This window comes from Denitratimonas tolerans (genome assembly GCF_037203605.1).
Classification (GTDB): domain Bacteria; phylum Pseudomonadota; class Gammaproteobacteria; order Xanthomonadales; family Xanthomonadaceae; genus Denitratimonas; species Denitratimonas tolerans.
In genome coordinates this window covers 1-55904 of the sequence record NZ_JBBDHC010000018.1, presented here as the reverse complement: position 1 = coordinate 55904, position 55904 = coordinate 1, and the positions used below count along the sequence as shown (strand labels likewise).

The following is a 55904-nucleotide window of genomic DNA, read 5'->3' as shown; positions in this document are numbered from 1 at the left end:
CGCGTGGCGGAAGTGTCGATCGGACACGCGCTGATCGACGACGCGCTGTATGAAGGGCTCGACCGCACCGTGCGTCGGTATCTCGCCGCCATCGCGGCGGCGGCCACCTGAGGCGGTTCGTAGGTCGGGGCTACGCCCCCGACGGGTTGTTCGATGCCCGGCAACGTCGGCCACGCAGGGCCGACCTGCGGTGGTGGGGCGCCGCGACGACAACGCGGCTCGGCTCCCGAGGCGGTTCGCAGGTTGTAGGGCTACGCCCCCGACGAGGTGTTCGCCACACGGCAGAACGCCGCCCGGGGGCGGCGTTCTGGTTCAAGCGGTCACGCCCAAGGCGTTACATCGTTTCCACGAATCCGATCTTGATCATGCCGGCGTTCTTGGCCTTGGACAGCACGTCGGCAAGCACCTCGTAGCGCACCTCGGGGCTGGTCTCCAGCTCCAGGGTCGGCTGCGGGTCGCGCGACGCCTCCACCATGAGCGAGGGCACCAGCGCCGACTTGGGCAAGGGGCTGTTGTCCCAGTAAAGCTCGGCGGTGTCGCTGATGCGCAGGCGGATCGGCGGCGGCGGCTCCTTTTCCGGCTCGACCTTGTTCTTGCTCGGCTGCGGCAGGTCGATCTGGATCTGGAAGGACGGCATCGGTGCCGTGACCATGAAGATGATCAGCAGCACGAGCATCACGTCGATGAGCGGCGTGACGTTCATGTACACCATCGTGTTGCTGCTGCCCGAGTTGCTGAAGGCCATGGGGGTTTCCTGTCTCTGTCTGCGCGCGCCGGGCTCAGTGCTCGTTGGTCGCCACGAAGCCGACCTTGGCGATGCCCACGCTCTTGGCGGTCTTCACGACGTTCTGCACGATGCGGTACTTGGTGGTCCGGTCGGCGCGGATGTCGATGCGCGGCTGCGGCTGCTTCTGGGCTTCCAGGGCGAGCTGGGACTCCAGCATCTGCTGGCTGATCGGCTCGTCGTTCCAGAAGACTTCACCATCTTCCTTGATCGCCAGCGTGATGGGGCGTCCGGTTTCCTCCGGCTTCACGTTCAACGTGGCTTCCGGCAGCTTGATCTGGATCTTGTGCGCCATCAGCGGTGCCGTGATCATGAAGATGATCAACAGCACCAGCATCACGTCGACCAGCGGCGTGACGTTGATTTCCGCCATCGGCGCACCGCTACCGCCACCGCCGCTGCTCATTCCCATGTCTTCAGCTCCATCCTGTCACCGGGCCGCCGCGATCAGCGCTTGGCCACGGCGTCGCCCACGCGTGCGCCGGTGGCGAAGAAGTCGTGCAGGTCGTGCGCGAAGGCGTCGAAGCGCGCGTTCGTCTGGCTGTTGACCCGGACGAAGGCGTTGAACGCGATCACCGCCGGAATGGCGACGAACAGACCCAGCGCGGTCATGATCAGGGCTTCACCCACCGGGCCGGCGACGGCGTCGATCGAGGCCTGACCGGTGGCACCGATGCGGATCAGCGCGCCGTAGATGCCCCACACCGTACCCAGCAGGCCGACGAACGGCGCGGTGGAACCGGAGGTGGCAAGCCAGGTCTGGCCGCTTTCCAGGCGCGCGCTTTCGCGGGTCACGGCCTGACGCAGGGCGCGGTCGATGAACTCCGAGCGGCTCAGCGATTCGGCCAGGCGGCTGCCCTCGCTGCGCTGGTGGTGCAGCGCGGCCTGGGCGGCTTCCAGGGCGATCTTGGAGAACGGCTCCTTCTTGGGCTGTTCTTCCATCAGGCGGATGGCTTCGGCCGGGTTGGGCGTGTCCCAGAAGGTGCGGATCACGCGCTCGGCGCGGGCGCGCACCACGCTGTTCTTCAGGAAATTGACGACGGTGTAATACCAGGAGCCGACCGACATGACGACCAGGGTGACGAGCACCACCCAGGACACCACGAATTCGCCGGGTTTGGCGACCATTTCCTGGAAAAGATGGGAGAAACCCATCTGAGACAGCGCATCGGCATCCGATGCGCCGGCAAATCCGGGCGCCTGGGCGGCGGAGTTGACAGCAGAAGCCGCGGTCTGGTCTGCCGGCGAGGTGGAAGCTGCATCTTGTTGCATAACGCCTGTCCCTTCTTAGAGATCACTGAGCTTGAACGAAATGGGTACGAGTACCCAGCTTTGGATGGCCTTGCCGTCACGCATGCCAGGGTTGAATTTCCATTCGCGGACCGCATCCATGGCGGCCCGGTCGAGCAGGCGCGAGCGGCTGGATTTTTCGATTTCGATCTGCGTCGGAGTGCCGTCCGTGCCGACCAGGACGCGCAGCACGACCTCGCCTTCCTGGCGCTGGCGTACCGCCTGCGGCGGATAGCGCGGCGGGCGATAGCGGCGATAGCTGGTGTCCTCGCTCGCGCCGTAGTTGGCCACCGGGGCGGGTGGCGCGGGCGGCGCGGGCGGCGGTGCGGGCACCGACATCGGGGTGGGATCGTCCAGGATGACGGGCGGCGGCGCGGCCGGCGTCGGCGGCGGCGGCGCGGCGCGCTCGATGATCTTGGGCGGCGGGCGCTTGGGCGGCTCCGGCGGCGGCGGCGGCGGCGGCGGGGGAGGGGGCGGCGGCTCGATGAAAGTCACTTCGACCGTCTCGGGCGCGTCATCGGCGGCCTGCGGCGGTGCCGCCGGCGTCAGCATCAGCATGAACGCCGACACGTGCAGCGCGATCGCGAAGGAAAAGCCGACCACGCGGGCCCAGCTGAACTTGCGGGCGCTGCCATCGTCGAAGCCGTAATGTGAGTCGTATTGCGTCATGCGTGACTTGAAACCTAGGGGGTTCTGTCGCCCGCAGCCCCGCCCTGATCCGTGGATCGGGGCAATCGGCGACGGGAATGGTCTAGCTTATACCAAGCGGGCCGGCTGTGCCTACGGTTAACGGCTTGCGTTCTTCTTCAGCCACTCTTCAGCGGTCTGCCTGGTCTCCGGGAACTTGGCCGCTTCGCGGTAGGCGGCGATGAGCCCGGCGCGATTGCCCAGGCCGTGCTCGGCCCGTCCGATGATCACCCAGGCGTCGCCCGGACGGCGCAGGCCCTTGGCCAGCGCATCCTGCGCCATCTTCTTCGATTCGGCGTAGCGCTCCTCGTTGCTGAGCAGGCGCGACAGGTTGAGTGCCATTTCGCCGTCGCTGGCAAGCGGCACGCCCTTCTGATAGGCGGCGATGGCCTGGGGAATCTGGTCGGTGAAGTAGTACGCCTGACCCAGCGCCGTGTACACGTCCACGCCCGGCTGCAGCAGGCCCTTGGCGAGGCCATCGTTGATGACGGTGATGGCCTTGCTTTCGGCTCCCTCCATGTTGGAGTACAGGGCGTAGAGCTGGCGGTAGCCGCGTTCGTCGAGCATCCCGCGGCCGCGGCCGGTTTCCAGCAGGGCGGTGGCCTTTTCGTACTGGTCGTTCTGCGCGTACATGGTGGCGACGTTGAACAGCAAACGGGCGTCATCGGGGTTCTTGGCCAGCAGCTCCTCACCCAGCGCCGTCGCCTGGTCGAACTTCTCGGCGTTGATGTAGGAGGCCAGAAGCATCTGCACCCAGTTGTCGTGGGTTTTGTCGCTCAGTTCGATGGCGCGCTTGAGCACCGTGGCCGCTTCGTCGTAGCGTTCGGTCTGATACAGGATGCCGCCCTTGAGCGCGAGCGTCTGCGGGTCTTCCTTGCGGGTCTCGGTGAGCATGCGATCGAGCGTGGCGAGCGCATCGTCGAACCGGTCGTCCTGGTACTGCAGCTGGCCGAGCTGAAGCATGATCTGGTAGTGCGCGTTGTTGTCCAGGCCGTTGGCCTCGAGCGACTTCTTGTAGGCCTCGATCGCGCCCGGATAGTCGTTGAGCTCACCCTTGGCGATGCCGATCAGCTGGTAGGCCCAGGACTTCTCGTAGGCGCCGGCATTCTTGTTGGCACCGATGGATTCGCCCACCTGGATCACTTCGCTGAACTTCTCGGCCTCGTAGGCTTTCATCAGCTTGTCCATGTCGCGCTGCATGCGCGGGGCGGCCTTGGCGGCTGGCTCGGTGCGCGTCGCGTCCGGAAAGAGCTGTACTTTCTCGGCCGCCTTCTGCCCGCGCTTGTTGCGCTGCGCGTCGGCGGGCGCGGCGGCGACCAGGCTGAGCGCCAGGATGAGGAAAAGCGTCTTGATCAGAGGTGTGAGGTTCATGGCCGATTTGTCCGGAGTAAGGCGATGGGGAATGCGCCTTCGGTGCGAGCGCCGAAGACTACTGGCAAACCGCTGCCGTGCTCAACCGTACAGAGGTCGCATTTGCGGGACAAGTTGGCACTATGGACAGCGCGGTCCGCCGGCGCGACGCGCGACCTCGTACGCGGGCATCAGCGCGGGGGCCGCCTGCGCCAGCGCGCTGGCGCGTGACGCCGAGTCCGGGTGGGTCGACAGCAGCCTCGGCGGCGCTTGGCTGCCGGAACCGGCGCGGATCATGTTTTCCCACAGCTTCGCCGCTTCGCGCGGGTCGAAGCCGGCCTTGGCCATCAGTGCCTGGCCGATCTTGTCGGCCTCGGTTTCGTGCAGGCGTGAATAGGGCAGCAGCACGCCCACCTGCGTGCCTGCGCCCAGGAGCGCGACAACCTGATTGACCTGCGCGGGTGAGGCGTTGCGCCCAACGTACGCGCCGGCCAGTCCCATGCCGGCCTCGGCCAGCGCGCTCTGGGAGAGTCGCTCGGCCGAATGGCGGGCGATGACGTGGCCGATCTCGTGCCCGATGACGGCGGCGAGCTGGTCCTGGTTGGCGGCCACCTTGAACATGCCGGTGTTGATGCCGACCTTGCCGCCCGGAAGGGCGAAGGCGTTGGGCGAGTCGACCGCGAAGACCTGCGTTTCCCAATCCAGCGCCTGCCAGTCGGCGGGCAGCTGTGCGACCAGCTGGCGAACGATGCAGGACGCCGTATCCGCCTTGCGCGCGTCGGTCGACAGCTTGTCGGTTTGCTTCATCTGCTGAAAGGTGGCCAGGCCCATGCGGTTGACGTCCGCATCGGACACCATCAGGAGCTGCCGACGCCCGGTGGGCGAGGTCGCGCAGGCGGTCAGCAGGAGCAGGGCGAGGCCTGCCAGAACAAGTCGCCATGACATCGCACGTCCTCCAGCAGCGTTGGTGTCCCGGATGATACGGCGACTGCAGCGCCAGCGCAGCTTTGGCCCGCCGCGTTCAGCCCAGAGTCGGAAAGTTCTGCCGCGCAAACTCGACCCGCTCGCCCGGATCCTTCGACAGGCGGCCGCTTTCGATGAGCGCCTCGACCTTGGCCAGACGGTGGCCCAGGCCGTTGCCGTTGGCGATCTGGATGGCGAGGCCGGGGCGTGCGTTGAGCTCCAGGATCATCGGCCCGAGGTTGCGATCCAGCACGAAGTCGACCCCGATGTAGCCCAGTCCGGACAGCTCGTGGCAGCGCGAGGCCATTTCGAGCAGGGCATCCCAGTGCGGAATGCGCAGCCCCACGATGCTGTGTTCGGTATCCGGGTGCTCGCGCACGATTTCGGTGCCCCAGACGCCGCGCCGGGTGATGCCGGTGGGAATGTCGATGCCCACGCCGATGGCCCCCTGGTGCAGGTTGGCCTTGCCATCGGACATGCGCGTGGGCAGGCGGATCATCGCCATCACCGGATAGCCCATGAAGACGATGATGCGAACGTCCGGCACCCCGCGAAAGCTCACCTGATCGAAGATCGGATCGAACTGGACGCAGTATTCCACCAGCAGGTGATCGGGCTGCCCGCCCAGCGAGAACAGGCCCGAGAGCCCGTTGGAAAGGTGGTGGTTGAACTCTTCGCGCGTCATGAGCTGGCCGTTGGAGCGCCGGTACTTGTCGCCACGCCGGCCGCTGATGACGAGGATGCCGTCGCCGCCGGAGCCGTGCGCCGGCTTTACCACGAACTGCTCGCGCGCGGCGAGCGTCTCGTGCAACCGGGCGATCTCGTGCTCGGCCCGCACCACGGCGTAGAGCTCGGGCACCGGCAGGCCGGCCTGGATCGCGAGTTGCTTGGTGATGAGCTTGTCATCGACGCGCGGGTAGAACTTGCGCTGGTTGTAGCGCAGCACGTAGTTGGCGTTGCGCTCGCCGATCCCGATCAGGCCGATCTCGCGCAGGCGGCGGGCGGTGCGAAAAAGACCGTACATGGCTCAGCCCGCGACGCTGCCGCTGTCGGCGGGTGGCGCGGGTGGCGGATCACGCGGCTGCTCCGACTCGCGCGCCAGATTGCGGAAGCGGAACAGCTCGGAGAGCCGATAGCCCGAATAGCGCCCCAGCACCAGGGTCAGCGCGAGCAGCACAAGGAGCGCCTCGGGGAAAACGAAGACGAAGTGTTCGATCGGATCCCAGCTCATCACAAGATAGGCCAGTGCGGCCACCAGCAGGGTGCCCACGGCTTCGCGCAGGGCCGATCCGCCGCCGCGCTCGTCCCAGGCGATGGAGATGCGCTCGATGGTCATGGCCATGATCACCATCGGGAACAGCGCCACCGAGAGACCCACCTCGACGCCGAGGCGGTTGGACACCACGGAAACCGCCGCCATCAGCAGCACCACGATGATCAGGATCGCGGTCAGGCGCGGCACCAGCAGCAGGCGCAATCGCTCCATGTAGAAGCGCACCAGCAGACCCAGGCCGATCACCACCACGAACAGCACGATGCCGGCGACCAGGGCGGTCTCGCGGAACGCCAGCGCGATCAGCACCGGCATGAAGGTGCCGTAGGTCTTCACGCCCACGAGGTTGCGCAGGACCAGCATGATGAACGCGCCCAGTGGCACCAGCAGGAGGGTGCGGTAGACCTCCTGCGCCTGCAGCGGCAGGCTGAGCAGCGAATAGTTGACCAGGTTGGCGTTCTGCACTTCCAGGCGGCGTTCGGCCACCGCCATGGCGTCGGCGAGATTGCGCGACACGGTGTACTCGACGCGCGCGCCCGGGTTGTCGTCCACGTTCAGGATATCGGGCCCGCTGCGCGACCACAGGAACAGGTCGCGCGGCCAGCCTTCGGCCGCGCTGCGCGGGTCGATGGTGGCCCAGCGCACGCCGTTGTGGACCTGCAGCCAGGGCAGCATCGCCTCGTCGCGATGGGTATCACCCAGGGTGAAACCGTAGATCACGCGGGCGGGAATGTGGCGCGTGCTCAGGAGCTGGACGAGGAAGCCGGCGCGCTCGGCCGGATCCTGCAGGCGCTCGGACAGCAGCGCTACTTCCTGACTCCCGTTGTCGGTGCTGAAGCGGCGCACCAGTTCCTGGGCGAAGGTGACGATGTCGGCGGAGCCTTCCCGCACCTGGCCCAGCAGGGTTTGCGCGGCGGTGGCCCAGGGTTCCTCCAGTTCCGCCACGGGGCCGACCTTGGGCGGGTCGTCGAACGCCGGGTCCGCATCCTGCCCGCGCACCACGGTGGCGCGGTAGTACAGCGCCTGCTTGCCGCTGGCGCGGCGGATGGTCCACTGCGCCTCGCGCTCGTCGCGGCGGACTTCCTCCAGCAGCGAGTAGCCACGCGCGATGAAGCGCTCGTCCAGGATGGTGAATCCGGGGGGGTTGGTCGGCAGCAGCAGGTTGACCTTGTTGGCGGCGCGGCGCGGGGTGAACTCCACCCGCGCCTGCACCGACCAGACCTCGACTTCGGTCGCCGGCTGCAGCGGAAAATTCAGCACCTTCCACTTGTAGACGATCGCCGCAAGGCCTGCGATCGCGATGAGCGCAGCAAGAAGGTACAGCTGTAGTTTTTTCATGGCGAGAGGCTACGCTCAGACGTCCAGGTTCGCCACGCGCAGGGCGTTTTCCTCGATGAACTCGCGGCGCGGTTCCACCACGTCGCCCATCAGCGTGGAAAAAATATGGTCGGCCGCCACCGCATCCTCGATCCGCACCTGCAGAAGGCGGCGGGTATCGGGATTGACGGTGGTTTCCCAGAGCTGCTCGGGATTCATCTCGCCCAAGCCCTTGAAGCGCTGCACGGTGCGACCGCGGCGCGCTTCCTCCATCAGGAAGACGTGCACCTGGGAAAAATCCTCGACCGGGGCCGAACGCCCGCCGCGCCGGATCTGCGCACCGGAGTGGATCAGCCCCGAGAGCTGCGCGGCGGCCTCGACGATCGGGCGCAGTTCGCCGCTTTCAAAAAGGCCGGCAGGAAGGGTCTGGGTGACTTCCAGCCCGTGGTGCTGGCGCTGCACGACCACGGCACCGGCATACTCGCCGCCCGGTGCCTGCACCCGCACCCGGTAGCGCGGCTTGCCCAGCCCGCGCGTGGCCAGGCGGCGCTCCAGCGCCGCCGCCCACTCGGCCATGGCGGCCTCGTCGGTGAAGCTGTCCACCCGCAGCGCCGGCAGGTGCAGCATGGCCTGCAGGATCTGCGGGTCGAAGCGGTGGGACAGGCGCCCGATCGCCGCTTGCGCGGCCCCGTAGGCGGTCATCAAACCTTCCAGAGCGACGCCAGAAATCGCTGGTGCATCAATGGCATACGTCAATTCCGCACCTTCAACCGCACTGTTGATGAGGTAGGCGTCGAGCGCGGCATCGTCCTTGAGGTAGATTTCGTTCTTGCCCTGCTTGAGCTTGTAGAGCGGCGGCAAGCCGATGTAGACGTGGCCGCGCTCGATCAGCTCTGGCATCTGGCGATAGAAGAAGGTCAGCAGCAGGGTGCGGATGTGCGAGCCGTCCACGTCGGCGTCGGTCATGATGATGATGCGGTGGTAGCGCAGCTTGTCGGGGTTGTACTCGTCCTTGCCGATGCCGGTGCCCAGCGCGGTGATCAGGTTGCCGACCTCGGCGCTGGAAAGCATGCGGTCGAAGCGAGCGCGCTCGACGTTGAGGATCTTGCCGCGCAGCGGCAGCACCGCCTGGTTCTTGCGGTTGCGGCCCTGCTTGGCCGAACCGCCGGCCGAATCCCCCTCGACGATGAAAAGTTCGGACAGGGCCGGGTCCTTTTCCTGGCAGTCGGCCAGCTTGCCGGGCAAGCCGGCGATGTCCAGCGCGCCCTTGCGTCGGGTCAGCTCGCGCGCCTTGCGCGCGGCTTCGCGCGCGCGCGCGGCGTCCACCACCTTCTCGCAGATGGCGCGTGCCTCGGCCGGGTGTTCCTGCAGGAACTCGGCAAGCTTTTCGCCGAACACCGCCTCGACCACCGGCTTCACTTCCGAGCTGACCAGCTTTTCCTTGGTCTGGGAGGAGAAACTCGGGTCCGGTGCTTTCACCGACAGCACCGCGATCATGCCCTCGCGCATGTCGTCGCCGGAGAGGTTGATCTTGGCCTGTTTGGCGATGCCGTTCTGTTCGATGTAGTTGCTCAGCGTGCGGGTGAGCGCGGCACGGAAACCCGCCAGGTGTGTGCCACCGTCCTTCTGCGGGATGTTGTTGGTGAAGCAGAACATGGTTTCCTGGTAGGCGTCGGTCCACTGCAGGGCCACGTCCACCACGATGCCGTTTTGCTGTCCGGTGACGGCGATGACGCTGGGGTGCAGGGGCGTCTTGAGCTGGGCCAGGTGCTCGACGAAGCTGCGGATGCCGCCCTCGTACTGGAACACGTCGCGGCGTGCTTCGCCGCGCTCGTCGGTCAACTCGACCTTGACGCCGGAGTTGAGGAACGAGAGTTCGCGCAGGCGGCGCGCCAGCACCTCGTACTGGAACTCGACGTTGGTGAAGATTTGCGTCGCCGGGCGGAAGCGGATGCGGGTTCCGTGACGCTCCGACGGCTCCATTTTCCTGAGCGGGTACAGCGGTTCGCCGAAGGCGTACTCCTGCTGCCAGTGGTAGCCGTCGCGCCAGATGTCCATCCACAGGTGCTCGGACAGCGCGTTCACCACGGAAACACCCACGCCATGCAGGCCGCCGGACACCTTGTAGCTGTTGTCGTCGAACTTACCGCCGGCATGCAGCACGGTCATGATGACCTGGGCCGCCGAGACGTGCTCTTCCTTGTGAATGTCGGTGGGGATGCCGCGCCCGTTGTCGGAGACGGCCACCGAGCCATCGTCGAGCAGGGAGACGATGACGTGATCGCAGTAGCCGGCCAGCGCCTCGTCGATGGCATTGTCGACTACCTCGAACACCATGTGGTGCAGGCCGGTGCCATCGTGCACATCGCCGATGTACATGCCCGGCCGCTTGCGCACGGCCTCCAGGCCGCGAAGCACGGTGATCTTGCTGGAATCGTAGGCGCTCTCGTCGCCTGGCTGCTTTTCGTCGGTCATGGGTTCGCCACTGCGTCACGCTTCGCCGCAGGGCAAAGCGTAGAAGGAATACGGGAGCTTTCAGTATAGCAGCGCCGCAACACGCCCTTGTTCCACGTGGAACATGCGCATCGGGCGGCAGGATGCGTGCGGCAACTCCGGCGCGGCGGTGGCCGTAATGAAGGACTGTGCCGGCACCGAGGCCAGCCATTCGAGCGTATGTGCCAGATGACCGCGATCGAGCTCGGAGGGCAGATCGTCCAGCACCAGAACCGGCCACTGCCCGCGGACCTCGGCGAAGGCCTGCGCCTGCGCGAGCAGGCAGGACAGGACGACCAGCTTTTCCTGCCCGCGCGACAGCATTTCGCGCACCGGGGCTGCTTCGAAAGCGAGGCTCCAGTCGGCGCGGTGCGGACCGACCGAGGTGTGACCCAGCGCCTGATCCCGACCGCGCGCCTGCCACAGCGCGGCGAGCAGGCCGGTTTCGCCGTCGCTGGCGGGCGATCCACCCGAAGAGTACTTCGGCGTCACAGCCCCCAGACCCGGCGCAAAACGGGCAACCATTGCGCTCAGTCCGGGCTGGAGCCGGGCCAGCCAGGCCTCGCGCAGCCGGGTCAGCGCGGCACCGTGCAGCGCCAGTTCGTGCTCCCAGGGATCCAGATTCGCGGAAACCATCGGCTGCTTCAGCAGCGCGTTGCGCTGCCGCAGGGCGCGCTGGTACCGCCGCCAGATCGATAGAAAATCAGGTTCCACGTGGAACAAAGCCCAGTCGATGAATCGCCGCCGGTGTTCGGACCCGCCCGAAATCAGGGCGTGGCTGCCCGGCTCGAAACACACCACAGCCAGTTCCTGAAAAAGCCGCGTCAACGCCTCGACCGCCTGGCCATCGATCCGCGCCGACCAGGCGCGCAGGCTGCGCGACAGGCCCATGCCGACGCGCCGCTCCATGGGCTCGGCCACGATCTCGCTGTAGACGCGCAACTCGGGCTGCCCCCGGCGGATCAGCGCATCGCGCACGCCGCCGCGGAAGGAGCGGCCGCTGGACAGGAGCTGGATGGCTTCGAGCACCGTGGTTTTGCCGGTGCCGTTGTCCCCAACCAGAACATTGATCCCGGTGCCGGGCTCCAGCCGCGCCTCGCGGAACACGCGCAGGTCTTCGAGACTCAGGCTCGCAAGGCGCATGGTCGCTCCGAAAAACGACGGCCGCGGATGACGTCGCCCGATCGCGGGCCGCCTGCCTGCGACCCGGCAGCGACCGGGCTCACCGCGCGACCGTTCAGATGCGCAGCGGCATCACGACGTGCCGGCAGCGCTCGCTGTTGCCTTCGCGCACCAGGGCGCTGGAATTCGCATCGCGCAGGCTCAGGCTCACTTCTTCGCTGCGCAGCGCGTTGAGCGCATCGAGCAGGTACACGACGTTGAACCCGATGGCGATATTGTCGACGCTGCTGTTCGCCTCGACTTCCTCGACCGCCTCTTCCTGCTCGGGATTGTGCGCCACGAGCTTGAGTTGCCCGGGGGTGAATTCGATCCGCACGCCGCGGTACTTCTCGTTCGAAAGGATCGCCGCACGCTGCAGCGCGGCCTTGAGGGCCTCGCGCTCGATCCGCGCCTCCTTGTCGGCACCGATCGGGATCACGGCCTCGTAGTCCGGAAAACGTCCGTCGATCAGCTTGGAGGTGAAGGTCACGTCCTCGCGTTTCACCCGCAGATGGCTGCGCCCGACTTCCAGCGCGATGTCGCGGTCGCCGCCTTCCAGCAGGCGCTGCAGTTCCAGCACACCCTTGCGCGGCAGGATGATCTGGCGACGCGCGTTGACACCTTTTTCCAGCGGGGCTTCGCACAGGGCCAGACGGTGGCCGTCGGTCGCCACACAGCGCAGGAGATCCTCGCGCAGATCGAACAGCAGGCCGTTGAGGTAAAACCGCACGTCCTGCTGTGCCATGGCAAACGCGGTGCGCTCGATCAGTTCGCGCAGGCTTCCTTCCGACAGCGAAATCGTTTCGATGACTTCGAGGTTTTCCGTCGAAGGGAAATCGCGCGCCGGCAGCGTGGACAGGGTGAAACGGCTGCGTCCGGCCTGGATCGACATGCGGTCCCCGCTCTGCGAGAACTTCATCAGACTGCCGTCGGGCAAGGCGCGGACGATGTCGAAGAGCTTGCGCGCGGGGACCGTGGTTTCCCCGGCATCGCTGTCGGAACCGAGCGCGGCGCGGGCCACCATCTCGACTTCGGAATCGGAGCCGGTAAGGGACAGGCCATCCGCGTCGACGACAACCAGGAGGTTGCCCAGCACGGGCATGGTTTGCCTGCGTTCGACGACGTTGACGACCTGCTGGAGCGGCTTCAGTAGAACTTCGCGTTGGATGGCAAATCGCATTCGTCGATCCCCAGACAGAAAGATGCTGTAAAGAAATAATGGCGGTGGTGGGTGCTGTGGAACACGGGATTTGTTTGCTATCTGATTGTTTTACAACATGTTTAAGCTGCTTTTCCGGCGCGTGAAACGACTTGGAAAGCCTGTGGACAACGCGGGAAAAGATCGCCCCGCCTGTCTTTTCCCACGGATATCCACAGCTTGCATACAGCTTCCACCGGCCGCCATGATGCCCGTGTTGGCCGTGCGCGTCACTCGGTCAGTTTGCGAAACAGCTTGTCCCAATCCTCACGCAGCACGCCATCGGTATCGAGCAGCTTGCGGATCTGGCGGCAGGCGTGCAGGACGGTGGTGTGGTCGCGCCCGCCGAAGCCGTCGCCGATCTCCGGCAGGCTGTGGGAAGTCAACTCCTTGGCCAGCGTCATGGCGATCTGCCGGGGCCGGGCCAAGGTGCGCGTGCGGCGCTTGGAAAGCAGGTCGGCGACGCGAAGCTGGTAGTAGTCGGCCACCACCTTCTGGATGTTGCCGATGGAGATGGCCTGCTTGTGCACGCGCACCACGTCGCGCAGGGCCTCTTGGGCGAAGGCGGTGGTGATGGGTTCGCCGGCGAAGTGCGCGCGCGCGACCAGGGTGTTGAGCGCCCCTTCCAGATCGCGCACGTTGGTGCCGATGTTCTTGGCGATGAGGTAGGCGACTTCGTCAGGCAGTTCCACGCCGCGCGCCCGCGCCTTGCTCAGCAGGATGGCGGCGCGGGTCTCGAAATCGGGCGGTTCGATCGACACCGACAGGCCCCAGGCCAGGCGCGATTTCAGCCGCGCTTCCAGCCCTTCCACCTCGCGCGGGTAGCGGTCGCAGGTCAGGATGATCTGCTGCTTGCCGTCGAACAGCGCGTTGAAAGTGTGGAAGAACTCTTCCTGGGTACGGTCCTTGCCGGCGAAGAACTGGATGTCGTCGAGCAGCAGGGCGTCCACGCGCTGGAATTGGCGCTTGAACTGGTCCATCGACTTTTCGTTCAGCGCTTTCATCATCGCGGAAAAGAACTGTTCCGAGCGCAGGTACAGCACCTTCATGCCGGGGCGGTTGGCGCGCATCAGGTTGCCGGCCGCGTGCATCAGGTGGGTCTTGCCCAGGCCGGTGGTGCCGTAGAGCAGCAGCGGGTTGTAGGCCTGCCCGGGATTCTGCGCGACCTGCCAGGCGGCGGAGCGGGCGATCTGGTTGGAGCGCCCCTCGACGAAGTTGTCGAAGGTGTAGGCGTGATCGAGCTGGGTGACGAAGTCTTCTTCCGGCGCGGCCGCGCGGCCCTTGGCCCGCGCGCCGCGGGCGGGTGCCGGCGCGCGCGCCAGACTCCCCACCTCGATCCGCGCCGCCGCCGCCTCGTGCCCGGACACCAGGCGCAGCAGCTCGATGATCCGCGCCAGATAGCGCGCGCGCACCATGTCCATGACAAAGGCGTTGGGTGCATAGAGCAGCAGGTCGCCTCCGGATTCGGATGCATTGGCCTGCAGCGGCTTGAGCCAGGTGATGAACTCCTCGGGCGGCAGTTCGGACTCGAGGTGGGAAAGGCACAGCGGCCAGGCGGCAAGCATGCGGGACAACACTCCGCGCAAGGCGCTGCGGGCGCACCTGCGTCATGGGATGAAAGGTGGGTCGTTGAGTCTACCGCGGTTGCGCGCGCCCGGCGCGGCCGGCCGCGATCGCTCCGGCAGCAGCGCGATCCTTGCGCTCCGGCACGCCGCCTGCACCGGACCCGCGCGCAGCGCCCCGACCTGCCGCAGCCATCGCCAGCCCGCGCGTGCTTGACCGTCGCGCGGTGTGAGCCGTAAGATTGCCGGTTCTTTCGTCACGAAACCTCGGTGCCGCCATGAAGCGCACGTTCCAGCCCAGCAATCTCAAGCGCGCCCGTACCCACGGTTTCCGCGCCCGCATGAAGTCCGTCGGCGGTCGCAAGATCATCAACGCCCGCCGCGCCAAGGGCCGCAAGCGCCTGGCACCGTAACCGGCCAAGGCCGGGCATCCCCGATGTCCGGCGCGTCGGCCGGCAGGCGCGTTCCGATGCACGCGCATCGTTTTCCAAAGACCGCCCGGGTTCGCGCCGCGGGCGATTTTTCGCACGCGTTTGCCGGCGGCCGCCGGGCAGGCGGCCGCTATTTCAGGGCCGTGTTCCTTGCCCGCCCGGACGCAGCAGCACCCCGCAACGCGCGCCTGGGCATGGCGATTTCGCGCAAGGTCGACAAGCGCGCGGTCGAGCGCAACCGCATCCGGCGCCTGATCCGCGAGTGGTTTCGCCACCGTCATGCGCAGTGGATTCCCGGTGATCTGGTGATCTCGGGCAAACCGGAAGCCTCCGGCGTCGACGCCGCGCAGCTCTTCGCCGACCTTGACGTGCTCGTGCGCCGGCTCGGATTGAAGGACGCGCCCGCACCCTCCACAATGGCCGACTCTTCGCGCACATCGCTCCCGGGCGATGATTCCTGAGTCACATTCACGCCCGGCCGGCACGTCAATCCTCTGGCCGCACGCTCTCGACTGCCCATGACCCAGACCCGTACTTTCCTGCTGATTGCCTGGCTTCTCGTCGCGTTCCTGCTATGGGACGCCTGGCAGAAGGACTATGGTGCCACGCGCGCTGCGCCTCCCCAGGCACCGGTTGCCGCGGTGGATCCTTCCATTCCGGAGCCGGTCGGCCAGGCCTCGGTGCCGACGCTGCAGAGCGCGGAAGAGCCTGCCGTCGATGTGCCCGAACGCGCTGGCATGAGCACAGCGAGCGTGATCCTGGCCAACGACGTGCTGCGCCTGACCCTGGATGCCAATGGCGGAACCCTGCGCGTGGCCGAACTGCTGGACTATCCGACGCAGGCCACGGGCGAGCCGATCCCCGTGGAACTGCTCAGTCAAGTGCCGGAACAGTATTTCGTGATCCAGAACGGCCTGGTGGGCCAGCCCGCCGCGCCCACGCACGAGGACCGGATGATCGCCCAGCGCGGTGACCAGGTGCTGGCCGAGGGTGCCGACGAGGTCGTGTTGCCCTTCGTCTGGAGCGGACCGGACGGGCTCAGCGTGGAGCGCACCTACCGCATGGCGCGCGGCAGCTATCTGGTGGAAATCACCGATACGGTAAGAAACGACGGCACCACGCCCTGGAGCGGCAACGCCTACCGCCAGCTGGTGCGCGTGCAGCCGCCGACGGCCAAGGGCGGATTCACCAATCCGGAGCGGCTGAGCTATGTGGGCGGCGCGCTTTACAGCCCGCAGGACAAGTTCGAAAAGCGCAAGTTCGACGAGTTCGATCCCAAGACGCCGCTGCGCCGCGAGGTCACCGACGGCTGGATCGCGATGCTGCAGCACTATTTCGTGGCGGCCATCATCCCCGAACCCGGAACCGCCAACACCTTCAGCAGCGCGGTGCTGCCCAACGGCCGCTACCTCCTGCGCGACGTGGGTGCCGCCCTCAGCGCGGCACCGGGTGGCACGGCCAGCACCAGCGCGCGCATCTACCTCGGCCCCAAGCTGCGGCGCGACCTTGAAACCATCACGCCCGGCCTCGGGCTGACGATGGACTACGGCATCTTCACCGCGATCGCCCAGCCCATCCACTGGCTGCTCGCACTGCTGCACAGCCTCGTGGGCAACTGGGGCTGGGCCATCGTGCTGCTGGTGGTGCTGATCAAGGCCGCGATGTTCAAACTCTCCGAAGCCCAGTACAAGAGCTTCGCCAAGATGCGGCGGGTGCAGCCGCGCATCGAGGCGCTCAAGGAGCGCTTCGGCGACGACCGTCAGAAGTTCCAGGTCGCGATGATGGAGCTGTACAAGAAGGAGAAGATCAACCCGCTCGGCGGCTGCCTGCCGATCCTGGTGCAGATCCCGGTCTTCCTTTCCCTGTACTGGGTGCTGGTGGAAGCGGTCGAGCTGCGCCATGCGCCGTGGATCCTCTGGATCCAGAACCTTTCGGCACCCGATCCCTACTTCATCCTGCCGGTGGTCAACCTCGTCACGATGTGGGCCACCCAGAAGCTCTCGCCGGCACCGGGCATGGATCCGATGCAGAAGAAGATGATGCAGGCTATGCCGCTGGTTTTCGGCGTGATGTTCGCGTTCTTCCCGGCGGGTCTGGTGCTCTACTGGACCACCAATGGCGCGCTGGGCCTGCTGCAGCAGTGGCTGATCATGCGTCGCCACGGCGAGCCGACGCCCGCGCCGGCAAAGTAAGGCGGCGGGGATGGCCGCCGATCGCACCGACACGATCGCCGCCATCGCCACCCCGCCAGGGGCCGGTGGCATCGGCGTGATCCGCCTGTCCGGCCCCGAAGTGCCGCGCATCGCCGCGCGGCTTTTCGGGCGCGACCCCTCGCCGCGCCACGCCCACCTCGCCCGCTTCACCGATGCCGCCGGCGAGCTGATCGACACCGGCCTCCTGATCCATTTTCCGGCACCGGCGTCCTTCACCGGCGAGCACGTGCTGGAGCTGCAGGTCCACGGCAGCCCGGCGCTGCTGCAGCGGCTGCTGCGCGAGCTCCATCACCTCGGCGCGCGGGCGGCGCGGGCGGGAGAGTTTTCCGAACGCGCCTTCCTCAACGGCAAGCTCGATCTGGTCCAGGCCGAAGCCATCGCCGACCTGATCGCGGCCGGCTCGGAGGCGGCCGCACGCGCCGCCCAGCGCAGCCTTCAGGGTGAGTTCTCGCGGCGGGTACACGCCCTGGTCGAGGCCACCATCGCGCTGCGGATGCGGATCGAGGCGGCGATGGATTTTTCCGACGAGGCCATCGAAACGCTCGCGCCGGCGGCCCTGAACGAGGCCGTGGACGGACTGGTCGACCGGCTCGACGCGCTCCTGGCCGCCGCCTGCCAGGGCCAACGGCTGACCGATGGCCTGCACGTCGTCCTGCTCGGCCGGCCCAATGCCGGCAAGTCCAGCCTGCTCAACGCGCTGGCCGCCGACGACCGCGCCATCGTCACGGCGCGGCCGGGCACCACCCGCGATCTCCTGCGCGAAGTGGTGCGCGTGGATGGCGTCGAACTGACGCTGGTGGACACCGCGGGCCTGCGCGATTCGACCGATCCCATCGAACAGGAGGGCATGCGCCGGGCCCGCGCCGAGGCGGCGCGCGCCGACCTGATCCTCAGCGTGCTGGGTGAAGACGACGCGCCGGCGTGCGACGAGGTGCCGCCGGGGATCGATCGGATGGTGATCCACAACAAGATCGACCTCTCCGGCGAGGCCCCCCGGCTGCAACGGATCGACGGGATCGAGCACCTGTACCTGTCGGCGCGCAGCGGCACGGGCATGAATCTCCTGCGTGAGCGCCTGGCCGCGCGCCTGGTGCCCGCCGCGGAGGGAGGCTTCAGCGCTCGCGTGCGCCATGTCGAAGCGCTGCAGCGCGCCGGCCGGGAACTGCGCGAAGCGCGCGCCGCCCTCGCCCATCGGGATGCCCCCGAACTGGCCGCCGAACATCTGCGGCAGGTGCAGAATGCGCTGGGCGAAATCACCGGCGCGTTCGGCGCAGAGGACCTGCTGGGTCGCATATTTGCAAACTTTTGCATTGGCAAATAATGCCGGGGGCCCGCGCCCTGGCGGCGTCCCGCGTGCGACGCACCACCGGCGTCCGCGCTACGCCCACGGCCGGTTTCATGGCGCTGGCGACGGTTGGATCGGCTTGTCCGTGCCTCGGCGCGGCCGCCGTTTCCCGGTCTTCTGAGCGACCCCTCCCGCTTTGCAGGTTCATCGGGTTTGACTTATGGTGTGAGCGTGCACGACCTGTGCCGGGTTTCAGTCCGAAAACTCGCCGCCTCCCGCGAGGCTGCGGTCGAAACGGCGCGGGCACCATCCAATGATCGGGGGGTCCTCCATGCAAATCCCATCCACGATGCGAGCGGGTCACGTCGGCGCGATTCTTGCGCTGGCGATGGTCCTGTCACTGGGCGCCTGCGGCGGAGGAGAAGAGGCACCGCCGTCGCCGCCGCCAGCAGCGCAACCGGCCACACCGGCTTCCGCGCCGGTGGCCACGGACGAAACCGGCGGCGAATCGATGGTGGTCCAGCCGTCGGTGGTCGACACGCTGTCGGTCGATGAGCTCCTGGAGCGCGCCGACCAGGCGGTGAAGGAGAGCCAGCTCTTCGTTCCCGCCGGTGAGAGCGCATTCGAAATGTACCTGCGCGTCCTCGAACAGGAGCCGATGCAGGTTCGCGCCAAGAACGCCCTGATGGACCTGTTCCCCTACGCGGTGCTGTACGTCGAACAGCGCACCAGCGCCGGGGATCTCGCCGAGAGCGAGCGCGTCCTGGGGATGATGGAGGAAGCGGACGAAAACGCGCCGGCCGTACCGCGGCTGCAGCGGGGCGTCGCGCAGCTGCGCGATCGCGTGGCCGCCGAGGCGCAGCGCGCCGCAGATCGGGCCGCCGCGCAAGCCGAGGCACAGGCCCAGGCCGCGGCACAGGCACAGGCACAGGCACAGGCGGCACAGGCGGCGGCTGCGTCCGCTCCCGCCGCACCTGCGCCGGTGAGCGAAGCACCAGCCCCCACGCCTGCGCCGGCCGCAGCGCCGGTTGTGGCAGCACCGCCGCCCGCCCCGACGCCGGTTGCGCCCGCACCGCCGCCCACCACCCCGTCGCAGGTCCAGTCGGCGACACCGCCCAGCGTGGTGTCGCAGGTCCAGCCGCGCTATCCACCGGTGGCCTTGCGCCGTCGGGTCGAAGGGTCGGTGGAGGTCGCGTTCACCATCATGCCCGACGGCAGCGTCTCGAATGTGCGCGTCGTCTCCGCGCGCCCGGCCAACACCTTCGACCGCGAAGTCATCAACGCGATGGAGCGCTGGCGCTTCACCCCGCCGGGCCGGCAGGTGGAAAGCCGCCGCGTGTTCGACTTCAAGCTGCCCTGATCGGCGGCCACGCCGAAAACAAAAAGGCTGCCCCGCAAGCGCGAGGCAGCCTTTTTCAATGGGCCCATGGAAAGCCGGCGGTTCGGGAGCGCCGGCTGCCGTGCTTCCGGAAGCGTCCGGTCGCCCGGCCGCCCGGCCGCCGGCCCACGACGATCAGGCCGACACGGCAAGGTGCTCGCGGTGGTACATGCGCGCCGCGATCCACCAGAGCACCGCTGAAACCGCCACGCCCACGGCCGTGTACAGGCTCCAGTCCAGTGCCGTGAGCGTCTCGCCGCGCAGCACCATCATGATCATCTGGTTCTGCGAAAGGAACGGGATCGCCAGCATCCACAGCTCGTTCTTCACCGGTGAAATCAGCAGGAAGAAGGTGGGCAGCATCGGCACCAGGAACAGCAGGCTCATGTAGCTCTGCGCTTCCTTCACGCTCTTGACGCTGGCCGCGATCACGGTCAGCAGGCAGGTGCCGAACAGCACCGTGGGCAGCAGGATCAGCAGCAGCTTGGCCATCGCCAGCAGCGAGACATCCACCTTGACGCCCGCCGGCGCCAGCCAGAACGCCGCCTTGAACGCCGCCAGCATCAGCACCAGGCTCAGCACGCCGAACACGCAGGCCGCGAGGATCTTGCCGCTCATGATCGCGCGCCGCGAGGCCGGCGTGGCCAGCAGCGGCTCCAGCGACTGGCGCTCGCGCTCGCCGGCGGTCACGTCGATGACCAGGTAGGCACCGCCGAGGAAGGCGCTCATGATCAGGAAGTAGGGCAGGAAGGCCAGCGCCTGCCCGACCCGGCTCATCGGCGTCGCCAGATCCACGTGCGCGGCGGCCAGCGGCATGCCGACGCCGGGATCCACGCCGCGCGACAGCAGCCTCAGCGCACCGGCCTGCTGGGCGTAGGCCTGCAGCACCGCGTCCACGCGCGCCACCGGAATGCGCGAATCATCGCGGGTGCTGTCGAACAGGATCTCCACCAGCGCCGGCTTGCCGGCGCGCCAGTCGTCGGCGTAACGCGCGGAAACGCGCAGGATCACGTCGGCATCCTGCTGCGCGATCGCCGTTTCGGCATTCTCGGGCGGTGCCTCGGCCTGGATGTTGTGCCGGGCCAGGAAGGCGACCAGGTTGGGTGCCTGCTCGGCACCGATCAGCGGCACCTCCAGGGTCTTTTCCATCTGCGTGGTCATCTTCTTCTGCATGACCGCGCCCATGCCCACCACCAGGCCCACGATCAGGATCGGACCCATCAGGAGCGAGATCAGCACCGTGCGCCGGTCGCGCGCGAGGTCGACCAGCTCCTTCATCATCACCACGGAAATCGGGCTCATGCGAACAACCCCTCTTCCGAACCGATCACCCGCACGAAGGCGTCCTCCAGATTGTCCTCGCCGGTCAGCGCGCGCAGCTCGTCGGCGCTGCCCTGCGCCATCACCGTGCCCTTGGCGATCACCACGATGCGATCGCACAGGGCGGCGACCTCCTGCATGATGTGGCTGGAGAAGATCACGCAGCGACCTTCCTCGCGCAGCTGGTGCAGGAAGCCGCGCATGGCGCGCGTGGTCATCACGTCGAGGCCGTTGGTGGGTTCGTCCAGGATCACGTTGCGCGGGTCGTGCACGAGCGCGCGCGCGATCGCGGTCTTGGTGCGTTGGCCCTGGGAAAAGCCCTCGGTCTGGCGCTCCAGGATGTCGTCCATCTCCAGCGCCTGCGACAGCGTGCGGGTGCGTTCGCCGATGTCGGCCTCGCTCATGCCGTGCAGGCGGCCGAAGTAGGCGACGTTCTCGCGCGCTGTCAGGCGCTTGTAGACCCCGCGCGCGTCCGGCAGCACGCCCAAGTGTCGGCGGACCTCATCGGGGCGCTGCGCCACGTCGATCCCGTCCACCCTCACGCTGCCGCGATCCGGCGACATCAGGGTGTAGAGCATGCGCAAGGTGGTGGTCTTGCCGGCACCGTTGGGGCCGAGCAGTCCGGTGATTTCCCCATCGCGCGCGATGAAGCTCACGTCCGATACCGCCTGCACCGTTCCGGTGCGGGTCTTGAAGGCCTTGGCCAGGCTGTTGGCTTCGATCATGGCTCAGGGCTCCCAACCGTAGCGACCGGAAAAAGGTGGCGTGGCGGCGAGGCGGTCCAGGCACTCCGCGTCCAGCGCCGCCGCGTCGATGTTCTCGATGAAACGCGCCACCAGCTTGGGCGTGCAGCCCGTGCCGATCACGTTGTGGCCCTGGCCGCGCAGCACCAGGTGGCGCGATCGGGGCAGGTGTGCGGCGACCTCCTCGCCGTAGCGCGGCGGCGTCACCGGGTCGAGCTCGCCCGAGAGCAGCAGCACCGGCGTGTCGCCGCGCGCCGGTTCGCGGAAGTCGGCGGCGCGGGAGCCGTGCGGCCAGACCGCGCACTGGGCCTGGATGTAGCGGACGAATTCGTCGCCCATCACGGTATCGGCGTCGGCCGGGTCGGGCACCAGCTCGTCGGCGTCCTCCGAACAGGTGACCGACAGGCCCATGCCCTGCGCCATCGCCTCGTCCATCGAGCTCATCAGCATCCGCGCCTGCGCCATGGCGGCGTCCGAGTGTCCCTGTGCCAGGTCCGACAGCAGCAGCGGCAGCGTCGCGGCGATGGCCGGCTGGTAGGCGTACATGCGCAGCAGCCCCGAGAGCGCCGGCCGTCCGAACTCGCCCTGCGCCGGCGCGCCGGTGGTGGCGTCGCGGAAGTGCACCTGCCGCGGCTGCTCGGCGAGCTCGGCGGCCAGTGCGCGGAAAGTGTCCATCGGATCGCCCAGCGCCTCGCGGCAGGCGGGAAGCCGGGTGCAGGCCGCGAACTGGCGCGCCAGGGAATCCTCCAGGTTGCGTGCGTGCTCCTGCCCCAGCACCAGCGAATTGGGGACCACGCCGTCGAGCACGGCGCTTCGTACCGCTTCCGGGTAGGCCTTCATGTACTGCTGCGCCACGCGCGTGCCGTAGGAAACGCCGATCAGGTTGATCGCCGGGACGCCCAGCGCCAGACGCACCGCCTCCAGATCGGCCACCGCGTTGCCCGTGGTGTAGTGGCGCACGTCGGCCACCGCGGAGAGCGAAGTCAGGCAGGCGCGGGTCTGTTCCACCGCGTGCCCGATCGAGATGTCGGTCGACTCGGCCTCATCCTGCGCACAGGCCAGGCGATTGGATTCGCCGGTACCGCGCTGGTCGAGCAGGATCACGTGGCGGCGCTTGAGGATGTCGGAAAACGCGCCGGCGACCGCCGGATAGCTGTCCCGCGCCGACTGGCCCGGCCCGCCGGCCAGCAGGAACACCGGATCGGCGGCCGGATCGGCGGTGGCGGCGGCAACCCAGGCCAGCGCCAGGGAAATGCGTCGGGCGTCGGGTGCGGCGCGATCTTCGGGCACCTCGACGCGGGCGCACTGTGCCGCGACCGGGGCGCTCGCGCCGGGTGCGGCCAGGGTGCAGGGCGAGAAGGCGATGCCGCCGAGCGTGGTCGCGCTCGCCAGCGGTGCCGCCAGGCACAGGGCAATGAAGCTGAGTGGGCGTTTCATGGGTTTCCCGGGAAGTGACAGGGCCTGATACCGACGGGCGAAGCCCCGAGGCTGTGACCGCGCGGCGGGCGCGGGCGGGGCCGATATACTACCGGCCCCGCATTCTGGTGACCGATGATGATTCTTCCGAAGCCGCCCCCGCGCGCCCTCCTGCCCCTGCTCGTGCTTGCCGGCGTTGCGAGTCTGGCGGCCTGTCGCGGCACGCCCGAGCCTGCGGCCACGCCTGCCGCGCCGGTCCAGGCCGAAGCCCGGACCGAACCGCAGCCCGACCTCGCGCCGCGCGAACCCAGCCGGGTGCGGGTGCGCACCAGCGCCGAGGCACCCTTTGCCTGTGATGTGCTGAGTGAGGAAGAGTTGGGCCGCGTGCTGCCCGACGAGCCGACCATCATCGACGTCACCACCCAGCGCCGCGCCTACGGCATGGCGGTGGAGAGCGCCTGCCTGTTCGCCTTCGGACGCAACCGCGATCCTGCACGGATCGACCTCGACTCGCGCTTCATCCGCGTCGATCTCTACACCGACGCCAGCTTCCGCGCCGCGGGCCACGGCGCGCTGCAGGACCAGTGGAGCTACCGGGTGCGCGATGGCAGCACGGTGTTCCACTTGCACGACACCGCGCTGGCGGCCTGGGTCGACTCCGAGCATCCGCCCGATCCGGCGCTGATCGTGCGCCAGGGCGAGGTGATGTACGACATCGCGCAGTACCCGGCCGCGTCCGACCAAGGCTCGCCCGAGCGCAAGGCGCAGGTCGAGGAGATCGCGCTGCTGTTCCTCGGCAAGCTCGACGCGGACGAGGACGACGCGGGCGCGAACTGACGCGCGTCAGGGGCCGGTGCCGCGCCGCGCGGCACCGGCCCCTCAGCCCGACGCGGTGAAGCGCTCGCGCCGGATCGCGGGCGGTGCCAGACCGGCCTCGCGCAACCGCAGCGCGACCTCGTCCACCATTTCCGGGTGGCCGCAGAGGCAGGCGATGTCGTCCGCACGGGGCGAAAGCGCATCCAGCGCCTGCTGCACCCGGCCGCCCAGCAGATGCGGATCGCCCCCGGGCACGGCTTCCCGCGACAGGCAGCCCAGGTAGGTGAAACCGGGCACCGCGCCCGCGGCGTCGAGGAAGTCCTTGCGGAAATACAGCTGCGCGCTGTCGCGGACCCCGTGCAGCAAGACGACCTTCGCGCCGCTTTCGGCGCGCTGCACGAGGTCTGGCAGCATCGAACGGAACGGCGCGATGCCGGTGCCGGTGGCGATCATCAGGTAGCGCGGCGCGGCGTCGCGCGCGGCCAGGCCGAAACGCCCGAATGGCCCGGTCGCCTCCACCGTCTCGCCCATCGCCATCTGCGCCAGGCGCGCGCTGGCCAGACCGCCCGGAGCCAGCCCGACGAGGATTTCCCAGCGCCTCCCTTCCTCGAGCGGCGCGCCGGCCAGCGAGTAGCTGCGCCGCTGCAAGGTGCCGTTCGCATCCACGACGTGGAGCTGGATGAACTGGCCGGCGCGGAACGGCAGCGGCGCGCCGTCGGCGTGCTCGAAGCCCAGGTGCAGCACCGACGCGGTGATCGGGCGGCGGTACGTGAGGCGAAGCGGAATGCGTGTGGTCACGGCGGCAGGGGGCGGGCAGGCAAACGGCTATACTAGCGGGCTGGCACTATCTGGCAGGCATCGATGAGTTCGCCCCCGGCGCTGCACGTCTCCGACTTGCGCAAGGTTTACGACAATGGCGTCACGGCCCTGCACGGCATCAGCCTGGACGTGGGCGAAGGCGACTTTTTCGCCCTCCTTGGCCCCAATGGCGCCGGCAAGTCCACCCTCATCGGCATCATCAGTTCGCTGGTCAACGCCAGCGCCGGCACCGTGGAAGTATTCGGCGTCGACGTCGCGCGCCGGCGCGGCGATGCGATGCGTCTGGTCGGCCTGGTGCCGCAGGAAATCAACTTCAACCTGTTCGAGCGCCCGTTCGACATCCTGGTGAACTATGCCGGGTTCCACGGCGTGCCGCGCGCGCTGGCGATCGAGCGCGCGCACGAGGAGCTGGCGCGCGCCCATCTTTCCGGCAAGGCCCACCTCACCAGCCGCACCCTGTCGGGCGGCATGAAGCGGCGCCTGATGATCGCCCGTGCCCTGATGACGCGCCCGCGCCTCCTGATCCTGGATGAACCCACCGCCGGGGTGGATATCGAGATCCGCCGCGGCATGTGGCAGCAAATGCGCGAGATCAACGCCTCCGGCACCACGGTCATCCTCACCACGCACTATCTGGAGGAAGCCGAGGAACTGTGCCGCAATATCGCCATCATCGACCACGGCCGGATCGTGCAGCACACCGCGATGAAGGCGCTCCTGGCCACGCTCGACGTGGAAGGCTTCGTGTTCGACATCGACGGCGAACTGCCCGCGCTGCTGCCGCAGATCGAGGGCGTACGCCTGACCGCACGCGATGTCCGCACCCTCGACGTCGAAATGCCGCGCACCATGAACCTCAACCTGCTTTTTTCCGCGCTGGGCGAGTCCGGCATCGTGGTGCGCTCGATGCGCAACCGCAGCAACCGGCTGGAAGAACTCTTCCTGCGCCTGACCGCGCGCGAGGTGGCCGCGTCATGAGCCGGCATCCGAACCTCGTCGCGCTGCACACCATCGCCCGGCGCGAGGTCGTCCGCATCCTTCGCATCTGGACGCAGACCCTGATCCCGCCCGCGATCACGATGACGCTTTACTTCCTGATCTTCGGCAAGCTGATCGGCGCGCGTATCGGCGATATGGGCGGCTACGGCTACATGGAGTTCATCGTGCCCGGCCTGGTGATGATGAGCATCATCCAGAACGCCTACGGCAACATCTCGTCCAGCTTCTTCGGTGCCAAGTTCGGCCGCCACGTGGAAGAGCTGCTGGTCAGCCCGGCCCCGGCCTGGGTGGTGCTTGCCGGTTACGTCGCCGGCGGCGTGCTGCGCGGCCTGATGGTGGGTGCCATCGTCTTCCTCATCGCCATGGCCTTCACCCGCGTACACGTCCCGCATCCGCTGGTGATGCTCAGCTCGATGCTGCTGGGTGCCACGATCTTCTCGCTCGCCGGCTTCGTCAACGCGGTGTACGCGAAGAAGTTCGACGACATCGCCATCGTGCCGACCTTCATCCTCACGCCGCTCACCTACCTGGGCGGGGTGTTCTACTCGATCACGCTCCTGCCCGGCTGGGCGCAGAGTGCGACCTACGCCAACCCGATCTTCTACATGGTCAACGCCTTCCGCTACGGCCTGTTGGGCAGCAGCGACGTGCCGCTGTGGGTGGCCTATGTGCTGATGTTCGGCTTCGTCGCGCTGCTCGGCGGGTTCGCGCTGTGGCTGCTCAGGCGCGGCGTCGGCCTGCGCAGCTGAGAGCCCGTGTGCCGGGACCCGCGCGCGACGCGGTGACGCCGGCGCGCGCGATCTTGCAGTCAGCGCGGCGTGGGCGTCGTGCGCAGCGCCATCAGCCGCGCGCTGCGCGCTCCCAGCTCGGCGTGGGTCTCGTGCAGGCGCGGCACGCTGAACTCCAGCACGCCGCCGCGCAGCGGGATCGCCGCGACGTGCTCGCCGTAGCTGCCCCCGGCGCCTTCCACCGGCCACTGCCAGCTTGCGAACCGGTGTGACGCATCCCAGGACGGTGCCTGCGGCGGCACGCCGGCGCGCAGCTGCGAGGCCACCCGCTCCGCGAACCGCGCCTGCGCCGGCGCATCGGCGGCCTTGTCGCCCACGCCCAGCGGTGCCGACAGGCGCGTGCTGGTGGGAACGTAGCGAAGCTGCACGTACCAGGCGTCCTCGCGCGCCAGATCCACCTGGCGATGCACCACCCAGCCCAGCACCTCGTCGGTCAGCGGCGTGCCGCGCGCCCGCGCCACCCGCGAGACCTGCTTGCGCGGCACGAAGCGGAAGTCGCGCGGCAGGTGCAGGCTGGCGGCCGCCGGCGTCAGGTCCAGCACGCCGAAACGCCACGACACGGCCTGCACCGCCATCGCCAGCTCGGCGCGCTGCTGCGCCTCGACCTCGGCCGCGGAATACTCGCGCGGTGCCGGCATCGGCACCGCTTCCGGATCCGCTTCGGCGGCGTGCGCGCGGCGCGGCGATCCCGCCTCGGCACCGTCGTCGTACTCCGATTCCTCGTACTCGGCGCGGGTGCGCTCGCGCGCCGCTTCCAGCCGCGCCGCCAGCGCCGGATCGCCGATCCGTATCTCCGCGATGTCCTCGTCGGTGAGCGCCCAGGCCATCTCGTCCACGCCCTTGTCGACCGCGCGCATCGCCATCACACCGATCAGCAGCGTGACCACCGCGGAAAGAGCGAACGGCACGCGGATGTCCGAGTCCTTGTCGCCCCAGCACATCACCAGCGCCACGATCGACAGCGGCCAGAACAGGAGCGCGCCGATCGCCAGCAGCGGGCTGCGCCGCCAGATCCTCACGCACATCCACACCGAGATCACGAAAAGGACGAGCAGGTAGCCGCCCATGGACATCAAGCTGCCGATCATCGAATCAGTCCAGTTGGATGCTGCGGATGTCGCGGCGCGACACCGAAGAGAGCGAAAATCCGCCGCTGAGCTGGGTTCGCAACTGCACCTCGTCGCCGCGTACGCCCTCGACCAGGCCGCGCCGCTCGCGCCCGCCGTCCAGGGTGAAACGCACCCGCCGCCCGATATGCCCGGAGAGCTGCGCAAACTCCAGCGTGCGCGCCTGCCTGCCGCTGCGCGCAAGCCCCGGTGCCGACGCCGAGGCCATGTAGCTTGCGATCCAGGCCTCGTCCTCTTCGCCGGCCGCGTGTGAAGCCGCGGGCACCATCAGAAGTGCCGCCAGCAGCAGCGCCATGGGGATATGCATCGGCGTTCCCTTCAAACCAGAGCGTGCAGGGTAGACAGCCCGCGCCGTCGCGTCCAGAAGCGGACGGTGGTCTCAGGCAGGCGCCTGCGTTTCGGGCAGGGCGAAAAACGCCTGCGCCGTGGCGGTGGTGGTGGCGGCCACCTGCTCGAAGGTTTCACCCCGATCGCGCGCCAGTTCTTCGGCGATATGCGGCAGGAAGGCCGGTTCGTTGCGCCGGTCTTTCGGCATCGGCCGCAGGGTGCGCGGCAGGAGGTAGGGCGCGTCGGTTTCGATCATCAGCCGCTCGGCGGGGATGTTCTTCACCAGTTCGCGCAGGTGCGCGCCGCGGCGCTCGTCGCACAGCCAGCCGGTGATGCCGATGTGCCAGTCACGGTCCAGGTACTCGAACAGCTCGCGCCGGCCGCCGGTGAAGCAGTGCACCACGGCCGCGCCGATGCGGCCTTCGACGTTCTTCATGATCGCGACGAAATCGTCGTGCGCATCGCGCTGGTGCAGGAACAGCGGCTTGCCGGTATCGATCGCGATTTCCAGCTGCATCTCGAAGGCGCGCCGCTGCGCCGGGCGTGGCGAGAAATCGCGGAAGTAGTCGAGCCCGCACTCGCCCACCGCGACCACTTCCGGATGCGCGTGCAGGGCGCGCATTTCCGCGTCGCACTCGGCGGTGTATTCGACCGCGTGGTGCGGATGCACGCCGGCGGTGGCGTACAGCACGCCGGGGTGGGCGCGCGCCAATTCCAGCGCCTGGGGCGAATGTTCGCGGCTGGCGCCGGTGACGATCATGCGCGTGACCCCGGCCGCGCGCGCGCGCGCCAGCACCGCGTCGCGGTCGTGGTCGAAGCTGTCGTGGGTGAGGTTGGTGCCGATGTCGATCATTGGGGCGGGGAATGGGGAACGGGGAAGCGGGAAGCGGTCGTTGCGCGGGTTTTGCGCCCTCTCCCCGCCTTCGAGGGGGTGAGGGGACGCTTTGCATCGGGCGCGTCGCCCGGAACCACCAGCGCACCACCCGACATTGTGGCCGTTCCGCGTGGCGAAAGGCGAGCCGCTAGAATGCGCGCATGACCACGCCGCACGATTCGCCGCTCGGGCGCGAGACGCGCTACGCGCAGCGCCACGACCCTGCGCTGCTGTTCCCGATCGCGCGCGCCGCCGGGCGCGATGCGCTGGGCCTGGGCGCGGCGCTGCCGTTCCACGGGGTGGACCTGTGGAACGCCTACGAGCTTTCCTGGCTCGACGCGCGTGGCAAGCCGCAGATCGCGCTGGCGCGTTTCGCGGTGCCGGCATCCAGCCCCAATCTGATCGAATCCAAGAGTTTCAAGCTCTATCTGGGCTCGTTTTCCGGCACCCGGATGGCGGGCACCGACGCGGTGCGCGCGTGCCTCGTTTCCGATCTTTCGCGCGCCGCCGGCGCGCCGGTCGAGGTGGCGCTGACGCCGCCTGCGGACTTCGCCGCCGAGCGCATCGAAACGCTGGACGGCGAGTGCATCGACGACCTGGACCTCGCGATTTCCGACTACGGCCCGCCGCGACCGGAGTACCTTTCCGCCGAGGTGACTGAGCGGATCGAGGAGGTTCTGGTATCGCACCTGCTGAAGTCCAACTGCCCGGTGACCGGGCAGCCCGACTGGGCCAGCGTGCAGATCGCCTATGCCGGCCCGCGCATCGCCCGTGAGGGGCTGCTGCGCTACCTCGTCTCCTTCCGCGACCACAGCGACTTCCACGAGCAGTGCGTGGAGCGGATTTTCTGCGACATCCGCGCGCGCTGCGCATGCGAGCGCCTTGCCGTCTACGCGCGCTACACCCGGCGCGGCGGGCTCGACATCAACCCCTGGCGCAGCACGTCGGCCGGGGTGCCGCCCAATCCGCGCCTGGCGCGCCAGTAAGCCAGATTACGGAGAACCCCGATGCCCTATTGCCCCATCATCGGCACGCTCGGCTACGTGCTCTCGCCCGAAGGCGATCAGGTGTTGATGATCCACCGCAACGCACGGCCCGAGGACGAACACCTGGGCAAGTACAACGGCCTGGGCGGCAAGCTCGAGGCCGACGAGGACGTGGTGGCCGGGATGCGGCGCGAAATCCTGGAAGAGGCAGGGATCACCTGCGAGGAGATGCGCCTGCGCGGCACGATTTCCTGGCCCGGATTCGGCAAGAACGGCGAGGACTGGCTCGGCTTCGTCTTCCTCATCACCCGTTACGCGGGCACGCCCTTCACGCGCAATCCGGAAGGCACGCTGGAGTGGAAACCGCGCGCCACGCTCATGGACCTGCCGATGTGGGAAGGTGATCGCCACTTCCTGCCGCTGGTGTTCGATGACGATCCGCGCGCCTTCCACGGCGTGATGCCGTATCGCAACGGGCGGCCGGTGTCGTGGAGCCATTCGCGGCTGTGATGCGGTACCGGGCCGCCCGTGCATGGGCGGCCCGGTACCGCGGCGGTCAGGGCTTCACGAACCTGAGCGTCATGCGGTCCGATTCGCCGATGGCGGCGTACTTCTCGCGATCCTCGTCGCCCAGCGCGTAGCTGGGCGGCAGCGTCCACACGCCCTTGGGGTGGTCGGTGCTGTCGGCCGGGTTGGCGTTGACGTCGCTGCGCCCGGCGAACCGGAAGCCGGCGGCGGTGGCGAGATCGATGATCTGCTGCTCGGTCACATAGCCGGTGCTGCCGTCGGTGGCGGTTTCACCCTTGGCGCGATGATCGACCACGCCCAGCGTTCCGCCCGGCTTGAGCACGTCGAAGAAGGCCTGGAAGTAGGCCGGCGCGGTGCCGGCACCGATCCAGTTGTGGGCGTTGCGGAAGGTCAGCACCACGTCGGCCGAGGCGGGTTCGCCGAAGCTCGGCGCCTTCGCGTTGAAGCGGCGCAGCTCCGGCTCGCCGTAAACATCGGGCGCGGCGGCGATCTTGTCGGTGAGCTGCTGGTTGAGGCGCGCATAGTAGGCCGGCTGGTCGGGCAGGCTCTCGTCCCAGATCGCGCCGATGAAGTGGCCGTGTGCGCGCAGGTAAGGCGCGAGGATATCCGTGTACCAGCCGCCGCCCGGGGAAATCTCGATCACCGTGGCATCGGGCGCGATCTCGAAGAAACCCAGGGTTTCGACCGGATGGCGGAACGCGTCGCGCGCGCGATCGGCCTCGGCGCGATGCTTGCCGGCGACGATCGCCTCAAGACGCTGGCGCGCCTCATCGGCGGCGCTGACCGTTTCGGCGGCGGGCGCGGCGACAGGTGCCTGCGCGGCGGGCGGCGCGGGTGCGGGATCGGCAGGCGCGCTGGCCTGCTGCTGGCAGCCGGCCAGCGCGGCGACGCAGGCCAGCGCGAGAAGGGAATGGGAAAGGCGCATGGGAAAACTCCGGGTGGCGGGGACCGGCGCAAGCATGATCCATCGGTGCCGTGCCGTCACCCTGCCGCGCCGGCACCCGCGCGATGCGCCGTGGGCCCGGCGATCAGCCGCACGCTGTCCGGATACGGCATCACCTCCTCGGCCTCGCCGCGGCGCAGGGAATCCTGCAGCGCCAGCCACCAGTCCACGTCGAAGATGTCCCCGTGCGCCCGCAGCAGCGCCTCGTGCTGCTCGGCCGTCAGACCCAGGAAGCGCGGAAACTCCTCCGGGAACACGTCCGACGGATCGACGTAGAACCAGGCTCCGTGGTGCATTTCCTCCTCGTCGGAGCGCGCCTTGGGCAAGCGCTTGAAGCGGCAGTCGCGCACCAGCGCCAGCTCGTCGTAGTCGTAGAAAATCGCGCGGTGGTTGCGGGTGACGCCGAAGTTCTTGAGCAGAAGGTCGCCGGGAAAGATGTCCGAGCGCGCCAGATCGCGGATCGCCTGGCCGTAGTCGATCACCGCGCGCATCGCGTCCTCGGCGGGGACTTCCTTGAGGTAGAGGTTCAGCGGGCGCAGGCGGCGCTCGACGTAGCAGTGCGCGATCACGATGTCCTCGCCCTCGGCCTGCACGCTGCTGGCGCAGCTGGTCATGAGTTCCTCCAGCAGCTCGGGCGCGAACTGGCGGCGCGGAAAGCGCAGGTGGCGGAACTCCTGCGCATCGACCAGGCGACCGGCGCGATCGTGGTGCGAGACGATGCGGTACTTGGCCATCACCTCCTCGCGCGCGGTTTCCTTGGGATAGGCGAAGCGGTCCCGGATCAGCTTGAACACCAGCGGCCACGAGGGCAGGGTGAAGACCAGCATCACCATGCCGCGCTCGCCGTCGGCGTGCACGAACTGTTCGTCGGGACGCTGGGTGAGGTGGCGGAAAAAGGCGCGGTAGCGCTCGGTCTTGCCTTGCTTGGCGCGGCCCAGCACGGTGTAGAGCTCGTCCACCGGCTTGTGCGGCAGCAGCGAGCGCAGGAACACCACGGCGTCGCCCACGGTGGGCAGGTCGGCGAAGAAGTGGCTGCGGGTGTAGCCGAACAGCTGGGCGATGTGGTCGCGATCGGTAAGAAGCGCATCCACGAAGAGGCCGTCCGGCCCGCTTTCCAGCGCGATCACCAGCGGGGTGTGGCGGTATTCACCGAAGGCACGGCCCACCAGGTAGGCGCGCTGCTCGCGGTAGAACACCGTTTCCAGCAGTTCGATCTGCACGAACTGGCTGGCGCTCCAGTGGGTGAAGCGCTCGCGTACCGCGCGCGCCATCGCGTCGGCGCAGCGCGCCGGGTGCGCCCAGGGCACGCTGAAGCGATAGCCCTGCAGCACCCGCTCGAACACCGCCGCAAGTTCGCTCTGCACGGCGTAGCTGTGGCGCGCGACCGGGTGGGTGATGTGGTCGGTGGGCTCGATGTCCAGGGCGACGAATTCGATCGCCGGGTCGACACCGAGGGTGCGGAAGAAGCGTCGGGTCAGGGTGTTGTACCAGGTCTTGTACAGCTCCTGATCGAGCAGGTCGGCAACCGCGTGCGCGTAGGCGTCGCGGATGCGCGCCCACAGCGCGCGATCCTGCGCATGCGCGCCAAGCACCCGCTCAAGCCACTGCTGCGTCTGGCTGACGCACACGTCGTACAGTCCGATGCGTTCGACCAGGTCGGCGCGCATCCCGGCGGCGTCGCGGGTTTCAAAGCGGGTGCGGGCGCGGCGCGTGATCGCGGCAAAGCGCGCGTGGTAGTCGGCAAAGCCGTCGCGGATCTTCGCCGCGACGCCTTCAGAGAGAACCTGCATGCGTCCGCACCTGCACTCTGCGCCCCGGATGGCGGCGATGAGCCGCAGGATAGGCGCAGCCGGAAGCGATGTCTCGTCCGCCGCTGCGCCCGGCGCCGCGGACGACGGCGGAGTGCACTATTCGAAGCCGTTCTTGAAAATGGCGCTGGAGATCACGGTGATCTTCTGGGTGTCCCACTCGATGGTGGCGTTGTTCTCCGGGAACGCGTCGCTGCCCGCGTCCAGGACCACGCCCATCCAGCGGGTGCCCAGCGAGGCACTGGCGGGAATGATCGGAGCCGGCACATTCAAGGTGCGCAACTGCATCGGGGCGAAATCAATCGAGTAGTTCCACGTCGCCAGCAGGGTATCGGTGGCGGAAATCGTGCTGTTGGTGGACAGGTAGACGCGCACGGTGATCGTTCGCAGGGCCGGATCGTTGTTGGTGGCGTTGGCGACCAGCACGGTGAACGGTCCGCTGGCCGGGGAGCCGGCGACGACCGTGCTGGAGCCTCCGGTGCGAAAGCGCAGCGGAGAGAAATCGACCGCGGTGCCGCGGGTAGTGTCGATATAGGTCTGCCGGTCGGTGACCCACTGCTCCCAGAACCGCGCGTAGTTGCCGATGGTCGTGCGATTGCTGGTGGAAGCCACCGCGTGGACATAGCGCTGGTCGCCGCTGATGTAGTAGGCCCCCGAGCCGGACATGCCGCCCCATAATGCGGTGAGGCAGCCTGCGGTCGTATCGATCCGGAGCTGGTTGCCCGGGCAGCTGTCGAAGCTCCCGTCCCAGTAGTACATGGTGCGGCCGGTATGCAGGCCACCGCCGCAGTTTTCCGCCGGGTAGCTGAAGTTGTAGTAGGTGCGCGCCTGCTGGGAGGCGCAGTCGCCGCCCCACGACCATCCGAACCAGCCGGTCAGGAGCCCAAGGCCCGGGCGCGAGTCGCGCCGGATGCGGATGGCACCCAGGTCCGCGTCCCAGTTGCCGTCGTTGACCCAGTTGCTTCCGGCCAGGTAGTGGGTGCCGCGGGCGCGGCCGAAGTGCTGGAAGACGTTGGACGTGTCCGCGTTGACCCCGTCCCAGGCGGGATAGACCCAGATTTCATCGGCCCAGGCGAAGATCTGGTTGCCGTCCGGATCGCGTGCGTAGACGCAATGGCCGGCCGTCTGAACGACGCCGCCATCGGCCATCGAGCCGCTGCAAACGTAGGTGTAGACAGCGCTGTCGATGCTGGAGGTGAAGCGCATGACGAGCTTCACGTTGCCGCTGCGCGGCCATCCGGACAGGCCACCTGCAACCACCATGTTGCTGAACGCCTCGAGCCCCGGCGCTGATCCGGAAGCGCTCGTGGAGCCGCCGATTCCCGCGTAGGCGGGACCGTTGGAGCGCGCTTCGCGCAGTCCCGAAGGAACGCCGAGCGGGAGCACGAGGGTTTCCCCGGTGTCCGCATCGTGGATCGAGACTTCGTCGCTGGAGCGGCCCCGCAGCTGCGCATCGGACGCCTGCGGCATCGGCATCGGCGGGATATCGGAAAGCGGAGGGTGGTCGGGCGCGATGGCTGGCTCCGCCGCATGTTCCAGGAAGATCGCGTGCGGGTACTGCTCGCCGGACACCGGTTCGATGGGTATGGGGTCATGGGACTGCGCGCCGGCCAGCGAGGCATAGCCCAGGAATCCCAGCGCAAGCGCGCTTTGCACGATCCATTTCACGGCCCACCCCCCGTTTCCCGGCGGAAGTTGAGCGGATCGTGCGCTTGTTTTGTGACGGCAGTCAAGGATTTTTATGTCAGCCCCAAGATGCTCTTTTCCGCGGCTGGCTTGCTGGCCGGCGCGGCGGCGCTGCCTGCGCTGACGCCGTGCGCCTCAGCGCAGCGTCGCGTTGATCTTCTCCAGCGCCGCCGCGCCGGGGCACAGCGCCGCGGTATCGAGAGCGTTGAGCGGGGTGGTGACGGTCTTGAGGTGGGTGTGCAGGTCCTGCGCGCTTTCTTCGATGTAGAGCAGTCCCGTGACGATCTCGCCCGCGGCTTCGCGCTCGTGCACGTGGTTCATCGCCGCGATGCGGTCGGACGGATCATAGGCCGTGTCGAGCTTGCGCAGCCGCAGGCGGCTGCCGTCGTGCTGTTCGATCTCGATCAGCTCGCCGGGCGCGTAGTCGGCGACGATTTCCTCGCGACCCTCGATGAAGTCCATGCGGTTGATCGCGGCGTTGTGCTCGCGCACGTGGTCGTAGCTCTTGGTGCTGCCGGCGTGGTTGTTGAAGGTGACGCAGGGGCTGAGCACGTCGAGGATGGCCGCGCCGCGGTGCGCTATCGCGCCCTTGATCAGGGGCACGAGCTGCTCCTTGTCGCCGGAGAAGCTGCGCGCCACGTAGGTGGCACCGAGCTGCAGCGCGAGGCTGACCAGATCGATCGGGTTGTCGCGGTTGACCACGCCCTTCTTCGATACCGAGCCGGCGTCCGCAGTGGCCGAGAACTGGCCCTTGGTGAGCCCGTAGACGCCGTTGTTCTCGACGATGTAGACCATGTTGACGCCGCGCCGGATGGCATGGACGAACTGGCCGATGCCGATCGAGGCCGAGTCGCCGTCGCCCGAGACGCCCAGGTAGAGCAGGTCGCGGTTGGCGAGGTTGGCACCGGTCAGCACCGAGGGCATCCGCCCATGCACGGTGTTGAAGCCGTGCGATGGGCTGAGGAAGTAGTCCGGCGTCTTGGAGCTGCAGCCGATGCCGCTGAGCTTGGCCACGCGGTGCGGCTCGATCGCCAGCTCCCAGCAGGCGCGCACGATGGCGGCGGAGATGGAATCGTGGCCGCAGCCGGCGCAGAGCGTGGAGATGCGGCCCTCGTAGTCGCGCCGGGTGTAGCCGAGCGCGTTGCAGCCGAGCGAGGGATGGTGCAACCGGGGTTTGGCGAGGTAGGTCATGGTCTGCTCGCGCCCGTCCTTTTCCCGGCGGGGCAAAGGGCGGGCTGAAGGTGTAAAAGGTTCTGGATGCGCATCGTTCGCCTCCTCATCCGGCGCTGAGCGCCGCCGCCTTCGGGGCGGTGACGGCGGCGCCGGCCGCCAGGCGTTCGCGCAGCGCGCGCGCGATGAAGCGCGCCGTGATCGGGGTGCCGTCGTAGTGCAGGATCGGCACCAGCCGCGCCGGGTCGATGTCGAACTCGTTGATCAGCATCGAGCGCAATTGCGCGTCGCGGTTCTGTTCGACCACGAAGACCTGATCGTGCGCCGCGATGAACCCGGCCACCGAATCGGGGAACGGGAAGGCGCGCAGGCGCAGGGTATCGAGATGGAATCCGTCGGAATCCAGCGTGCCGATGGCCTCGTCCATCGCCGGCGCGGTGGAACCGAAGTGGATCACGCCAAAGCGCGTTGGCGCTGCCGCGCGCCGCAGCTGCGGCTGGGGCACCAGCGCCTTGGCGGTGTCGAACTTCCGCAGCAGCCGTTCCATGTTGTAGATGTAGTCGGGACCGCGTTCGGAATAGCGCGCGTAAGGGTCGCGCGAGGTGCCGCGGGTGAAGAACGCGCCCTTGTCCGGGTGCGTGCCGGGGTATGTGCGCCAGGGAATGCCGTCGCCGTCCACGTCCTTGTAGCGGCCGAAGTCCACGCCCGTATCGAGCATCTGCGCGTCCATCACCTTGCCGCGATCGTGGGCGCGCGCCTCGTCCCAGGCGAAGGGTTCGCACAGGCGCTGGTTCATGCCGATGTCCAGATCGCTCATCAGGAACACGGGAGTCTGGAGGCGATCGGCCAGGTCCAGCGCGGCGGCGGAAAATTCGAAGCACTCGGCCGGGTCCTGCGGGAACAGCAGCACGTGTTTTGTATCCCCGTGCGAAGCGTAGGCGCAGGACAACAGATCGGCCTGCTGGGTGCGCGTGGGCATGCCGGTGGACGGGCCGCCGCGCTGCACGTTGATGATGGTCGCGGGGATCTCGGCGAAGTAGGCCAGGCCGAGGAATTCGGTCATCAGGGAAACGCCCGGGCCGGAGGTCGCGGTGAAGGCGCGCGCGCCGTTCCACCCGGCTCCGACCACCATGCCGATCGAGGCGATTTCATCCTCGGCCTGCACGATGGCGCAGCGGCGCTCGCCGGTTTCGGCATCGGTGCGGAACTTGCCGCAGTAGCTCTCGAAGGCTTCCACCACCGAGGTCGACGGGGTGATCGGGTACCAGGCGCAGACGGTGGCACCGCCGTACACGCAGCCCAGCCCGGCGGCGCTGTTGCCGTCCACGAAGATGCGGTTCCCCACCGCGTCCGCACGCCGTACCGACAGGCCGGTGGGCGCATCGGCAAAGTGCTCGCACGCGTAGTCGTACCCGATGCGCAGCGCGCGCTGGTTGGGTTCGAAGAGCTTGGGCTTGCGCCGGAACTGCTCGCCGATCAAGGCCTCGATGGTTTCGACCTCGATCCCCAGCAGCGCCGCGAGCGCGCCGACGTAAATGATGTTCTTGAACAGCTGGCGCTGGCGCGGATCGCTGTAGGTTTCGTTGCAGATCGCGGTGATCGGCATGCCGAGGGTGCGCACGTCCTCGCGGAACTTCGAGCGCGGCAGCGGCCGGGTCGAATCATGGAAAAGGTAGCCGCCCGGCGCGATTTCCTTCACGTCCGCGTCCCAGGTCTGCGGGTTCATCGCCACCGCGAGGTCTACCCCGCCGCGCCGCCCGAGCCAGCCGGCTTCGCACACCCGCACCTCGTACCAGGTCGGCATGCCCTGGATGTTGGAGGGGAAGATGTTGCGCGGGCTGACCGGCACGCCCATGCGCAGGATCGCCTTGGCGAACAGCTCGTTGGCCGAGGCCGAGCCCGAGCCGTTGACGTTGGCGAACTTGACGACGAAATCGTTGACGGCGGTGATCGGGGTCATGCGGCGGGTTCCGGGCGAAATGCCTTGGTGTCCTGTTTTCCGACCAGACGGGCTGGAGCGGAGTGGTGAGCGCCGTGGGCACGCGCTTGAAACGCTGAAACCCTCACGACGCCTCCGGCGGCGCATCGCCGGCGTGCGCGACTTCCATGAAGAACTTCTGCATGTCCCAGGCACCGGTCGGGCAGCGCTCGGCGCACAGGCTGCAGTGCAGGCACACGTCCTCGTCCTTCACCATCACCCGCCCGGTCTTGACCGGCGTGGAGACGTACAGCGCCTGCTCCAGGTTCTGCGCCGGCGCGCTGAGGCGGGTGCGCAGCTCGGCCTCCTCGCCGTTTTCGGTGAAGCTGATGCAGTCCATCGGGCAGATGTCGACGCAGGCGTCGCACTCGATGCAAAGCTCGGTGGAGAACACCGTTTGCACGTCGCAGTTGAGGCAGCGCTGGGCCTCCTTCCAGGCCAGGTCCGCGTCGTAGCCCAGCTCCACTTCCAGGCTCATGCTCTTGAGCGCCTTGGCCGGATCGGCCCAGGGCACCTTGAAGCGCGCATCGGGCGAGATCTCGTTGTCGTAGCTCCACTCGTGGATGCCCATTTTCTGCGACACGAGGTTGAACATCGGCCCCGGCCGCTCGCGGGTATCGGCGGCGTCCAGCAGGAGGTCGATCGAGATCGCGGCCTGGTGGCCGTGTGCCACCGCCCAGATGATGTTCTTGGGGCCGAAGGCGGCGTCGCCGCCGAACAGCACCTGCGGCAGGCTCGACTGGTGGGTGAGCTCATCGACCACCGGCATGTCCCACTTTTCGTCGAAGGCGATGCCGATGTCGCGCTCGATCCACGGGAAGGCGTTTTCCTGCCCGACCGCGATCAGCACCTCGTCGCATTCGTGGATATCGTCCGGCTCGCCGGTTGGCACCAGGCGTCGGCGGCCGTCCGCGCCGTACTCCACCCGCACCTTCTCGAAGGCCATGCCGGTGAGGCGGCCGTTCTCGTGCAGGAAGGCTTTGGGCACGCGGCAGTCGAGGATCGGGATGCCCTCGTGCATCGCGTCCTCCTTCTCCCAGGGGCTGGCCTTCATCTCGTCGAAGCCCGAGCGCACGATGACCTTCACCTCGTCGCCGCCCAGGCGCTTGGCCGAGCGGCAGCAGTCCATGGCGGTGTTGCCGCCGCCCAGCACGATCACGCGTCGGCCCACCTTGGTGACGTGGCCGAAATAGACCGAGGCCAGCCAGTCGATGCCGACCTGGATGTGCGCGCCGGCCTCCTGCCGGCCGGGAAGATCCAGATCGCGCCCGCGCGGCGCGCCCGAGCCGACGAAGATCGCGTCATAGCCTTCGCCCAGCAGCGCCTTCATCGATTCGATGCGTCGCCCGCCGACGAATTCCACGCCCAGGTCCAGGATGTAGCCGCACTCCTCGTCGATCACTTCTTCCGGCAGGCGGAAGCGCGGCACCTGGGTGCGCATGAAGCCGCCCGGCCTGGCTTCGGCCTCGAACACCGTGACCTTGTAACCCAGCGGTGCCAGATCGCGCGCCACGGTGAGCGAGGACGGCCCGGCGCCCACGCAGGCCACGCGGCGGCCATTCCACTGCGCCGCAGGTTTCGGCAACTGCGCGCGCACGTCGTCCTTCATGTCGGCGGCGACGCGCTTGAGGCGGCAGATCGCCACCGGCTCGGGTGTGTTGCCGGAGGATTCCTCCACCCGCCCGCGCCGGCAGGCCGGCTCGCAGGGCCGGTCGCAGGTGCGGCCGAGGATCCCGGGAAAGACGTTGGCGCGCCAGTTGATGAGGTAGGCGTCCGAATAGCGGCCCGCCGCGATCAGGCGGATGTATTCGGGAACCGGGGTATGGGCCGGACAGGCCCACTGGCAGTCGACGACCTTGTGGAAGTAGGCGGGGTTGCGGATATCGGACGGTTCCACGTCTACCTCGTAGTCGGCTCGCATGACGCTGGCTGGCCGCAAGGCTAGACCGCTACGCGCCGGGACGCAAAGGAGCGGTGCAGCATGCGCCGGATGCGGGCCTGCGCGCGCGGCCGCCGCGGTCCTGTCACCATCGCTCCCTGCCGGCCGGAAGGACGCGTTTCCCGCCGCCGGAACCCACCCCATCGCACCGGAGGCATTTCCCCATGCACGGCTTCACTGGCCCCAGCGCGCTGGACTGGCTGCCCGCCTCGCTCGGTCTCGTGGTCGGTCTGGCGCTGGGACTCGCGCTGGCCTTCGCGCTGGTCTGGCTGTTCCCGCAGCGCGATCTCGACGGCCTGAAGGTGGCCCTGCCGGTGGTCGGCGCAGTAGCCGGGGTTCTATACGAATACCTGTTCGCGGAGCGGAAGTGAGCGCGTCAGAGTGGGTGCCACGCTAGTGTGCCGGACTCCGACGATGCCCAGCAGGTGGTGACCATCGCCGGTGACGATGCGCGTCAGGCGACTGTTGAAGTCGAAGCGCTCGTCGCGGGTGGGGCCGTTGTCGCAATGCTCCGAACTTTAGCTGGAACCACTCGATCTTGTCGCCCGTAGGCACAATTAGCGCTGTACTTGATGGGTTGATTTATAACCGTCGACACATCTTCAAAAATGCGCCCAGAATCCAGGAAGATGAAACCAGAGTAAACATTACTGTGCGGGCATCAACATCCCGCCTTACTAGAGCGTATCCAATAGCTAATACCATAACTAGCGCAGTAATAATTGTCGAAAAGAAAAATATTTTACTAACCCGACTCGAGCTCTCAGAATTTTCACTCTTTGCCTTTGCAAGAGTCACCTCAATAAGCAAACACAAGCACAAGTGAAACAAGACTCCCGCAATCACCCCAACCCCAGTTTCAGCAAAGCCAATGGAAGCCAAAAAAATTACAACGGGAGCCGCCGCCGCCGCATAAGCCGCCTGAACATCCTCAATTTTATTTAAAAACATCATTTATCGCACCCGCATTGCGCGATCTTCTCTTGAAATTCGCGCACCTCAATTGCTAAACCGGCGATAAAAAGGCCTTTCGCAACGAACTTCATATTTTTTACTCCAGTCTCCGCCCAGTCATACTTCGGATGTCGCCCGGAATCTGTAAGCACATCGGCTTGTATCAAGCGTCTATTACGATCCTCACGCAAGGCGTTAGACACCCTCCACTCGAGAACTGCAGAAGCAGTCGTTGTAAAAGACGACCCATAGTCAAAAAAGTCCGCGGATCCTTCCCACATCTGTTTTGCCATTCCGACGAATGGAGTAATATTCAGGGCGGAGTCGATAAATGCTGCAGCCTCGCACTCGGAAACACCTCCGGTGAGATTGGTCATCGCACCGTTGTTCCAATAACCCACGCCCTCCAACCCCAATGGATCCGTCATCATCACAGGATTTCCCTCGGCATACGCATAGGTGTTGATCCCGCCATTGAGCCCGATCGGATCAGATTGCAAGTACCGCGCCGTAGCCGGGTCATAGTCGCGGTGGATGTTGTAGGCAAAGCCGGTTTCGGTGTCGCGGTACTGGCCGGGGAAGCCGAGGGGGTAGCCGCCGATCTGGTCGAGGGTCACGCTGTGGTTGAAGGCGGCCAGTCTTGCGCGCCAGACGATGGCGTTCGTCGAGTCGGTGATGCGCTCGGGGCGGCCCAGATGGTCGGCGTGCAGGTGGTACAGGGTATTGCTGTTGCCCGAGCCGTTGTTGCGCACGAAGGCGATGGGGTGGCCGTTGAGGTAGAGGTGCTGGGTGCGCAGGCCGGTCGCGAGGTTGCGCTCGTAGAGCAGTTGTCCGTTCAACCCGTACACGAAGCGCGTGGTGACCCCGTTGACGCTCTTTTCCACCCGCAGGCCGGTAGCGGCGATCTTGTAGCCGGCATTGAGGCCGGGGCCGGTGATGGCGCTCAGGCGGTTGAAGGGGTCGTAGGTGAACTGCCAGGTCGATGCCGGCGGAGTCGTGCTCTCGAAGCCGTCGGCGAAGAGGCTTTGGGTGCTGTGGGGTTCGGCGGCGGGGGTTTCGTAGGAACGACGGGCGAAGGCGGGTTCGATGTAGCTCCCACCCATCCCGTACTCACCTTCACCCAGCGCCGGCTCCGGTTCGGCATTCAGGCTCAGCGGGCCGGTGATGCTCTTTACCTGGCCGGTGGGCTTGTAGGTGTAGCTGCGATTCAGGCCGCCGCTGATGGCGCTGACGCGGTTGCTGGTGGGGGCAAGGGTGTAGCTGCTGGCGGTGCCGGTATGGGTGTGGCTCTCGCGGTTGCCGCTGGCGTCGTAGGTGAATCCCTGGTTGCCCAGGCCCGCGAGGACCGACTCCAGACGATCGAGGTCATCGTACGTCGTCCTCGAACCAGCAGGTTCGTGGCTCGCGCGTGGTCCCATGCTCCGTCTGGACCGTGGGCGCGACGCACACCAGTTGCGGCAGCGCCAGAACGGGTGTGGCAAGAGGCAAGGCCATCAGGAACCAGAGCGCCGCCGCGCACTGCGCGCCGCGCCCATGCGCTGGAAAAGACGATGGATGTGATTGGATACGCACATGTCGCTTGCTTCCTCCGGGTGGCCGGGGAGTTAAGAAGCTCGCAGAAGAGAGCCGCGCCGGCCTTTGGGCTCGCGCCTTGGACATGCGCCGACGCCTCCCCGGCCTCAGGGCCAGGGAGTGCGTTGCGGACGCACTCGACCGCTTCTGCGAGAGTTCTCAAGCTCCCGGAGCGCCGTTACAGCGCTCCGTGGGCGAGGATAGCCGAATGGCGGGGGAGGCGCAGCCCGGCCCGCCGACAGGGGAGTCACTGGCGGCGAAGGAGTTGATGCAGCGTTTGATGACCGGGGGAGCCTCTTCCCGCTTCTGGACGGCGGGCCGCTGGACTGGCTCCGATACGCCACACGCGACCCACACAGCCGGACCTGACGGCCGTGCGGCTGTTTCGGAGCGCTACGGGGAGGTTTTCCTACGGCTCCAGCCGAAAGCTCTCGGGCAGCAGTTCGTCCAGCGTCAGCGTGCGCACGCCGCCGTCTTCGGTGGCGAAATGCACCCGCGCGTGCGGGCCGAACTCGCCGATGCGCTGGCGGCAGCCGCCGCAGGGCGGAATGGTGACCGCGCGCCCGTCGGCCTCGTGCGCGCTGATTGCGACCTCCACCAGCCTGAGCGCCGGGCCTTCGGCCAGCACGGCGGCACCGATGGCGTTGGCTTCCGCGCAGCTGCCCAGCGGGAAGGCGGCGTTCTCCGCGTTGCAGCCGGCATAGACCGCGCCGCTGGCGCTGCGCACCGCGGCACCCACGTTGAGGCGCGAGTAGGGCGCGTAGGCGCTGCGCGAGGCGCGTTCGGCGGCGCGCATCAGATCGGCGGATTCGGGCGGAAGCGGCATGGGCGTGGTACCGGTGGCGGAGGGTCATCTTAGCCGCAGGTGTTTCCATGCGGGCTGCGACCTGCGCCATGCTAGTGCGCTCCACCGTCCGATCGATCGCGATGTCCCTGCGCAGCAAACTCCTGGTGCTGGCCCTTTCGATCCTGGTGCTGCCGGTGGGCGGATGGCTGCTGGTGCGCCAGCTGGAAACGCTGCTGCGCGAGGGTCAGGCGCAGGTGCAGCTCGCCTCGGCGCAGATGCTGGCGCGCGCGGTCGCGACGCAGGCCCCCGTGTTTCCCGATGCCGGCCCGGCGTTGTTCGTGCAGGAAGCCGCCGCGCCGCTGTCGCTGGACGGCTATGACGAGGACTGGCGCGCACAGGGCCTGGTGGAACAGGCGCTGGCACCGGGGCTGCGCCTCGCGCTGGCATGGTCGGAGGGCCAACTCCATCTCTTTGCCGCCGTGGATGATGCCAGCCGCGTTCGCGCCGACGCCGGTCTGCCGCAGGCCGGCCGCGCCGACCAGCTCGTGCTGGTGCTGGAAGACGCGCGCGGCACCCATCGCCTGCGCCTGGCCAACGCCGCGCCCGGCGCGCTGGCCGCCGTCGCGCTGGCCAGTCGGGAAGCGCCGCGGCTGCACGGCACCTGGGAGGAAGATGCGGCCGGCTATCGGGTCGAGCTGCGCTTTCCGGCCGGCTATCTGCCGCTGCGCCTGGGTCTGGATGCGCTCGATTTCTCCGATCCTGCGCTGCCTCCGACCCCGCGCGGGACCGGCGGCGACCTGGCCGAAGGGCGCTGGCAGGTGCAGCGCGCCCCGCAGGCGCTGCAGGCCCTGCTCGATGGCCTGGTGCCGGACGGCGTGCGCGCCACCCTGACCCAGGCCGACGGCTGGGTGCTGGCGCGCGCCGGTCGCTTCACCGACGGCTCCAGGCCGATCGGGCGCTGGCGCGGCCTGCTGTATCGGACGGTGACTCCGGTGCCGCCGGTCCCGGCCCCGGCCGATGCGGCCGGTGGCCTGCTGGATCGACAGGAGCTGTGGCAGGCGCTGTCCGGACCGCCGGCGCTGGCGTGGTATGCGCTCGATCAGGGCCGCGGCTTGCTGCTGGCCACCGCGGTGCCGGTGCGCATCGGCAGCCAGACGCGCGGCGCACTGCTGCTCGAGCGCCAGGGCGAGGCGCTGCTGTTGACCGGGCAGGCCGTCAGCGGGCTGATGCTGGTGACCGTGCTGGCGATGCTGGTGGTCGGGCTGGCGCTGTTCGGTTTCGCCGGCCGCCTGAGCGCGCGCATCCGCGCGCTGAGCCGCGCCGCCGAGCGTGCCATCGCACGCGAAGGACAGAACGCCGGTGCCGGCTTCGTCGCCTCGCGCGCCGGCGACGAGCTGGGCGATCTTTCCCGCAGTTTCAAGCGCCTGCTCGACGAGGTGGGCGCCTACAGCGGGTACCTGCGCGGCCTCGCCGGCACCCTCTCGCACGAGCTGCATACGCCCATCGCGGTGGTGCGATCCTCGCTCGAGAATCTTGAAAGCGAAGCGCTGGAGCCGGCGTCGCGCACCTACGTCGAGCGTGCCCGCGCCGGAGTGGATCGCCTCGCCGCGATCGTGCGCGCGATGAGCGAGGCCAGCCGCGTGGAGCGCGCCATCGCCAGCGCCGAGGCCGAGGACTTCGACCTGCGCGCGCTGGTGGCCGACTGTGCCGAGGGCTATCGCGCGCTGCTGGCCCCGCGCCGGCTGGAGCTGATGCTGCCGCCGCAGCCGCTGCCGTTTCGCGGTGCGCCGGATCTCATCGCACAGGCGCTCGACAAGCTGATCGACAACGCCCGCGGTTTCTGCCCGCCGCAGGGCTGGGTGCTGATCGCGCTGGCGGCGCGCGGCGAGGCGGTCGAGCTGGTGGTGGCCAACGCCGGTCCGCCGCTGCCCGAGGCGATGCAGGACCGCCTGTTCGATTCGCTCGTCAGCCTGCGCGGCACGGGTCAGCGCGGCGACGGCGTGCCGCACCTGGGTTTCGGCCTGCACGTGGTTCGGCTGGTGGCGCAGCGCCACGGCGGCTACGCGCGCGCCGCCAACCTGCCGGGCGGGGATGGGGTCGAGTTCCGGCTCGTGCTCAGAACCGGCTCCTGATTGGCCGCAGGCTCCAGCCCGTACCTCGGCGGGGAATGGCGCGCTGAGGGTCGGGGCCGATCGCGAAACCGGAAAGCCATCACGAGTGCACGGTGTGGCGATTGCTTATATTGTGTGGCTCAGCATCGAATTCCGGTCGCCCGCCACGGCGCGATGGGCTGTGACCGGGTGACAGGGAGAAAGGCGGAATGTCGTATTTGACGGGAATGGTATTCATTGCACTCGGACTGGTCGCGGTTTCCGCGCAGGCCCAGGATGCGGCCACCTTGCAGCAGGCCGAGCGCCGGGGTGCCGAGCTGTTCGATCTGGAGCGGGTCATCGAGGCCGCGCGCGCGGCCGGTGAGGACGTACGCGCCTATCGGCGCGATGACGAGATCGCCGGCTGGGTGGCGACCCGGAGCGGAGAGATCTATCAGGTCACCTTCATTCGCCTCCGCCGCGGCGGCGAACCGGTCGGGCGCTACCGGATTTCGGTGAACCGCACCGGCCAGGCGCTGGGCGGGATGGAACGGCTGGACGACCTTCCGCTGGATGCCCGCGAAGCCGCGCAGTTCCGCGCCCGGCAGAACGCCGAGGCCACCCCGTACAACGCCTGTTCCGCCAGCTACGAAACCCTCGTGTTTCCCGACGCATCGGGCGGCTGGAGCGCGTACCTCATGCCGCACGCCGCCTTTTCCGACGTGCTGCTCCTGGGCGGCACCTACCGCGCGCAGGTGTCGGGTGATGGCAACACGGTCACGAGCTTCGGGCCGCTGGCCTCCGGCTGCGCGGTGCTGCAGAACCCGGCCGACGCCGACGCGCTGCGCTTCGATGATCCGGCAGGCGGCGAGATCAACGAACTGCACGCCTACATCGGCGGCCGCGCGGGCAAGCCGCTGTACGTCAACACCGGCGGAAAGTCCTGGCTGGTGAACGCGGGCCGGATCCAGACGGTGCCCGAATCGCCCTGACGCAGCGCGCAGCCGCACGCCGCGGCCGGGCCTGTCAACCGGCCCGGGCGCGCAGCAACTCGCGCAATTCGTCCTTCTGCGCCGCGTCGAGCTCGCCCTGGCCCATGAGCTCCTCGATCCGCTGCTGGCGGGTCTGGCGGCTGAGCTGGGCAATGGCGTCGGTGAGCTCGATCTGCCAGGTCGCCGCGTCGCCGGGAAGCTGGGCGAGCGCGAGCTTCTCCAGCGCGGCGGCTTCCTCGCGTCCGGAAAAGTGTTCGATCAGGTTGCCGGCGCGCAGGTCCACATCGGCGTGGGCGCGGATGTGATCGAGCAGTTCGATCAGTAGTTCCACGCCCGGCTGGCGCAGGCCGGCGAAGCGCCAGGGCGGTTCGAGCGCCAGCGCCAGCGCGGGGTTCTGCAGCAGCAGGGTGATCGCGCTGCGCACCAGGCTGCGGCGCGGCGCGGCGGCGTGGCCCTGGGCGCGACGTGCGGGGCGAACGGTGGCGGTGCCCCGCACGGGTGCGGTGGCCGCAAGGCCGGTCAGCTCGCCCAGGCGCTGGCGCATCAGGTCGGCAAAGGCCCCGTCCGGGATCTGCGCCAGCAGCGGTTTGCAGCGTTCGGCCAGGCGTGCGCGGCCGTCGAGCGTGTCCAGGCGCACGTCCCCGGACTGTTCGGCGAAGAAAAACTCCGACAGCGGCACGGCGGCGGCCAGGCGCGCGTCGAACCCGGCGGCCCCTTCCTTGCGCACCAGCGAATCCGGATCCTCGCCCTCGGGCAGGAACAGGAACGCCGCCTGACGGCCTTCCTTCATCCGCGGCAGCACCGACTCCAGCGCGCGCCAGGCGGCGCGGCGACCGGCGTTGTCGCCGTCGAAACAGAAGAAGACGTCCGGCGCGTTGCGGAACAGCAGCTCCGCGTGCTCGGGCGTGGTGGCGGTGCCGAGCGTGGCCACGGCGGTGGTGATGCCGTACTGGAACAGGGCCACCACGTCCATGTAGCCCTCCACCACGATCAGGCGCGGGATCTTCGAGTGTGCCTGGCGCACCTGCCACAGGCCGTACAGCTCGCGGCCCTTGTGGAAGAGCGGAGTCTCGGGGGAGTTGAGGTACTTGGGGCCGGCCTCGCGTCCGTCCGCCGTGGTCTTGCCCAGAATGCGCCCGCCGAAGGCGATGGGACGCCCGCGCCGGTCGTGGATCGGAAACATCACCCGTTCGCGGAAGCGGTCGTACACATGCCCGCCGTCGCTCTTGGCGAGCATGCCGGTCTGCTCCAGCAGGCGCAGCGCCTCGGACGAGGTGCCCAGCGCGTTCCTGAGGCCGTCGAAGCCTTCCGGCGCGTAGCCCAGCGCGAAGCGCTCGCGCGTGGCCGCGTCGATGCCGCGCCGGGCGAAGTAGTCCTGCGCGCGGCGGGAGTCGGCGAGCCGGGCCTGGAACCAGCGCGCGGCCTCGCCCAGGGTGTCGTACATGCGGCGCAGGCCGCCGTCCTCGTTGCGCTGGCGGGTCTCGCGCGGCACCTCGACTCCGGCGCGCTTGGCCAGGTCCTCGATCGCATCGAGGAACTCCAGCCGGTCGTACTCCATCAGGAAACGCAGCGCGCTGCCGTGCGCGCCGCAGCCGAAGCAGTGGTAGAACTGCTTGGTCGGAGAAACCGTGAAGCTGGGCGTTCGTTCGTCGTGGAACGGGCACAGGCCCTGGTATTCGCGCCCGGCGCGCTTGAGTGCCACGCGCGCGCCGACCAGCTCGACGATGTCCGTGCGGGCGATCAGGTCATCGATGAAGGCGTCGGGGATGCGGGCCATGGGCGAATGATAGGGTGCAAGGGGCGCGTTTCGAGGAAACCGGATGAAGGTCGCGGCGGTTTGCCGAGTTTTCTTTTTGGTCGTTCTGGCTCTGACCGGCTGCGCGTCCCTGAAGCCGCAGGCATCCGGTGAAGTTTCCCTCGCGTCGCTCGAGCCGCCGGATGCAGAACGCCACGCGCTGAGTTCCGGCGAAGACTTCCGGATGGGGACCCCCATCGCCGAGGATGCGCGCGCGATGCCGCCCTATCCCGCGAAATGGCTGGAACGCGCGCCGGTGCGGCTGGAGGTTTGCGTGGAAATCACCGTGGGCGAGCGCGGCGAGGTGGAATCCAGCCGCCCGCTGCGCGATGCGCCCGGATGCGGAATGATCGAAGGAGAAATGGCGCGGGATTTCGACGCCGCCGTGGCGCAGACCGTGCGCACCTGGCGCTATATGCCCAGCCTGCTGTGCCGGCTGGTGCCCGGAGCGGAGGCGGACGGAAGCTGCGGGAATGCGCTGGAACGTGCCCCAGTGCCGGTGCTGCGCGCCTACCGCTTCGTTTTCGAGCGTCGCGCCGGTGCTGTGCACGTGGGGGTGTCCGAAGCCGACGACCGGTGAGCTCCCGCGCGCCGCATACCGGGTGGGTTGAGGGAGCGTCGGTGCACGGTATCGCGAGCAAGCTCGCTCCTACGAAATCTTGCGAAGCCCCGGATGCTGCAATGCAGGAGCGACTGTGGCCGCGATGGGGCGCGGAAGCGCCGGGTCAGCTCTGCGCCAGCGCCCGCAGCGCGTCCCCGGTGAGCCGCTGCACGGTCCAGCCGTCCATCGGCACCGCGCCGAGGCGGCGGTAGAAGGCGATGGCCGGGGCGTTCCAGTCGAGCACCGACCACTCGAAGCGGCCGTACCCGCGTTCCACCGCCAGGCGCGCGAGGTGGCGCATCAGCGCCAGGCCCACGCCGCGGCCGCGCCGGTGCGGATAGACGAAGAGGTCTTCCAGATACAGGCCCGGGCGGGCCAGGAAGGTGGAATAGCTGGTGAAGAAAAGCGCGAAGCCGGCGGCCTCGCCATCGCATTCGGCGATCACCACCTCGGCCGCGGGATGCTCGCCGAAAAGCGTGGCGGCGAGTGCGTCGGCGCTCGCCACGCATTCGTGCGCGAGCTTCTCGTAATCGGCCAGGGCGCGGATCAGGTCGAGGATCAGCGGCACGTCATCGCGCGCTGCGGGCCGAAGCCGGAGGGTCATGTCGGGCAAATCCTCGCCGTGTCGCGAAGCGGGCCGGTTCAGCCCGCCAGCGCCTTCTTCACCAGGGCCGAGACCAGGCCCATGTCGGCCTGACCCGCGAGGCGCGGCTTGAGCGCGCCCATCAGTTTGCCCATGTCGGCGGGGCCGGCCGCGCCGGTCTGCGCGATGGCTTCGGCGATGGCGGCGCTGATCGCGGCCTCGTCCATCTTGGCCGGCAGGTAGGCATCGATCACGGCGATCTCGGCACGCTCCACCGCGGCCAGGTCCTCGCGCCCGGCGGCCTCGAACTGGGACACCGAATCGCGCCGCTGCTTGAGCATTCTCTCCAGCACCGCGATCACCGCGGCATCGTCGAGCGTGATGCGCTCGTCCACTTCGCGCTGCTTGATCGCGGCATTGACCAGGCGGATCGTCGCCAGGCGCTCCTTCTCGCCGCTCTTCATCGCGGCCTTCATGTCATCGGTGAGGCGTTGCTTGAGGGTCATGGCTGAGGTCCGGAATTGGGGAGTAGGGATTGGGGATTCGATGGCGGGGTTCCGGGCGACGGCTGACGCTCTTGCCAATCCCGAGTCGCCAATCCCGAATCCCTGTCCAGCAAACACAAAAAGCCGGCGACGCGGGTGCGCGGCCGGCTTTTTGACGGGCGGGGCCTGGCCTCAGTAGAGGCGGCGGCGCTTGGTCACGTCGCGCGAAACGCGGCGCAGGTGACGCTTCACCGCGGCGGCCGCCTTGCGCTTGCGCTCCTGGGTCGGCTTCTCGTAGAACTCGCGCTTGCGGGTTTCGGCCAGGACGCCGGCCTTTTCGCAGGTGCGCTTGAAGCGACGCAGGGCAAACTCGAACGGCTCGTTTTCGCGGACTTTGACGCTGGGCATGGAAGCTCCGGATCTATCGGGGGTGTGCCGGGGATGGATCCCCGATCTTTGTGCGAGCCGCGTATGATACTGGCCAAGATACGCCGGACGCAAGTTGCCGCCTTGCTGCCGCTTCCCGGGCCGGCACCCACAGCGGAATCCCCATGATCGTCCTCGGCATCGAAACCAGCTGCGACGAAACCGGCGTGGCGGTCTACGACACCGCCCGCGGCCTGCGCAGCCACACCCTCTACAGCCAGATCCGCCTGCACGCCGACTACGGCGGGGTGGTGCCGGAGCTGGCCAGCCGCGACCACGTGCGCAAGCTGGTGCCGCTGGTGCGCGAGTGCCTGGCGCAGGCGGGGCTTGGCCTGGCCGACCTCGACGGCGTGGCCTACACCGCCGGGCCGGGTCTGGTCGGTGCCCTCCTGGTCGGCGCGGCGCTGGGGCGCGCGCTGGCGTTCGCGCTGGAAATCCCGGCCATCGGCGTGCACCACATGGAAGGCCACCTGCTGGCCCCGCTGCTGGAGGAAAACGCCCCGCAGCCGCCGTTCGTGGCGCTGCTGGTGTCCGGCGGACACAGCCAGCTGGTCGACGTGCGCGGCATCGGTGACTACGCGCTCCTGGGCGAAACCCTCGACGACGCCGCCGGCGAAGCCTTCGACAAGACCGCCAAGCTGATGGGCCTGCCCTATCCGGGCGGCCCGCACCTGGCGAAGCTGGCGCAGCAGGGACGCCCGGACATCTACACCTTCGCGCGCCCGATGACCGACCGCCCCGGGCTGGAGTTCAGCTTTTCCGGGCTCAAGACCCAAGTGCTTCTGGCCTGGCAGCAGTCCGACCAGGGCGAGCAGACCCGTGCCGACATCGCGCGCGGCTTCGAGGAGGCGGTGACCGAAACCCTCGCGATCAAGTGCGAACGTGCCCTGGTGCAAACCGGCCGCGGCGCGCTGGTCGTGGCCGGCGGCGTGGGCGCGAACCGGCGACTGCGCGAGCGTTTGGCCGAGCTGGCCGAGCGCCGCCGGGTGCAGGTGTGCTTTCCGCGCCTGGAGTTCTGCACCGACAACGGCGCGATGATCGCCTTCGCCGGCGCGCTGCGCCTTGCGGCCGGGGAGCGCGAGGGTGCCGCGATCCGGGCGCATCCGCGCTGGGACATGGCCACGCTGCCGGCGCTGGCGTCGGCCTGAGGCGGTCCGCCGACCGCCGGCCCGGTTGTGCCGCCGAACGCGGTGGTGCGCGCCGCCGCCTTTGCTAGGCTGGCACCATGCCGCCGCCCCGCGTTCCCGTGCCATGACTCCGTCCGCTGCGTCCCGGCGGGCCTGGATGCCCGATTTCTGCCGCCCGCAGGCGCTGTTTGGCGTGATGGTGGCGGTGGAGGTGGCGGTGCTGACCGCGATCCTGCTGCGCCCGCCGCAGGCCTCCGGTGCCTGGACCGATCTTTTCACCGCCAGCCTCCTGGCGCAGTGGCTGGCGCTGTCGTGCGCGGCGGTGCTGTGCAAGCTGCGCGCGGCCATCGACCGCCTGCCCTTCGCCGTCGGCGTGGCGCTGGCGCTGGCGCTGCCGGTGGTGATCGTGGGCGGCGCGACCTGGGTGGTGGCGGTGCTCGACCAGCAGCTCGAACTGGGCTTCACCGTCCCGCCGGCGCAGACCGGCCGCTTCGTGCTGGTGTGCATGGCGGTGGCGCTGCTGCTGGCGGCCACGCTGCTGCGCTATTTCTACGTGACCGCGCAGTGGCAGACGCACGTGGCGGCGCACGCGCAGGCGCAGGTGCAGGCGCTGCAGGCGCGCATCCGGCCGCACTTCCTGTTCAACAGCATGAACTCGATCGCCGGCCTGATCCGGCACGAACCGGCCAGCGCGGAACGCGCGGTCGAGGATCTTTCCGAACTGTTCCGCGCCGCGCTGGGCAGCGGCAGCGGCGAATCGAGCCTGGCCGAAGAACTGCACCTGGCCGAGCGCTATCTTGCGATCGAGGCGCTGCGCCTCGGGGCGCGTCTTGCGGTGGAATGGGTGCTGCCCGACGACCTGCCGCGCGCGCTGCCGCTGCCGCGCCTGATCCTGCAGCCGCTGGTGGAAAACGCGGTGGTGCACGGGATTGCGCGGTGTCCGCAGGGCGGAACGATCCGCATCGAGGCGCGAGTGGACGGACGCTTCCTGCAAGTCCGCGTCGGCAACCCGCTGCCGGCCGTGGCCACGCCATCGCACGGCAACCACCACGCCCAGGATTCCATCGCGCAGCGCCTGGCGCACCGCTACGGTCCCCGCGCCCGCATGACGGCCGGCGCGCAGGACGGCTACTATGCCGCCACCCTGTTCGTGCCGTTGGACTGATGAAACTGCTGATCGCCGACGATGAGCCCCTCGCCCGCCGCCGACTGCGTGACCTGATCGCGGACATCGGCGGATACGAGGTGGTGGGCGAGGCCGCGGACGGGCGCGAAGCCTGCGAGCTGGCCGCCCGGCTGGTGCCCGATGCAGTGATCCTGGACATCGCGATGCCGGTGCTCGACGGGCTGGAGGCAGCCCACCATCTGGCGCAGCTGCCCAATCCGCCGGCGGTGATTTTCTGCACCGCCTACGACGAGCATGCCCTGGCCGCGTTCGAGGCGCAGGCGGTGGATTACCTGGTCAAACCGATCCGCGGCGAGCGTCTGGCCGAAGCGCTGGCGCGCGCCGGACGCTTTCGCCACGGCATGCCGGCACGGGCTGCGCCTGCCGCGGTGCCGGCGCGACGCTCGCACCTGTCGGCGCGGATGCGCGGATCGCTGCGCCTGATTCCGGTGCAGGACATCCGCTACCTGCAGGCCGAGGACAAATACGTCGTGGTCCACCACAGCCACGGCGAGGATCTGATCGAAGACACGCTCAAGGCGCTGGAAGCCGAGTTCGGCGACGGCTTCATCCGCGTGCACCGCAACTGCCTGGTCGCTGCGCACGAGATCCGCGAATTGCAGCACCATCCCGACGGGCGCGGGCTGGTGTGCCTGCGCCACTATCCGGTCTGCCTCGAGGTCAGCCGCCGCAACCTGCGCGCCGTGCGCGAACGATTGACGAACCTGTGAATACTCCTTCCCTGCTGCGCATCGCCACCCGCAAGAGCGCGCTCGCGCTGTGGCAGACCGAACATGTCGCCAGCCGCCTGCGCGCGCTGCATCCCGGTCTCGCCATCGAGCTGGTGCCGCTGTCCACCCGCGGCGACGAGATCCTCGATCGCTCGCTCGCCGCCATCGGCGGCAAGGGCCTGTTCCTCAAGGAACTGGAGGTGGCGATCGAGGCCGGCCGCGCGGACTGCGCGGTGCACTCGCTCAAGGACGTGCCGATGGAGCTGGAGGCACCGTTCGCGCTGGCCGCGATCCTGGAGCGCGCCGATCCCTTCGATGCCTTCGTCTCCAATCGCTACGCCTGCCTCGACGACCTGCCGCGCGGCGCGCGCGTGGGTACCTCTTCGCTGCGCCGCCAGGTGCAGCTGCGCGCGCACCGCCCCGATCTGGAACTGCGTGACCTGCGCGGCAACGTCAACACCCGCCTGGCGCGGCTCGATGCGGGTGAATACGACGCGATCCTGCTGGCTTGCGCCGGCCTGATGCGGCTGGGTTTCGACGCGCGCATCCGGGATCGCCTCGCCCCGCCCGATTTCCTGCCCGCCGCGGCGCAAGGTGCCATCGTGGTGGAATGCCGCGCCGATGATACGGCCACGCGCGCACTGCTCGCCGCACTCGATCACGCCCCCACCCGCCGCTGCGTGGAGGTGGAGCGCGCCATGAACCTGCGCCTGGGCGGAAGCTGCCAGTTCCCGATCGCCGGCTACTGCACCGAGTCGGTGGATCGCTGGCACCTGCAGGCGCTGGTGGGCGACCGGGACGGCCGCGAGATCCTGCGCGCGGAAGGTTTCGCCGATGCCGCCGGCCGCGATGCCCTCGGGACGCAGGTGGCCGAAGACCTGCTGGCGCGCGGTGCGGATCGGTTGCTGGCCGGCTGAGCGCGGCCGCGTGGCACCCGATCTCCATGCCGCTGCATCCGCCCATGGCTGAAGCCGCCGCCGTGCCGCCCTCCGCCGCGATGCGCTCGCTCGGGCGCGGACGCCGGCACCGCGCCGCCGATCTCGCCGGGCGCTTCGCGAACTGGCACGCCGCGCGCGCCAACCGCTGGGAGCGGCTCGGCGTCGAGCAGGGCACCCTGGTGCTGGAATGGCTGGAGGATGCCGGAACGTCCACGCGCGAAGTGCGCGCCGGCGAAATGCTCTGGCTCGCGCCGGGGCGACGCTGGCGGATCGCGCGCTGCAGCGATGATGCGATCTTCTCGCTCCAGGTCCACGCCGACGATTCGGTGATCGCCGACGCGCCGCAGGCCGGCCGCGCCGCGTTGCTGGACGAGGCAGCGCCGGCGCAGCCGGAAGATTCCGCCGCGCTGGCAAGCGGCATCGCGGCGCTCGCCGCGGGCGAGCGCCGCCTGCTGCGCACGCGCTTCGATCCGGCTCCCACCGTGCGCGCCGCGCTGGCGGCATCGGACGGCACGCTGTCGTGGCATCCGCTGGCGGGCGACGAGGGCGATCATGCCGCGCTCCTGGTGCGCACCGCCGGGGCGGTGGACCTGCTCGACTACCTCGGCCGCGACCACGCGCTCATCGAAGCCGCCCTCGTCGGCGCGCTGCGCGGCGACGCCGTGCGCGAGCGCTGGCTGCGCGGCCTCATGCAACGGCATCTGGCGATCGAGGAGGAAGACATCTTCCCCGCCTTCCTCGCCGCCGGCGGCAGCCCGGAAACCGTCGCGGCGCTGCGGCGCGAACACGACCTGCTGCGCGGCCACCTGGCGAACATCGCCGACCCGGCCTCGCACCGCGGTCTGCTGCTGGTGCTGGAAGCCCACGACGAGAAGGAAGAGCAGCTCGTCTATCCCGACTTCCTTGCCCGCATCGGCGCGCGCGCCGACGCCGTGACGGCGGCCATCATCGCGAAAGGGTCAGCGCGCTAGGCCTTGCGCGCCGAGATCGCCCCTGCATGATGCCCATTATGCTCGCCGGGCACCCATGTGCTTGGTTTCAAGAAAGTCTGAACAGACCCTCCCACTTCGCTTCCACAGCGTCTGCTGAGCCCGAGGCGCTTTGGAAGAGCGAGAAGTCGCCGGAATGGTGGGAAGCCGGAAAGAAACCAGTCGGCTTTTGTTATCAATTCGCTCACTCGGAGGTGACCTTTTCAGTCCGCGAGCGCGAGGGGTTATTCAGATGCTTCTTCAGGCCGCCGCTTCGCTCCACCGCTCGCGTGCTTGCCGGCCTACCCGCCCTGTGCGAGGATCGCTCCATGAAACCACCCCAGTCCGCAAATGCAGGCAGGTTAGGTGGTGGGATTAGGCGGTGAAATCCGACAATCCCTTGATCAAGGGTAGGATTTTTCCTTGACGTACTGCGAAGCCCCGGTTTAGGTTGTGGGATTACGCGGCGATGTATCATCTAATTGTAGTTAGAACTGTCGTGACACTTTATTGGGAATGTCATGGAAACGAAGCAAGACAAAACGCGTGAGATTGGCAAAGCAATTGTCGTTGCCACGAGGCCTGACGAGTTAGAAGCGCTTCGCGCTTGGGCCCAGACCATGCTTGATATCAGGTCAAACAGCAGCATGCCTATGATCTCAAAAGCAAAGGCTGCAATTGTCGCATCTACTGATCGTAAGGTCCTCGCGCCTATCCTTCAGGTTGCTTGGCAAGAGCTCAAACGTGTTGGCTGGAAGGAGCGTGGCCTCCCGGCCAGAATGGCTATGGCAGCAGCAGCAGCGGCACTCACTCTTTCAGGTCAAGGAGCTGGCATCGCGGCGTTAGGCGGCGCTATTGGCGTGCCTCTTTTTGTTGTCTTTGGTGCTGGTGGTGCTCTTGCAGGCGTAATCATTGATGAAATCCGCAAGAAATGAAGCTTGGCAACAGTTCTAACAATTCATGTATGGACTCCCCCGTCAACCCCTGACGGCAGGATTTTGTGAAGCGCCAGCTTCACGGCTTTTGATTCTGCTTTTT

Annotated in this window: 53 protein-coding genes (1 of these 53 running past the window's edge); 21 read left to right on the top strand and 32 right to left on the bottom strand. The window is 68.2% G+C overall.

The annotated features are described in order from the left end of the window. Positions 1-111 carry the 3' portion of a pyridoxine 5'-phosphate synthase gene (locus tag WB794_RS11805; protein WP_337336058.1) on the top strand. It extends 645 nt beyond the left edge of the window, so only the last 111 of its 756 coding nucleotides appear in the window; the start codon falls outside the window, past its left edge; the stop codon is at positions 109-111. Between the two features lie 223 nt (positions 112-334). Here WB794_RS11805 and WB794_RS11800 read toward each other — a convergent pair whose 3' ends face one another. The 12 genes from WB794_RS11800 to dnaA form a co-directional block, all read right to left on the bottom strand. Further along, positions 335-745 carry an ExbD/TolR family protein gene (locus WB794_RS11800; protein ID WP_337336057.1) on the bottom strand — a complete coding sequence of 137 codons (411 nt, stop codon included), beginning with the start codon at positions 743-745 and terminating at the stop codon, positions 335-337. Between the two features lie 34 nt (positions 746-779). Continuing rightward, a complete protein-coding gene (locus WB794_RS11795) occupies positions 780-1190 on the bottom strand; it encodes an ExbD/TolR family protein (RefSeq protein ID WP_337336070.1) in 411 nt (136 codons plus the stop codon). A 41-nt stretch (positions 1191-1231) separates the two neighbouring features. Next, positions 1232-1939 (bottom strand): MotA/TolQ/ExbB proton channel family protein, encoded by a 708-nt coding sequence (locus tag WB794_RS11790; RefSeq protein WP_337336056.1) that lies wholly within the window; start codon positions 1937-1939, stop codon positions 1232-1234. 132 nt (positions 1940-2071) lie between these two features. Beyond that, complete coding sequence (locus tag WB794_RS11785; RefSeq protein WP_337336055.1) at positions 2072-2743, bottom strand: energy transducer TonB; 672 nt, start codon at positions 2741-2743, stop codon at positions 2072-2074. A 117-nt stretch (positions 2744-2860) separates the two neighbouring features. Continuing rightward, on the bottom strand, positions 2861-4132 hold the full coding sequence (locus WB794_RS11780) for a tetratricopeptide repeat protein (protein WP_337336054.1): 1272 nt from the start codon (positions 4130-4132) through the stop codon (positions 2861-2863). Positions 4133-4252: 120 nt separating this feature from the next. Next, positions 4253-5056: a M48 family metallopeptidase gene (locus WB794_RS11775; RefSeq protein ID WP_337336053.1), complete on the bottom strand. Its 804-nt coding sequence runs from the start codon at positions 5054-5056 to the stop codon at positions 4253-4255. A 76-nt stretch (positions 5057-5132) separates the two neighbouring features. Next, a complete protein-coding gene (locus WB794_RS11770; protein ID WP_337336052.1) occupies positions 5133-6098 on the bottom strand; it encodes an alpha-L-glutamate ligase-like protein in 966 nt (321 codons plus the stop codon). A gap of 3 nt (positions 6099-6101) precedes the next feature. Continuing rightward, positions 6102-7685: an inactive transglutaminase family protein gene (locus tag WB794_RS11765; protein WP_337336051.1), complete on the bottom strand. Its 1584-nt coding sequence runs from the start codon at positions 7683-7685 to the stop codon at positions 6102-6104. A 15-nt stretch (positions 7686-7700) separates the two neighbouring features. Further along, a complete protein-coding gene (gene gyrB, locus WB794_RS11760) occupies positions 7701-10139 on the bottom strand; it encodes a DNA topoisomerase (ATP-hydrolyzing) subunit B (RefSeq protein WP_337336050.1) in 2439 nt (812 codons plus the stop codon). 60 nt (positions 10140-10199) lie between these two features. Then, positions 10200-11300, bottom strand: a complete 1101-nt coding sequence (gene recF, locus WB794_RS11755; protein WP_337336049.1) for a DNA replication/repair protein RecF — start codon at positions 11298-11300, stop codon at positions 10200-10202. Positions 11301-11394: 94 nt separating this feature from the next. Further along, positions 11395-12498: a DNA polymerase III subunit beta gene (dnaN, locus tag WB794_RS11750; protein WP_337336048.1), complete on the bottom strand. Its 1104-nt coding sequence runs from the start codon at positions 12496-12498 to the stop codon at positions 11395-11397. Between the two features lie 248 nt (positions 12499-12746). Beyond that, positions 12747-14081 (bottom strand): chromosomal replication initiator protein DnaA, encoded by a 1335-nt coding sequence (dnaA, locus tag WB794_RS11745; RefSeq protein WP_337336047.1) that lies wholly within the window; start codon positions 14079-14081, stop codon positions 12747-12749. 275 nt (positions 14082-14356) lie between these two features. Here dnaA and rpmH point away from each other — a divergent pair, with 275 nt between their 5' ends. The 5 genes from rpmH to WB794_RS11720 all read left to right on the top strand — a co-directional run bounded on the left by rpmH (position 14357) and on the right by WB794_RS11720 (position 19367). Beyond that, positions 14357-14491, top strand: a complete 135-nt coding sequence (gene rpmH, locus WB794_RS11740) for a 50S ribosomal protein L34 (protein ID WP_337336046.1) — start codon at positions 14357-14359, stop codon at positions 14489-14491. A 23-nt stretch (positions 14492-14514) separates the two neighbouring features. After that, the gene (gene rnpA / locus WB794_RS11735) at positions 14515-14970 is read left to right on the top strand and encodes a ribonuclease P protein component (RefSeq protein WP_337336045.1); all 456 of its coding nucleotides are present in this window, start codon (positions 14515-14517) and stop codon (positions 14968-14970) included. A 57-nt stretch (positions 14971-15027) separates the two neighbouring features. Next, complete coding sequence (gene yidC / locus WB794_RS11730; protein WP_337336044.1) at positions 15028-16701, top strand: membrane protein insertase YidC; 1674 nt, start codon at positions 15028-15030, stop codon at positions 16699-16701. Between the two features lie 10 nt (positions 16702-16711). Then, positions 16712-18043, top strand: a complete 1332-nt coding sequence (gene mnmE, locus WB794_RS11725) for a tRNA uridine-5-carboxymethylaminomethyl(34) synthesis GTPase MnmE (protein ID WP_337336043.1) — start codon at positions 16712-16714, stop codon at positions 18041-18043. 295 nt (positions 18044-18338) lie between these two features. Continuing rightward, positions 18339-19367 (top strand): energy transducer TonB, encoded by a 1029-nt coding sequence (locus WB794_RS11720; RefSeq protein ID WP_337336042.1) that lies wholly within the window; start codon positions 18339-18341, stop codon positions 19365-19367. 153 nt (positions 19368-19520) lie between these two features. Here the strand turns inward: WB794_RS11720 and WB794_RS11715 are convergent, their stop codons facing one another. The 3 genes from WB794_RS11715 to WB794_RS11705 are packed head-to-tail and all read right to left on the bottom strand — an operon-like array spanning position 19521 to position 22885. Continuing rightward, positions 19521-20687, bottom strand: a complete 1167-nt coding sequence (locus tag WB794_RS11715) for an ABC transporter permease (protein WP_337336041.1) — start codon at positions 20685-20687, stop codon at positions 19521-19523. After that, positions 20684-21430 (bottom strand): ABC transporter ATP-binding protein, encoded by a 747-nt coding sequence (locus WB794_RS11710; RefSeq protein ID WP_337336040.1) that lies wholly within the window; start codon positions 21428-21430, stop codon positions 20684-20686. Before WB794_RS11710 ends, WB794_RS11715 begins: the two co-directional genes overlap by 4 nt. A gap of 3 nt (positions 21431-21433) precedes the next feature. Then, entirely contained in the window at positions 21434-22885 is a 1452-nt protein-coding gene (locus tag WB794_RS11705; RefSeq protein WP_337336039.1) for an alpha/beta hydrolase, read from the bottom strand. Positions 22886-23002: 117 nt separating this feature from the next. Here WB794_RS11705 and WB794_RS11700 point away from each other — a divergent pair, with 117 nt between their 5' ends. Next, positions 23003-23701, top strand: coding sequence for a hypothetical protein (locus tag WB794_RS11700; protein WP_337336038.1), 699 nt, complete (start codon positions 23003-23005; stop codon positions 23699-23701). 42 nt (positions 23702-23743) lie between these two features. Here the strand turns inward: WB794_RS11700 and WB794_RS11695 are convergent, their stop codons facing one another. After that, positions 23744-24478: a ferredoxin--NADP reductase gene (locus tag WB794_RS11695; protein ID WP_337336037.1), complete on the bottom strand. Its 735-nt coding sequence runs from the start codon at positions 24476-24478 to the stop codon at positions 23744-23746. A gap of 63 nt (positions 24479-24541) precedes the next feature. Between WB794_RS11695 and WB794_RS11690 the strand changes: the two genes are divergently transcribed. Together WB794_RS11690 and WB794_RS11685 are read left to right on the top strand one after the other, a co-directional pair. Continuing rightward, positions 24542-25477 (top strand): ABC transporter ATP-binding protein, encoded by a 936-nt coding sequence (locus tag WB794_RS11690; protein ID WP_337336036.1) that lies wholly within the window; start codon positions 24542-24544, stop codon positions 25475-25477. Next, complete coding sequence (locus WB794_RS11685; RefSeq protein WP_337336035.1) at positions 25474-26247, top strand: ABC transporter permease; 774 nt, start codon at positions 25474-25476, stop codon at positions 26245-26247. The genes WB794_RS11690 and WB794_RS11685 overlap by 4 nt, the downstream gene beginning before the upstream one ends. Before the next feature lie 59 nt (positions 26248-26306). Here the strand turns inward: WB794_RS11685 and WB794_RS11680 are convergent, their stop codons facing one another. From WB794_RS11680 to WB794_RS11670, 3 genes are all read right to left on the bottom strand, one after another. Further along, positions 26307-27374, bottom strand: coding sequence for a hypothetical protein (locus WB794_RS11680; protein ID WP_337336034.1), 1068 nt, complete (start codon positions 27372-27374; stop codon positions 26307-26309). Between the two features lie 4 nt (positions 27375-27378). After that, positions 27379-27720, bottom strand: a complete 342-nt coding sequence (locus WB794_RS11675) for a hypothetical protein (RefSeq protein WP_337336033.1) — start codon at positions 27718-27720, stop codon at positions 27379-27381. A 72-nt stretch (positions 27721-27792) separates the two neighbouring features. Then, a complete protein-coding gene (locus WB794_RS11670) occupies positions 27793-28593 on the bottom strand; it encodes a TatD family hydrolase (RefSeq protein WP_337336032.1) in 801 nt (266 codons plus the stop codon). A gap of 182 nt (positions 28594-28775) precedes the next feature. Between WB794_RS11670 and queF the strand changes: the two genes are divergently transcribed. Together queF and WB794_RS11660 are read left to right on the top strand one after the other, a co-directional pair. Further along, entirely contained in the window at positions 28776-29600 is an 825-nt protein-coding gene (gene queF / locus WB794_RS11665; protein ID WP_337336031.1) for an NADPH-dependent 7-cyano-7-deazaguanine reductase QueF, read from the top strand. Between the two features lie 21 nt (positions 29601-29621). After that, positions 29622-30110 carry an NUDIX hydrolase gene (locus tag WB794_RS11660; protein ID WP_337336030.1) on the top strand — a complete coding sequence of 163 codons (489 nt, stop codon included), beginning with the start codon at positions 29622-29624 and terminating at the stop codon, positions 30108-30110. A gap of 46 nt (positions 30111-30156) precedes the next feature. Here WB794_RS11660 and WB794_RS11655 read toward each other — a convergent pair whose 3' ends face one another. From WB794_RS11655 to WB794_RS11630, 6 genes are all read right to left on the bottom strand, one after another. Next, entirely contained in the window at positions 30157-31053 is an 897-nt protein-coding gene (locus WB794_RS11655) for a class I SAM-dependent methyltransferase (protein WP_337336029.1), read from the bottom strand. Between the two features lie 56 nt (positions 31054-31109). Further along, the gene (aceK, locus tag WB794_RS11650; RefSeq protein ID WP_337336028.1) at positions 31110-32861 is read right to left on the bottom strand and encodes a bifunctional isocitrate dehydrogenase kinase/phosphatase; all 1752 of its coding nucleotides are present in this window, start codon (positions 32859-32861) and stop codon (positions 31110-31112) included. Between the two features lie 117 nt (positions 32862-32978). Next, the gene (locus tag WB794_RS11645) at positions 32979-34547 is read right to left on the bottom strand and encodes a trypsin-like serine peptidase (protein ID WP_337336027.1); all 1569 of its coding nucleotides are present in this window, start codon (positions 34545-34547) and stop codon (positions 32979-32981) included. Between the two features lie 153 nt (positions 34548-34700). Beyond that, the gene (locus WB794_RS11640; protein ID WP_337336026.1) at positions 34701-35756 is read right to left on the bottom strand and encodes a 2-oxoacid:ferredoxin oxidoreductase subunit beta; all 1056 of its coding nucleotides are present in this window, start codon (positions 35754-35756) and stop codon (positions 34701-34703) included. An 85-nt stretch (positions 35757-35841) separates the two neighbouring features. After that, the gene (locus WB794_RS11635; protein WP_337336025.1) at positions 35842-37695 is read right to left on the bottom strand and encodes a 2-oxoacid:acceptor oxidoreductase subunit alpha; all 1854 of its coding nucleotides are present in this window, start codon (positions 37693-37695) and stop codon (positions 35842-35844) included. Positions 37696-37798: 103 nt separating this feature from the next. Continuing rightward, a complete protein-coding gene (locus WB794_RS11630; protein ID WP_337336024.1) occupies positions 37799-39610 on the bottom strand; it encodes an FAD-dependent oxidoreductase in 1812 nt (603 codons plus the stop codon). A 206-nt stretch (positions 39611-39816) separates the two neighbouring features. Here WB794_RS11630 and WB794_RS11625 point away from each other — a divergent pair, with 206 nt between their 5' ends. Beyond that, the gene (locus WB794_RS11625; protein WP_337336023.1) at positions 39817-40023 is read left to right on the top strand and encodes a hypothetical protein; all 207 of its coding nucleotides are present in this window, start codon (positions 39817-39819) and stop codon (positions 40021-40023) included. Between the two features lie 211 nt (positions 40024-40234). Here the strand turns inward: WB794_RS11625 and WB794_RS11620 are convergent, their stop codons facing one another. The 3 genes from WB794_RS11620 to cdd all read right to left on the bottom strand — a co-directional run bounded on the left by WB794_RS11620 (position 40235) and on the right by cdd (position 43004). Beyond that, positions 40235-40606: a hypothetical protein gene (locus WB794_RS11620; RefSeq protein ID WP_337336022.1), complete on the bottom strand. Its 372-nt coding sequence runs from the start codon at positions 40604-40606 to the stop codon at positions 40235-40237. Next, the gene (locus WB794_RS11615) at positions 40603-42024 is read right to left on the bottom strand and encodes an RHS repeat domain-containing protein (RefSeq protein WP_337336021.1); all 1422 of its coding nucleotides are present in this window, start codon (positions 42022-42024) and stop codon (positions 40603-40605) included. The genes WB794_RS11620 and WB794_RS11615 overlap by 4 nt, the downstream gene beginning before the upstream one ends. Positions 42025-42587: 563 nt before the next feature. Then, positions 42588-43004: a cytidine deaminase gene (gene cdd / locus WB794_RS11610; protein WP_337336020.1), complete on the bottom strand. Its 417-nt coding sequence runs from the start codon at positions 43002-43004 to the stop codon at positions 42588-42590. 101 nt (positions 43005-43105) lie between these two features. Here cdd and WB794_RS11605 point away from each other — a divergent pair, with 101 nt between their 5' ends. Both WB794_RS11605 and WB794_RS11600 read left to right on the top strand, forming a co-directional pair. Continuing rightward, entirely contained in the window at positions 43106-45097 is a 1992-nt protein-coding gene (locus tag WB794_RS11605) for an ATP-binding protein (RefSeq protein WP_337336019.1), read from the top strand. 188 nt (positions 45098-45285) lie between these two features. Beyond that, positions 45286-46047, top strand: coding sequence for a hypothetical protein (locus tag WB794_RS11600; protein WP_337336018.1), 762 nt, complete (start codon positions 45286-45288; stop codon positions 46045-46047). Positions 46048-46081: 34 nt separating this feature from the next. Here the strand turns inward: WB794_RS11600 and dnaG are convergent, their stop codons facing one another. Next, the gene (gene dnaG / locus WB794_RS11595; RefSeq protein WP_337336017.1) at positions 46082-47824 is read right to left on the bottom strand and encodes a DNA primase; all 1743 of its coding nucleotides are present in this window, start codon (positions 47822-47824) and stop codon (positions 46082-46084) included. 202 nt (positions 47825-48026) lie between these two features. Between dnaG and WB794_RS11590 the strand changes: the two genes are divergently transcribed. After that, complete coding sequence (locus WB794_RS11590) at positions 48027-48422, top strand: energy transducer TonB (RefSeq protein WP_337336016.1); 396 nt, start codon at positions 48027-48029, stop codon at positions 48420-48422. 145 nt (positions 48423-48567) lie between these two features. Here the strand turns inward: WB794_RS11590 and WB794_RS11585 are convergent, their stop codons facing one another. The 3 genes from WB794_RS11585 to rpsU form a co-directional block, all read right to left on the bottom strand. Beyond that, positions 48568-49089: a GNAT family N-acetyltransferase gene (locus tag WB794_RS11585; RefSeq protein WP_337336069.1), complete on the bottom strand. Its 522-nt coding sequence runs from the start codon at positions 49087-49089 to the stop codon at positions 48568-48570. Next, on the bottom strand, positions 49086-49532 hold the full coding sequence (locus WB794_RS11580) for a GatB/YqeY domain-containing protein (protein ID WP_337336015.1): 447 nt from the start codon (positions 49530-49532) through the stop codon (positions 49086-49088). The genes WB794_RS11585 and WB794_RS11580 overlap by 4 nt, the downstream gene beginning before the upstream one ends. Before the next feature lie 171 nt (positions 49533-49703). Then, a complete protein-coding gene (gene rpsU, locus WB794_RS11575; RefSeq protein ID WP_018971772.1) occupies positions 49704-49919 on the bottom strand; it encodes a 30S ribosomal protein S21 in 216 nt (71 codons plus the stop codon). Positions 49920-50062: 143 nt separating this feature from the next. Between rpsU and tsaD the strand changes: the two genes are divergently transcribed. From tsaD to WB794_RS11545, 6 genes are all read left to right on the top strand, one after another. Then, entirely contained in the window at positions 50063-51085 is a 1023-nt protein-coding gene (gene tsaD, locus WB794_RS11570) for a tRNA (adenosine(37)-N6)-threonylcarbamoyltransferase complex transferase subunit TsaD (RefSeq protein WP_337336014.1), read from the top strand. Positions 51086-51221: 136 nt separating this feature from the next. Further along, positions 51222-52229: a sensor histidine kinase gene (locus WB794_RS11565; RefSeq protein ID WP_337336013.1), complete on the top strand. Its 1008-nt coding sequence runs from the start codon at positions 51222-51224 to the stop codon at positions 52227-52229. Next, complete coding sequence (locus WB794_RS11560) at positions 52229-52960, top strand: LytR/AlgR family response regulator transcription factor (RefSeq protein ID WP_337336012.1); 732 nt, start codon at positions 52229-52231, stop codon at positions 52958-52960. Before WB794_RS11565 ends, WB794_RS11560 begins: the two co-directional genes overlap by 1 nt. Continuing rightward, positions 52957-53877 (top strand): hydroxymethylbilane synthase, encoded by a 921-nt coding sequence (hemC, locus tag WB794_RS11555; protein ID WP_337336011.1) that lies wholly within the window; start codon positions 52957-52959, stop codon positions 53875-53877. Before WB794_RS11560 ends, hemC begins: the two co-directional genes overlap by 4 nt. 44 nt (positions 53878-53921) lie before the next feature. Further along, positions 53922-54869 (top strand): hemerythrin domain-containing protein, encoded by a 948-nt coding sequence (locus WB794_RS11550; protein ID WP_337336010.1) that lies wholly within the window; start codon positions 53922-53924, stop codon positions 54867-54869. A gap of 518 nt (positions 54870-55387) precedes the next feature. Next, positions 55388-55801 (top strand): hypothetical protein, encoded by a 414-nt coding sequence (locus tag WB794_RS11545; RefSeq protein WP_337336009.1) that lies wholly within the window; start codon positions 55388-55390, stop codon positions 55799-55801. The last annotated feature ends 103 nt before the right edge of the window (positions 55802-55904 follow it).

What these genes read in the sequence shown, in the direction of transcription:
- dnaA (WP_337336047.1), bottom strand. Translation starts at nt 14,081, where the DNA reads ATGCTTGCCGCCTGGCCGCTGTGCCTTTCCCACCTCGAGTCCGAACTG.
- WB794_RS11790 (WP_337336056.1), bottom strand. Translation starts at nt 1,939, where the DNA reads ATGGGTTTCTCCCATCTTTTCCAGGAAATGGTCGCCAAACCCGGCGAA.
- WB794_RS11625 (WP_337336023.1), top strand. Translation starts at nt 39,817, where the DNA reads ATGCACGGCTTCACTGGCCCCAGCGCGCTGGACTGGCTGCCCGCCTCG.
- WB794_RS11560 (WP_337336012.1), top strand. Translation starts at nt 52,229, where the DNA reads ATGAAACTGCTGATCGCCGACGATGAGCCCCTCGCCCGCCGCCGACTG.
- aceK (WP_337336028.1), bottom strand. Translation starts at nt 32,861, where the DNA reads ATGCAGGTTCTCTCTGAAGGCGTCGCGGCGAAGATCCGCGACGGCTTT.
- WB794_RS11565 (WP_337336013.1), top strand. Translation starts at nt 51,222, where the DNA reads ATGCCCGATTTCTGCCGCCCGCAGGCGCTGTTTGGCGTGATGGTGGCG.
- WB794_RS11590 (WP_337336016.1), top strand. Translation starts at nt 48,027, where the DNA reads ATGGGGACCCCCATCGCCGAGGATGCGCGCGCGATGCCGCCCTATCCC.
- WB794_RS11715 (WP_337336041.1), bottom strand. Translation starts at nt 20,687, where the DNA reads ATGAGCCCGATTTCCGTGGTGATGATGAAGGAGCTGGTCGACCTCGCG.
- dnaN (WP_337336048.1), bottom strand. Translation starts at nt 12,498, where the DNA reads ATGCGATTTGCCATCCAACGCGAAGTTCTACTGAAGCCGCTCCAGCAG.
- rpsU (WP_018971772.1), bottom strand. Translation starts at nt 49,919, where the DNA reads ATGCCCAGCGTCAAAGTCCGCGAAAACGAGCCGTTCGAGTTTGCCCTG.
- rnpA (WP_337336045.1), top strand. Translation starts at nt 14,515, where the DNA reads ATGTCCGGCGCGTCGGCCGGCAGGCGCGTTCCGATGCACGCGCATCGT.
- WB794_RS11680 (WP_337336034.1), bottom strand. Translation starts at nt 27,374, where the DNA reads ATGATCGGCAGCTTGATGTCCATGGGCGGCTACCTGCTCGTCCTTTTC.
- WB794_RS11710 (WP_337336040.1), bottom strand. Translation starts at nt 21,430, where the DNA reads ATGATCGAAGCCAACAGCCTGGCCAAGGCCTTCAAGACCCGCACCGGA.
- cdd (WP_337336020.1), bottom strand. Translation starts at nt 43,004, where the DNA reads ATGCCGCTTCCGCCCGAATCCGCCGATCTGATGCGCGCCGCCGAACGC.
- dnaG (WP_337336017.1), bottom strand. Translation starts at nt 47,824, where the DNA reads ATGGCCCGCATCCCCGACGCCTTCATCGATGACCTGATCGCCCGCACG.
- WB794_RS11655 (WP_337336029.1), bottom strand. Translation starts at nt 31,053, where the DNA reads ATGCGCCTTTCCCATTCCCTTCTCGCGCTGGCCTGCGTCGCCGCGCTG.
- queF (WP_337336031.1), top strand. Translation starts at nt 28,776, where the DNA reads ATGACCACGCCGCACGATTCGCCGCTCGGGCGCGAGACGCGCTACGCG.
- WB794_RS11620 (WP_337336022.1), bottom strand. Translation starts at nt 40,606, where the DNA reads ATGATGTTTTTAAATAAAATTGAGGATGTTCAGGCGGCTTATGCGGCG.
- WB794_RS11640 (WP_337336026.1), bottom strand. Translation starts at nt 35,756, where the DNA reads ATGACCTACCTCGCCAAACCCCGGTTGCACCATCCCTCGCTCGGCTGC.
- WB794_RS11605 (WP_337336019.1), top strand. Translation starts at nt 43,106, where the DNA reads ATGTCCCTGCGCAGCAAACTCCTGGTGCTGGCCCTTTCGATCCTGGTG.
- WB794_RS11660 (WP_337336030.1), top strand. Translation starts at nt 29,622, where the DNA reads ATGCCCTATTGCCCCATCATCGGCACGCTCGGCTACGTGCTCTCGCCC.
- mnmE (WP_337336043.1), top strand. Translation starts at nt 16,712, where the DNA reads ATGGCCGCCGATCGCACCGACACGATCGCCGCCATCGCCACCCCGCCA.
- WB794_RS11800 (WP_337336057.1), bottom strand. Translation starts at nt 745, where the DNA reads ATGGCCTTCAGCAACTCGGGCAGCAGCAACACGATGGTGTACATGAAC.
- rpmH (WP_337336046.1), top strand. Translation starts at nt 14,357, where the DNA reads ATGAAGCGCACGTTCCAGCCCAGCAATCTCAAGCGCGCCCGTACCCAC.
- WB794_RS11775 (WP_337336053.1), bottom strand. Translation starts at nt 5,056, where the DNA reads ATGTCATGGCGACTTGTTCTGGCAGGCCTCGCCCTGCTCCTGCTGACC.
- recF (WP_337336049.1), bottom strand. Translation starts at nt 11,300, where the DNA reads ATGCGCCTTGCGAGCCTGAGTCTCGAAGACCTGCGCGTGTTCCGCGAG.
- WB794_RS11675 (WP_337336033.1), bottom strand. Translation starts at nt 27,720, where the DNA reads ATGCATATCCCCATGGCGCTGCTGCTGGCGGCACTTCTGATGGTGCCC.
- WB794_RS11765 (WP_337336051.1), bottom strand. Translation starts at nt 7,685, where the DNA reads ATGAAAAAACTACAGCTGTACCTTCTTGCTGCGCTCATCGCGATCGCA.
- WB794_RS11635 (WP_337336025.1), bottom strand. Translation starts at nt 37,695, where the DNA reads ATGACCCCGATCACCGCCGTCAACGATTTCGTCGTCAAGTTCGCCAAC.
- yidC (WP_337336044.1), top strand. Translation starts at nt 15,028, where the DNA reads ATGACCCAGACCCGTACTTTCCTGCTGATTGCCTGGCTTCTCGTCGCG.
- WB794_RS11780 (WP_337336054.1), bottom strand. Translation starts at nt 4,132, where the DNA reads ATGAACCTCACACCTCTGATCAAGACGCTTTTCCTCATCCTGGCGCTC.
- WB794_RS11795 (WP_337336070.1), bottom strand. Translation starts at nt 1,190, where the DNA reads ATGAGCAGCGGCGGTGGCGGTAGCGGTGCGCCGATGGCGGAAATCAAC.
- WB794_RS11700 (WP_337336038.1), top strand. Translation starts at nt 23,003, where the DNA reads ATGATTCTTCCGAAGCCGCCCCCGCGCGCCCTCCTGCCCCTGCTCGTG.
- WB794_RS11615 (WP_337336021.1), bottom strand. Translation starts at nt 42,024, where the DNA reads ATGGGACCACGCGCGAGCCACGAACCTGCTGGTTCGAGGACGACGTAC.
- tsaD (WP_337336014.1), top strand. Translation starts at nt 50,063, where the DNA reads ATGATCGTCCTCGGCATCGAAACCAGCTGCGACGAAACCGGCGTGGCG.
- WB794_RS11670 (WP_337336032.1), bottom strand. Translation starts at nt 28,593, where the DNA reads ATGATCGACATCGGCACCAACCTCACCCACGACAGCTTCGACCACGAC.
- WB794_RS11600 (WP_337336018.1), top strand. Translation starts at nt 45,286, where the DNA reads ATGTCGTATTTGACGGGAATGGTATTCATTGCACTCGGACTGGTCGCG.
- WB794_RS11785 (WP_337336055.1), bottom strand. Translation starts at nt 2,743, where the DNA reads ATGACGCAATACGACTCACATTACGGCTTCGACGATGGCAGCGCCCGC.
- WB794_RS11545 (WP_337336009.1), top strand. Translation starts at nt 55,388, where the DNA reads ATGGAAACGAAGCAAGACAAAACGCGTGAGATTGGCAAAGCAATTGTC.
- WB794_RS11580 (WP_337336015.1), bottom strand. Translation starts at nt 49,532, where the DNA reads ATGACCCTCAAGCAACGCCTCACCGATGACATGAAGGCCGCGATGAAG.
- WB794_RS11690 (WP_337336036.1), top strand. Translation starts at nt 24,542, where the DNA reads ATGAGTTCGCCCCCGGCGCTGCACGTCTCCGACTTGCGCAAGGTTTAC.
- WB794_RS11550 (WP_337336010.1), top strand. Translation starts at nt 53,922, where the DNA reads ATGGCTGAAGCCGCCGCCGTGCCGCCCTCCGCCGCGATGCGCTCGCTC.
- gyrB (WP_337336050.1), bottom strand. Translation starts at nt 10,139, where the DNA reads ATGACCGACGAAAAGCAGCCAGGCGACGAGAGCGCCTACGATTCCAGC.
- WB794_RS11720 (WP_337336042.1), top strand. Translation starts at nt 18,339, where the DNA reads ATGCAAATCCCATCCACGATGCGAGCGGGTCACGTCGGCGCGATTCTT.
- WB794_RS11770 (WP_337336052.1), bottom strand. Translation starts at nt 6,098, where the DNA reads ATGTACGGTCTTTTTCGCACCGCCCGCCGCCTGCGCGAGATCGGCCTG.
- WB794_RS11705 (WP_337336039.1), bottom strand. Translation starts at nt 22,885, where the DNA reads ATGAAACGCCCACTCAGCTTCATTGCCCTGTGCCTGGCGGCACCGCTG.
- WB794_RS11685 (WP_337336035.1), top strand. Translation starts at nt 25,474, where the DNA reads ATGAGCCGGCATCCGAACCTCGTCGCGCTGCACACCATCGCCCGGCGC.